Below are 56,379 nucleotides of genomic sequence, written 5' to 3'. Positions count from 1 at the left end.
TCATCGCTATCGTGCTGGTCTTCGCGTCGGTCTTCCTGCTGTGGCGCACCCGGTTCGGTCTGCGCCTGCGCTCCTGCGGTGAGAACCCCTGGGCCGCAGAGACATTGGGCGTCAAGGTCAACCTCTACAAGTTCATCGCAGTGCTGATCTCCGGTGGTCTGGCCGGTCTGGGCGGTGGCTTCCTGGCGATGGTCGCCTCCAGCAACTACATCGAGGGACAGACCGGTGGCCGCGGATACATCGGTCTGGCGGCGATGATCTTCGGCAACTGGAACCCGATCGGTATGGCCGCAGGTGCGTTGCTGTTCGGCTACACCGACGCGATCCAGTTGCGCGGTGGTGGCACCACCGTGCACGCGCTGCTGCTGTTGCTGGCCGTCATCGTCCTGCTCGTCGGGCTGTGGCAGATCGTGCGCCGGCACCGCTACTGGCAGGGTGTGATCGCGTTGCTGATCGGTGCGGCGCTGTTGGTGATCTACTTCAAGACGGACACGATCCCGACCCAGCTGACCTCGACCACGCCGTACGTCACCACGTTGCTGGTGATGGCGCTGGCCTCGCAGCGATTGCGAATGCCCAAGGCGGACGGGCAGATCTATCACAAGGGAGAGGCTGGATGAGCGTGAGCTCCGTCGATTGGGACGCGCTCACCGCGCAGGCGGTCGAGGCGATGCGGACCGCCTACGCGCCGTACTCCCAGTTCCCCGTTGGCGTGGCCGGATTGGTGGACGACGGCCGGATCGTGACCGGCTGCAACGTGGAGAACGCGTCGTACGGCGTGGGGTTGTGTGCCGAGTGCGGCATGGTGTCGTCGCTGGTCGCCAGCGGAGGCGGCCGGTTGGTCGCCGTGTCGTGTGTGGACGCCCGTGGCGTGTCGCTGATGCCCTGCGGCCGGTGCCGCCAACTGCTCTGGGAGCACGGCGGTGCATCGTGTCTGCTGCTCACTCCCGAGGGCGTGCTGCCGATGTCCGAGGTGCTGCCGCAGGCGTTCGGTGGAGACGACCTGGCGGCCGTGCGCGGGGATTCGATTCATGGCTGAGGGATTCGACGCCGTCGACGTCATCCGCACCAAACGAGACGGTGGCACGCTGTCCGACGGCCAGATCGACTGGGTCATCGATGCCTACACCCGCGGCGTGGTCGCCGATGAGCAGATGTCGGCGCTGGCGATGGCCATCCTGCTGCGGGGGATGACCCGGGCCGAGATCGCGCGGTGGACCGCGGCGATGATCGGCACCGGCGAGCGGATGTCGTTCTCGCAGTTGGGCAAACCGACAGCGGACAAACACTCGACCGGGGGAGTGGGTGACAAGATCACGTTGCCGCTCGCCCCGCTGGTGGCGGTCTTCGGGGTCGCCGTCCCGCAGTTGTCCGGTCGCGGCCTGGGGCACACCGGGGGCACGTTGGACAAGTTGGAATCCATTGCGGGATGGCGCGCTTCGCTGTCCAACGAGGAGATGATGACGCAACTGGCCGACGTGGGTGCGGTCATCTGCGCGGCGGGTTCCGGGCTCGCCCCGGCGGACAAGAAGCTCTACGCGCTACGAGATGTGACCGGCACCGTCGAGTCCATCCCGCTGATCGCCTCCTCGATCATGAGCAAGAAGATCGCCGAGGGCACCGGCGCACTGGTGCTCGACGTCAAGGTCGGTTCGGGCGCGTTCATGAAGACCCAGACGGACGCGGCGGAGCTGGCGCAGACAATGGTGGCGCTGGGCACTGACGCCGGCGTGAAGACGGTTGCGCTGCTGACCGACATGTCGACCCCGCTGGGTCTGACGGCGGGCAACGCCCTCGAGGTGGCCGAGTCGGTGGAGGTACTGGCTGGGGGAGGGCCCGCGGACGTGGTCGAGCTGACGGTCACTCTGGCCCGGGAGATGCTGCAGGCCGCCGGGGTCGATGAGGACCCCGCTCGCGCACTGACCGATGGTCGGGCCATGGACGTGTGGCGCAGAATGATTGCGGCACAGGGTGGTTCACCGGATGCGCCGCTGCCGGTTGCGCGGGAGTCACACGTCGTGACCGTGCCATCCTCAGGGACCCTCACCCGGCTCGACGCGCTTGCCGTCGGCGTCGCAGCCTGGCGGCTCGGTGCCGGCCGGGCGCGCAAGGAGGATGTCGTGCAGGCCGGCGCGGGCGTGGTGCTGCACGCCAAACCGGGTGACGCGGTGACCGCCGGTCAACCGCTGCTGACCCTGTACACCGACGAATCCGACCGGTTCGCAAGAGCGCTCGAGGCGCTTGACGGTGCCTTCGACATCTCTGCGGAGTCCGCGTTCTCACCCCCACCCCTGATCCTGGAGCGTTATGCCTGAGTTGTACGCCTCACCGGCCCGTATCCCCGTGCCCGGCGGCAAGATCATCGAGGAACACATCGGTGCGGCCAGCACGTCTGAGACCCGTGTGTCCGTGGCGCACATGACCGCCCCCGCGGGGTGGAGCGAACCGTTCCAGACGCCGGAGTTCGACGAGTTCACCGTGGTGTTGTCCGGCACCGTGCTGATCGACCACGCCGGGGGGCAACTGGCCGTCGAAGCCGGGCAAGCCGTCAAAACTGCTGCGGGAGAGCGCATCCGGTACTCCTGCGGCCCGGACGGCGCGTCATACATTGCGGTCTGCCTGCCCGCTTTCAGCCCCGAAACGGTGAACCGTGAGCTTTGATACCACCCCCCTGCCGAAGGTCCTGCTGCACGACCACCTCGATGGCGGTGTGCGACCCGCGACAGTGCTCGACCTCGCGCGGGAGACGGGGTACGGCGAGCTGCCGGCTGACAACGCGACGGACCTGGCCGAATGGTTCCGTGCCGCAGCCGATTCCGGATCGCTCGTGCGCTACCTGGAGACGTTCGCGCACACCGTCGGGGTCATGCAGACCGCCGAAGCGCTGCACCGGGTGGCGTACGAGTGTGTGCGTGACCTGTCCGATGACGGGGTCGTCTATGCCGAAGTGCGGTATGCGCCGGAGCAGCATCTGGAGCAGGGGCTGAGCCTCGAAGAGGTCGTCGAGGCGGTGAACGCGGGCTTCCGCGACGGCGAACGGGACGCCGCGGCGGCGGGCCGGCCGATCGTCGTACGTGCCCTGTTGACCGCCATGCGGCACGCGGCCAAGAGCCGGGAGATCGCCGAACTGGCGGTGCGCTATCGCGACGACGGTGTCGGCGGCTTCGACATCGCCGGAGCGGAGGCCGGGTACCCTCCCACGCGGCACCTGGACGCCTTCGAATACCTACGGCGCGAGAATGCCCACTTCACCATCCACGCCGGCGAGGCGTTCGGGCTGCCGAGCATCTGGGAGGCGATCCAGTGGTGCGGCGCCGAACGGCTCGGTCACGGAGTGCGGATCGTCGACGACATCCAGCGGGATGTCGACGGGGCACCGCACCTGGGCCGGTTGGCGGCGTTCGTGCGCGACCGGCGGATCCCCCTGGAGATGTGCCCGTCCTCCAACGTGCAGACCGGTGCCGCGGAATCCATTGCGACGCATCCGATTACCTTCTTGAAGGACCTCACCTTCCGGGTGACGCTGAACACTGACAACCGGTTGATGAGCAACACCTCGATGAGCAAGGAGATGCGCCTGCTCGTCGATGAGGCCGGGTGGGGCAAGACAGACCTGCTGTGGGTGACCCTCAACGCGATGAAGTCGGCGTTCCTGCCCTTCGATCAGCGCCTGCGGCTGATCGAGGACGTCATCAAGCCTGGGTACCGCTGAGCCGCGAACGTACGGCGTCCTCCCGGGCCAACCGTCCGGTGTCCCGTCGGCGCCGCTCGGCCAGGATCGCCGCCAGCACAGCCTCGTTCGGAGCACCGGTCGGCGCGGGCGGCGCGACGTAGGGCCGTACCTGCGCAATGAGCGCGGCAGCGGTCGATTCGCGGGCGGCGGGTAGCAACGTGTGAGCGCGCAGCAGGAACTGCCGGATGGCCAGCGCCAGCCCATCGGGCAACGGCCGGATGTCGGTGTTGCTGACCCACGGTTGCAGTGCGATCGGCTCCAGCGGCGGCTGCGACAACTTGATCGAGGTCTCTTCCCGGACGACGTACGTCCCGGCGGCCAGGTCTCCCAACCGTTTTCCCCGGGTGGACAAGGCCGCGGAGATGAGTGCGGGCAGACCCCAGAAGGAGAAGATCTCGATCAGGGCGACCAGGCCGCGGACCAACGAATGCCGGAAGGTGATCGGCCCACCGTCGTCACGCACCACCCGCAGCTTGAACAGCATCTTGCCGATCGAGCGACCATGGGTGGCGACCTCGATCCCGACCGGGATGAAGAGAACGACGGAGGCGTACATCAGCAGCAGTACCGTCGCGGCGTTCGCGTCCATGCCACCCAGGATGCGGCCGACGCCGAACAGCAACACCAGGAGGATCGCGAAGTAGATCAGCTGGTCGAGTAACCGGGCCACGACCCGTCCGGGCAATGAGGCAGGCGGGATATCCAGCTGGACCGCGTCACCGCTGATCAGCGATCCCGCATCCGCTCCGCGCAGCGCCTGCTCCATGACCGGAACGCTACCGTTACGCGCATGGACCTGGACGCCTACGTGTCGGCGCATCACGCCGAGTGGACGCGTCTGGGCGAGTTGACCAAGCGCCGCCGACTGACCGGCGCGGAATCCGATGAGTTGCTCGATCTCTACCAACGAGTCGGAACGCACCTGTCGGTGATTCGCACCAGCGCACCCGATCCGTCTGTGGTGCAGTACCTCTCGACGCTGCTGACCCGGGCACGGACCCGCGCCCTGGGTGCCCGCACGTCCAGTTGGTCGGACTTCGCGCGGTTCTTCGTGGTCAGCCTGCCGGTCACGCTCTACCGGTTGCGCTGGTGGTGGCTCAGCATCATGGCGATCAGCTTCGGGGCGGCCGCGGTCATCGCCATCTGGGTCATCCGCGATCCGTCGGTGAGCAGCCAGATCGCGACACCGGAGGAGATCAAGCAACTGGTCGACCATGACTTCGCCGACTACTACAGCGAGTACGCCGCGCGCGACTTCGCCTTCCGGGTCTGGACCAACAACGTGTGGGTCGCTGCTGCCTGTGTCGGCGGCGGCATCCTGGGCTTCCCGGTGATCCTGATGCTCTGGTCGAACATGCTCAACCTAGGACTCATGGCGGGGCTGTTGATCTCGCACGGCAAGGCCGGAGTGTTCTTCGGCCTGATCCTGCCGCACGGCCTCCTGGAACTGACCGCGGTCTTCGTAGCGGCGGCAGCGGGTCTGCGGATTTTCTGGTCGTGGGTCGCCCCCGGTGCGATGTCTCGTTCCGCCTCGCTGGGTCAGACGGCGCGCAGCATGATGGTGGTCGTCCTCGGTCTGGTGATCGTGCTCGGCGTGTCAGGGGTGATCGAGGCCTTCGTGACACCCAGTGGGTTGCCGACCTGGGCGCGCGTCGGGATCGGTCTTATCGCCGAGGCCGCGTTCCTGGTCTACGTGTTCACCCTGGGTCGACGGGCCGAGCGGGCCGGGGAAAGTGCCGATCTGAGTGCGGAGGACCGCAGCGCGGAGGCCCCTGTCGCCGGTTAGGTAAGGTAAGCCTTATGTCGCGGACCCGGCGGGAATCGAAGACCTATCCGATCAACGTGCGTGAGTTGCGCGTCCTGGAAGTCAGTGACGTGACGCCGCGGATGCGGCGCATCGTGATCGGCGGAGATCAACTCGGCGCGTTCACCACGCCGGACGGGATCGCCGTACCGCCGTTGCGCAACGAAGGTTTCGACGACCACGTCAAGGTGATCGTGCCGGACGCCGGCCAGCCCCGCGCCGTACCTCCCCGTCAGGTGGAGGGGCACCTGGACTGGTCGGGGGCCTCGGCCGCCAAGGACTACACCCCGCGCGACTGGGATCCGCGCACCGGTCGGCTCACGCTGGACTTCGTCAAACACGACGGCGGCGTTGCCTCGGCGTGGTCGCTCAGCGCCGAGGTGGGGGACCCGGTGCACATCGCGGGTCCGAAGAGTTCCGCCCTGCTGCCAGCCGACGTCGATCGGCTGCTGGTGGGTGGGGATGAAACGGCGCTGCCAGCCATCGGCCGGTTGCTGCAGGAATGGCCCGCAGGGGTCGGCGGTCAGGTCTTCGTCGAGGTGGCGGACGCCGCCGAGCAGCAGGACCTTCCGGTGCCTGACGGGGTCACCCTCACCTGGCTGCACCGGCGTGGCGTGGCTGCCGGGCACAGCACCGTGCTGGCTGACGCGGTGACCGCGATGCCGTGGCCGGACGGGTCGGTCTACTGCTGGTTCGCCGGAGAAGCCATGAGCCTCAAGCCGATCCGGCGCTACCTGAAGGAACGCGGCGTGCCCGCCGACTGCCTGGAGGTCAGTGGCTATTGGCGTCGCACGCAGGAGCGCCCCGAGGTGACGCAGCTGGTCCGGTTGTTGTCGCTCACGCCCCAGATCGCATTGCGTACGGCGATCCGGGAGGGCCTGATCGGCCGCCTCGAGAAGGAACCGGCCGATCCGGCGACCCTTGCCGAGGAGCTGGGTCTGAACGAGACGGCACTGCGTGCTCTTGCACGGGCACTGGTCGCCGAGGACGTGCTGGCCGCCGATGAGGCGGATCCCGCCGTCAACGCCGGCGGCGTGCTGTCTCTCGGCCCGGTCGGTCAGGTGATGACCGAGGAGTACGCCGAGGTGACCGATCCGCGCGCGCAGTACCTCGATCTGTCGGTGGCGTCCGTGACTGCCGCTCTGCGCGGCCAGCACGGCCCGCGCCCCCAGGTGCCCCAGGACCTGCTCACCCAGGACGCAGCCTGGGCCACGCCGTCGCTGGTGCAGCACCACGCCTGGGACTACCCGATGGCGACCGTGATCGGGTCGGCCGCCGCCGCGGTCGCTGCCCAGTTGCACAGCGATGTGCCGGCGCTGCTGGTGAGCACCAACGGTCGACCCGCGCCGGGTGGCGTGGTCGTAGCGTGCTGGTGGCTGGAGCAGTTCACCGACGAGGAAGCGCTGGCCGCTCTCTCGGATCTCGCGGCGCAGTGCCGCCCAGCGGGAGCGACCGCGATCGTGGCCGAGCGGCTGCGGGAGACCGACGAGCAGGTGCACGATCACGACGCCGAGCTGGACCTGCAGCTGCTGGCGGCCTACGGTTCTGGGCTGCGTTCGGCGGACGAGGTCGAATCCCTCGTCACCCGAGCCGGTTTCACGATCCGGGACCGGCAGGAGCTGGGTTGGGACATGCGCTCCTGGGAGCTCACCACAGACCAGCCCGCTTGAGCTGCAGATAGTGATCGACCAGGGCCACCGGCAGAACCCCTGGCGGCTCGTCCAGCACGGTGGCACCGGCGCGTTGCAACGACCCGGCAGTCGCCCCGCGCAACTGCGTCGTGCGCTCGGCGGCGGCGGCGTCGTACACCGCCTTGGCGTCACTGCGGTCCTGCGCCATGGCGGCCACCCCCGGGTCGCTCACGGACGCCACGACGACCCGGTGGTGGGCAGTGAGCACCGGGAGGACCGGAAGCAGGCTCTCGCGCACGACCGCCGGTTCGAGAGCGGTCAGGAGTACGACGAGTGCCCGGGTGCGGGTCAACTGCTGCACCGCCCCGGCCAGGCGGCTCCAATTCGCTTCCACCAGAGCAGGTTCGATCCCGGCCATCGTCGTAACGGTCTCGTGCATGAGGGCGGCTCGGTCGCTGACACCGGTGATGCGCCCCCGGATCTGCTGGTCGCCGAGGGCGATCGAGATGCGGTCACCGGCACGGGAGGCAAGAGCGGTGAGGAGTAGCGCGGCGTCCATGCTGTGGTCCAGCCGCGGTGAGTCGAGCACCCGGGAGGCGCTGGTCCGGGAGGTGTCCAGCAGGATGACCACTCGCCGGTCACGCTCCGGGCGCCAGGTGCGGACCACCGGATGCTGGCGGCGGGCCGTGGCGCGCCAGTCGATACTGCGGACGTCATCGCCCTCGACGTAGTCGCGCAGCGAGTCGAACTCGGTCCCCTGCCCGCGGATCTGCACGGCCGAGTTGCCGTCGATCTCGCGCAGTTGACGCAGTTTGCTCGGCAGGACCCGGCGGCTGGGGAACGCTGGCAGGCAGCGCACCATCAGGTCCATCGGGACGGAGCTCTGGCGGTCAGCGAGCCCGAGTGGACCGCGAATCCGGATGGCGCAGTGGTCTGCTCGTCGATCACCGCGCCGGGTCGGTGTCAGAGTCACCGTGAACCGCTCGCCCTCGCCGGGCGGCAGATCGAAGGCGTGGCGCTCGCCGGAGGCACCCGCCGACGGCTGCCACGCGTCCCGCAGCATCCCGCGCGCACGGCGACCGGACACGTTGCGCAGGGTCACAACGTACGTGCCGGATTCGCCCAACCGGATCTGCGGGGTTTCGGTCCGGGTGATGTCGACCCGGGCCCGGGCCAGCGCGAGATCGAGCAGCACCAGCACCACCACGGCCAACAGCCACCAACCCACCGTGGCGAACGAGGGCCACAGCAGGACGGCGACCACGCCCAGCAGGATGAGGCCGACGGTTCGCCCGGTGATTGCCATCGCGGGTCAGCGGGGGACAGCGACCGAGTTGATCGCTGAGGCGAGGATGGCGGACACGCCGACCCCCTCCAGCTCGGACTCCGGCCGCAGCGAAAGGCGGTGCGCCAGAGTCGAATACGACATGGTCTTCACGTCGTCAGGGGTGACGAAGTCGCGTCCCTGCAGCCAGGCCCAGCACCGCGAGGTCAGCAGCAGGGCCGTGGCGCCACGGGGACTCACGCCCAGCGATAACGACGGCGAGGTGCGGGTCGCGCGGGCAATGTCCACGATGTACGCGGCGATCTCCGGGGCGACGTGCACGGTGCGGACCCCTGCCGAGCCGGCCGCGAGATCGTCGGCGGTCGCCACCGGCTTGATGGCGCTCAGGTCGCGCGGGTCGAACCCTTCGGCGTGCCGCATCAGGACGGTGACTTCCTGCTCGCGCGGCGGTAGATCGACCACGACCTTCATCAGGAACCGGTCGAGCTGCGCCTCGGGCAGCGGATAGGTGCCTTCGTATTCGACCGGGTTCTGCGTGGCACACACCAGGAACGGTTCGGGCAGCGCATGCGGCTCTCCATCGACGGTCACCTGGCGTTCTTCCATAGCCTCCAGGAGCGCTGACTGGGTCTTGGGTGGCGTGCGGTTGATCTCATCGGCGAGCAGCAGGTTGGTGAAGACCGGTCCGGGACGGAAGTCGAATTGCGAACGGCCCGCGTCGAATACGAGTGAACCGGTGATGTCACCGGGCATCAGGTCCGGGGTGAACTGCACGCGTTTGGTGTCCAGATCGATGGCTGCTGCGAGGGAGCGCACCAGCAATGTCTTGGCGACGCCGGGGACGCCCTCGAGCAGGACGTGCCCCTTGGCCAGCAGCGCGATGATCAGGCTGGTGACGACGGACTCCTGCCCGACGACGGCGTGGCCGACCTGCTCGCGGACGGCCAGGAGCGCCTCTCGTGCGCGGTCTTGGTTCATTGCGGTCGGACCTGCCTTTCCAAGGTGGTGAGTTCGTTGGCGAGATGGACGAGTTCGGCGTCGCCGACGACGGGTCCGTCGAGCAACAGGGTCGCGATTTCCTGCTCCGTGCGGCCCGTCTGAGTGGCGGCGGCACGCACGACGTCCGGGGTGCCGAGGTAGGTCGAGACCCGCGTGCGGGTCGCCGCCCGCAACGCCTGCGCGGCGCGGTCGGTGTCCTTGGCTTTGCGGTAGAGCCGGCCCCGTGCGTTGGTGGTCTCCTGTGCGGGTACGACGACCGGCAGGGGCTCGCGGACCAGTCGCCCGAGCCGTCGGCCGCGCCAGAGCATCAACGCGACGGTGGCTGCGGCGAGCACGGCGATCATCGGGGACCACCAGTCCGGCCAGGGCAGGCCGCCAGCACGCTCACCGGCTGCGCCCGCGTCGCCGCTGAACCACAGCAGGTTCTTGGATCCGCCGAGGGCGCGCAGGCCGATGGCCGCGTTGTCCGCCTTCAGCACGCTGTCGTTGGCGATCGCTCCGGTCGCACCCAGCAGGAGGACGTTGTCGTCCAGTTGGACTGCGGCGTAACCGTGTTCGCGCGCCAAACAGGCGTGTCCGGTGGTGTCGTCGTAGGTGACGTCGGTCGAGCGTCCTGCCGACTGCAGGCCGTCCAGCCAGTCGATGGTGCAGCCCGAGCCCGGTTCGCTGGCGAACGGTACGTCCACCAGTGGTGGATCCGGCGCGAGCAGGACGATGCGATAGGCCGAGGAGAAGTGGTCCTGGATGTTGTGCAGCTGTCCTGGGTCGAGCAGGTCGGGGTCACTGATCAGGATCGTGTCCTGGGGCGAGGACTCGGTGCCCATCAGATCGTCCAGGCTGCGCACCGGCGTGACGTCGACCCCGGTCTGGCTGAGCACCCGGGCGATGGCCTGCCCGCCCACCGGAGCCGGATTGTCCGGGTCGAACCAGGTCGGGTTCGTGCTCTGCCGACTCGCCAGGAACGCCGACACCACGATCAGGAGCAACGCCACGGCGCCCCAGAACGCCCAGGGATGCCGCTTCACGTGAGAACCACGGGACGTGCTGCCCGAAGCCGCTCATCCAGCCCGCGGATCCGGGTGACGTCGGCCTCGGAAGCCGGCACCTCGCCGTACCGGAAGAGGTCGAATCCGCTTGCGGCGCTCTGGATCTCGCCGGCTTCGACGGGGAAGCAGGCCGCCAGCGGCCGGCCGAGTTCGTGCGCGGTCAGGCCCGCGTCGGCGGGCACCAGGGCACGCTCCTGGCCACTGCGGGCCAGGGCCCGGAAGTAGTCCAGGTAGGCCAGGGTGAAGTCACCGCGGGCCATTGCCGAGTCGGCGGTGGAACGCAGTTGTGCGGCGGTCGCGGTGGCGTCGGTGAAGACGAGGTCGTCGGTGGTGACGGGTGCGGCGCGCCGGGCGCGGAACCGGGTGAGGGAATAGCCGATCGCGATCGCGAGAAGGACCAACAGAACGGCGACGACGACGCCTGGTGTCGAACTGGCGTGGCGCAGAACCGGATCCAGGACGTGGTCGTTGAACCAGTCCCTGGCCTCCTGCAGCCAGTTGCGTTGCGGCGCGTACTCCGGATTGGCCAGTTCCTGCCGGAGCAGATCGCGGGCGTGATCGGGATCGATCACTGCGCGGCTGCCATGAGCGTGACGTCCAGGGCCTCTTTGCGGATCCGCTGATCGATGTAGAGCAACCCGGTGACGTTGGCGGAGAAGGGGGCCAGCACACCGCCGACGATGGCCGACCAGATCGTCGTCAGTGTCACACTGACCGGCCCGCCGAGACCGAGCCCGAGCAGAGCGACCGGTGTGGTCGCGAATGCGGCAATGACGCCCACCACGATCCGGGTGAGCAACGAGATTCCGAGGATCCGCCAGAACTGGTTGCGGGACAACGACCAGGAGCGTTTGAGGGCCTGGATCGGGCCGCTCTTCTCCAGAACGACGACCGGAGCCGACAGTGACAGACGGGTCCAGCAGAAGATCACACCGGCCCCGACCAGGAGCACCAGCGGGACGGCAATCGCCACGACCACGCCGCCGCTGAGGGTCCGGGTCAGCAGCACGATGAGCCCCACGAGCAGGCCGCCAATCACAGCTGTCGCGGCAGCGAAGAGCAGGGCCAGCCCCAACAGCGGCAGGATCCGCGACCGGATGCCCTGCCAGGCGGCGCCGATACTGCACCGTCGGCCGAGGACCGCTTCGGCAAGGACGAAGACCAGCATCCCGGCCAGCACGATGCCTACGAGGCTGCTGACCACGTTGCCACCGACCTGGGCGACCAGCCCCCGGGAGTCGGTCTCGACGCCGCCGTAGAAGGTGGCCCGCGACAGCAGCGCCACCGCGAGGACCGAGGGGATCGAGGCGATCAGCGTGACGATCAGCGACAACCCGATCGTGGCCGTCGGATTGCCCCGGATCGTCGCGATCGCGCCCTCCCAGATGTCGCCGAGTTTCAACGGCCGCAACGGGATCACGCCGGGTTTGGGGCTCAGCGGGACCGGTTGGTAGGGCATCATCGGCGCCTGTTGCCCCCACTGCGGCGCGCCCTGCGCACCCTGCCCTTCCGGCGGCGTCCAGCCCTGGCTCATAGCCGCAGCCTAGCTAGGGTGAGGATCATGCTGGCTGACCTGATCGACCACACCTTGCTCAAACCCGAAGCGACCGCCGCCGACGTGCAGGCGCTGATCGACGAGGCCGAGGAGTTGGGCACCTATTCGGTCTGTGTCTCGCCGAGCATGCTGCCGCTCGTCTTGCCCGATGACCTGAAGCTCGCCGTCGTGGCCGGGTTCCCCAGCGGCAAGCACCATTCCTCGATCAAGGCAGCCGAGGCGGCGCTCGCCGTCGCACAGGGGGCCGACGAGGTCGACATGGTGATCGACGTGGGTGCGGCCGTCGCGGGGGAGTACGAAGCGGTCGCGGACGATATCGCCCAGGTGCGGGCCGCCGTACCGGATGCGGTCCTGAAGGTGATCATCGAGTCCGCGGCGTTGTCCGATGAGGCGATCGTCGCCGTGTGTGAGGCGGCCGTGGCGCAGGGTGCCGACTTCGTGAAGACGTCGACCGGGTTCCACCCGGCGGGTGGGGCATCGGTGCACGCGGTCGAACTGATGGCTCGCACGGTCGCCGGCCGCGCGGGGGTCAAGGCATCCGGTGGCATCCGCGACCGGGCGACCGCGGAGGCGATGGTCGCGGCCGGTGCGACCCGGCTCGGAGTGTCCAACAGTCGCGCGGTGCTGGCGTGAACGTACGCCGGGTGGTGCGGCAGGGCTCCTCCCTCGCCATCGGGTGGGGGCTGATCGGGCTCTGCGTACTGCTCGGTGTGATCTTCGCCTTCGGTCGCGGCGGCCTGGACCTGGAGTCTGCGTGCTTCCTGGCCGCGGTGGCCCTGATCCTGTGGGCGATCTTCGTGCGGCCCTGTCTGATCCTGGCCACCGGTGGCGTCGGACTGCACAACATCGTCCGCGACATCGATATGACCTGGCCCGTGGTCGATCTGATCGAAAGTCGTTGGAATCTCAAGATTTTCGCGGCCGACGGGCGGGGCTGGGGATCGTGGGCGATCACCACCCAGCGCCCGAGCGCACGCGGCGCGGTGCGCACCGGTGGCGGCAGTGGGCTGGGCCTGGGCCGGGCGGCGCCGGAGGATCTGAAGGACCCCACCGCGTCGGCGTCGAGCCTGGCTCGCACGATCCAGGAGGCGAAGGAGGACTACGAGCGCGCGGTCCGTCAGGGTCACCTGCAGGCGCAGCCGGAACAGGTGAAGATCCGCCCGGCGTGGCCGTCGATCGCCGCGCTGGTCGCTGCCGTGGTCCTGATCGTGGTCGGCTTCGTCAGCTGAGCAGGTCGCGGACCGCACCGTTGATGGTCGCGAGGCTTGCCACGGCTGCTTCTCGTGAGTCGGCGATTGCCTCGAGGTAGACCTTCAGCTTCGGCTCAGTTCCGCTGGGCCGGATGATGATTCGCGTCCGGTCGGCCAGGTGGATCCGCACCCCTTCGGTCGGGGGCAGTTCCCCGCCCTGCGCCAGATCTTCGAACCCGGCGACCGCGATGCCGGCGATCTGCGTGGGCGGCTGCTCCAGCAGGGCACTTGGCAGTCCCGCACCGCGGATCGAGAAACTGTCGGTGACGTGCGCGCCGTACCTCACGTCCAATTCGCGCAAGACATCCAGTAGCGTCCGCCCGGCCGCCTTGAGGGTGGCAGCGAGTTCGGCGACCAGCAGGGCGGCGCTGACCCCGTCCTTGTCGCGCACCTTCCCCGGGTCGACGCAGTAGCCGAGCGCTTCCTCGTAGCCATAGACCAGACCGGGCACCCGGCTGATCCACTTGAACCCGGTGAGCGTTTCCTGGTGGCGGACACCGTTGCCGTGCGCCATCGCCGCGAGCAGCCGGGAGGACACGATCGAGTTGGCGAAGACACCACCTTCGGGGATACCCCGCGCGAGCAGGTGGTAGCCCAGGAGCGCGCCGACCTCGTCGCCGCGCAGCATCCGCCACCCGTCCACGTCGGGTACGGCGACCGCGCACCGATCCGCGTCCGGATCGTTGGCGATGACCAGGTCTGCGTTCTCCAGGCGGGCGGTCTCCAGGGCGAGGTCGATCGCGCCGGCCTCCTCGGGGTTGGGGAAGGCGACGGTGGGAAAATCGGGATCCGGTTGCTGCTGGGCGGCGACCGGGATCGGCGGGGCGGATCCGGCGGCCTCGAACGCGTCGAGCACGATCTGTGAGCCCACCCCGTGCAACGCGGTGTGGACCACCCGTAGGTCACGGGGCGAATCGGGAGCGACTACCTGGATGACGTCCTCCAGGTAGGCCTCCACGATGTCGTCCCCGAGCGTCTGCCAGCCGTCGTCGGCGACCGGCACATCGGCGGCCCGGGGCGCGATGAGGGCTTTGATCTCCTCGTCGGCCGGCGGCACGATCTGGCTGCCGTCACCGAGGTAGACCTTGTAGCCGTTGTCCTGCGGCGGGTTGTGGCTGGCGGTGACCATGACACCCGCGTCAGCGCCGAGCACCCGAATCGCGTAGGCCAGCACTGGTGTCGCCAACGGCCGGGGTAGCAGCATGGCGTGACCGCCGGCAGCAACGGTGACTGCGGCGGTGTCCCGGGCGAAGACGTCGGAGTTGTGGCGGGCGTCGTAGCCGATCACCAGCGCCGGCTCGACGCCGAGGTAACGGACCAGGCCAGCTGCCACTCGGCGTACGACGACGCGGTTCATCCGGTTGGGACCGGCGCCGAGCGCACCACGCAACCCGGCTGTCCCGAACTCCAGGAACCCGCTGAAGCGATCGGTGAGCGCGTCCTCGTCATCCAGCAGCCCGGTCAGCTCCGCCCGGGTCGCGGCGTCCGGGTCGTCGGCGATCCATGCCTCGGCGTCCTCCCGCAACGTCACGGCAGTCTCCGGATCACGTTCGCCAGCAACTCGCCGCATCTGCCCGCGGCGGCCTGCCCAGCCTCGATCACCTCTTGGTGGGACAGCGGCTGGTCGCTGACGCCAGCGGCAAGGTTGGTGACCAGGGAGATGCCCAGGACCTTCATCCCCGATTGGCGAGCCGCGATGGCCTCCAGGGTGGTGGACATCCCGACCAGGTCGGCGCCCATGATGCCTGCCATCTTCACTTCGGCGGGGGTCTCGTAGTGCGGTCCGCGGAACTGGGCGTAAACGCCCTCGGCCAGCGACGGATCGACGGTGTGGGCGATGTCACGCAGCTCTCGTGAATAGAGGTCGGTGAGGTCGACGAAGTTCGCGCCCTCGATCGGGGAGGCCGCCGTGAGGTTGATGTGGTCGCGGATGAGGACCGGCGTGCCGGGACCCCAGTCGGTGTTCAACCCGCCGCAGCCGTTCGTGAGCACGATGGTCCCGCAACCGGCGGCGGCCGCGGTGCGCACCGGGTGGACGACGGCCCGCACTCCGCGGTCCTCATAGAAGTGCGTGCGGGTGCCGAAAACCAATGCGCGGCGGTCGGTTTCGCCGATCTGGACTGAACGCACGGTGCCGATATGGCCGGCGACAGCGGCGGGTTTGAAACCGGGCAGGTCGGTGTTGTCGATCGTGGTGAGCGTCGGCCCGATCAGGTCGGCCGTCCTGCCCCAGCCGGATCCCAGCACCAGCGCCACGTCGTGGGCGGTGACTCCGGTGCGTTCGGCGATGACGTCAGCAGCCGCCTGGGCGAGTTCGAAGGGTTCCTGGGTGTCAGCCACCCCGTCAGGTTAGTGGGGCGGCCGTGGAAAGATGAGGGCCGTGACGACTCGAAAGCGCTCCGTAGTCGTGATCGGTGGTGGCCCGGGTGGCTACGAGGCGGCCCTGGTCGGCGCCCAGCTCGGCGCCATGGTCACCGTGATCGAGAAAGAAGGCATGGGCGGTGCCGCCGTCCTCACCGACTGCGTGCCGAGCAAGGCCCTGATCGCGACGTCGGACTTCATGTCCCGCTTCGAGGCGGCCGGCCGGCTGGGTGTCGGGTTCGACACGACCGAGTTGGACCAGCACGCGCACGCCGACGTGCAGCAGATCAACCAGCGGATCGTGCGGCTGGCCAAGGCCCAGAGCCTGGACATCCGGGCGCAGTGCGAGAGCGCCGGCGTGCAGGTCTTCGACGGCACCGGGCAGATCGTCGACCGGGGCCGGGTGTACGCCGAGGGCACGAACGGCGTGGCCCGCGAGTTCGGCGCGGACACGATTCTGGTCGCTGTGGGTACGACGCCCCGCCAGTTGCCGACGGCCGTCCCCGACGGGGAGCGGATCCTGACGTGGCAGCAGATCTACGACCTGCCCGAACTGCCCAAACATCTGATCGTGGTCGGTTCCGGTGTCACCGGTGCTGAGTTGGCGCACGCCTATCTGGGGTTGGGTTGCGAGGTCACGCTGGTCTCGTCGCGTGACCGGGTGCTGCCGGGTCAGGACGCGGACGCGGCGACGGTCATCGAGAACGTCTTCCGCCGCCGGGGGATGAACGTGCTGAACAAGTCGCGCGCGGTCGGTGCGGAGCGGGTCGGCGACTCGGTCGTGGTCACGTTGGACGACGGCCGGACGGTCGAGGGTTCACACGCGCTGCTGGCTGTGGGCGCCATTCCGCAGACCGAGGGCATCGGGCTGCAGGCGGCGGGGGTCGAGACGACTGCTTCCGGGCACATCGTGGTCGACCGGGTGTCGCGCACCAGCGTCCCGGGGATTTACGCGGCGGGGGACTGCACGGGGGTCTACCCGTTGGCGTCGGTGGCGGCGATGCAGGGCCGGATCGCGATGTTCCACGCGCTGGGCGATGCCGTGGCTCCCCTGAACCTGCGCGGTGTCTGCGCGAATATCTTCACCGACCCGGAGATCGCGACGGTGGGCTACTCGATGGCGGACATCGACGAGGGCAAGGTCGAAGCGCGCACCGTGACGCTGCCCCTCTCGACAAACCCGCGGGCCAAGATGCGCAACATCACCGATGGTTTCGTGAAGCTGTTTGCCCGCCCCGGATCCAACACGATCGTGGGTGGGGTGGTCGTGGCGCCGCAGGCTTCGGAACTGATCTTCCCGATCGGTATCGCGGTGCAGAACCGGCTCACGGTCGACCAGTTGGCCTCCACCTTCTCGGTCTATCCCTCGATGACCGGGTCGATCACCGAGGCGGCGCGGCGGCTGCACACGCTGGAGTCCTAGGCGTCTTGTTGCACTCCGCGGGACCAGCCCTCGTGATGACCAGGGATGTTGTCAGACCCTTGATCTAGGTTCCTCGTATGGACGAAACCGAGGTGCTGAACGAGGCCGAACAGGCCGCGCTCGCCCTCGTGCGCGACTGCCGTGCGCGGATCAATTCAACTGCAGGACAGTTCGATTCGGCTCGGATCAGTGACGTGCTCATCCAGGAGCTCGAGCACCTCAAACATGCGATCAGCGCCCGGCAGATCGAACTGACCGCTCACGCCGTGACCAGTGCGAAGGACCGGTTGCAACCGAAGTCCACGGTGCCGCCGGGGTGGGCCGCGCGGGTCACCGCCGTCGCGGTCGGGTTCGCACGTCGACGCCACCCGGTGGCCGCTGCCCGCCTGGTCCACCAGGCCCAGGTGCTCACCCACGAGATGCCAGCGGTGCTGGACGGCATGCGCGCCGGGGAGATCGGCGAGGAGCAGGCCGCCATCCTGGTCCGGGAGACCGAGGGCCTCGGCGCCGCCGCCCGCGCACAGGTTGCCGATGAAGTCTCCGACCGGTGGCAACGACTGGGGGACCGCGGGTTGCGCGAGGCGGCCCGGCTCGTCGTCAACCGCCTCGACCCGGACCTCGCCGGGGTCCGCGCGATTGCCGCCGCACACGATCGACACGTCAGCTGGCGCTCCGCGCCCGACTCGATGCTGCGACTGACTGCGCTCCTGCCGGCGCGGGAGGGTCTGGCCTGTGTCCAGGCGCTCCAGGCCGATCCCGACGTGGCGGCCGCCAAGGCTCCCGACCGCAACCGGGCGATGGCCGATGCACTGGTCTCCCGGGTCACCGGGCGGGCTACGGGCCAGCCGGCACCGGTCGACGTACGGGTCAATCTGATGATCCCCATCGAGACCCTCATCAGGGACGCACCGGGTTATCTGGAGGGGTACGGCACGATCCCCGGTCATCTCGCCCGGGAGCTGATCACCGCCTGTCCGGACAAGGACGGCCCGGCGATCCGACGGATTTTCACCGCGCCGGGTCACGAGGATCTGATCGGGATGGAGTCGACCGCGCGGACCTACCGGGGGTTACTGCGCGAGTTCATCACCCTGCGCGACCAGCGCTGCCGCACGCCGTTCTGCGAGTCTGACGTCAAACACATCGATCACGTCCAGCCCGTCGCCGAGGGTGGCCCGACCTCGGCCGACAACGCCGACGCCGACTGCGCGCACTGCAACTACACGAAGGAACTGCCCGGCTACGAGGTGACGGGGACCGGGCGGGAGATCACGTATCGCATCGGACGGCTGAGGATGACCAGCACCCCACCCCGGCCACCGAGCGACAGGCCGCGGGAGCCGCTGTCCGGCTTGGAGCGCCGCTTCGTCGAGGTGATCTGGCACGGGTTCACCGGGCTTTGAGTCGTGTCCCCGGCATCGGCGGGGCGGGAATCGGAGGTAGCTGGTCGCCGGCGGGGTAGCCGAACTGCCCGGAGGCATCGCGTTGGCTGATCTGGCGCTGCCATTCGTCCCGGAACGCCACGATCTCGTCATGGTCGCGTCCGACGAAGTTCCACCACATCACCAGTGACTCGCCCAGGGGTTCACCACCGAGCAGGATCACCCGGGCCGGTTCATCGCCGGCAACCAGGGACAGGCTGGGTGCGCCGGGTGGGAAATACCGCAGTTGCGCAGGACCCACCGGTTCGCCGGCGGCAGTGATGTGCCCGGAGTCGACCAGGACGCCGTACTCGAAGTCGGCTTCCAGGTCGACGTCCACCCGAGCCCCCGGGGCGAAATCGAGTTGCGCCCCGAGCAGGGGGGTGTACGTCGTGACCGGGCTTGACTGCCCGGCCAGGGTCCCGAGGAAGACCCGCAGGGCAACGCCGTCGGACTCGCTGACCGGCGGCACGAAGTGCTGGAGGTTCGGCTCGCTGAACCGGTCGCGGTCCGGCAGGGCCAGCCACAGCTGGACGCCGTGCAAGGTGGCCGGACCGCTCGGATCGGAGATCTCCGAGTGGCTGATGCCGCGGCCGGCGTTCATCAGGTTGAGCTCGCCGGGCAGCACGGCCTGCACGTTGCCGACGGAGTCCCGGTGCTGGATCCGGCCCTCGAAAAGCCAACTGACAGTGGCTAATCCGGTATGCGGGTGGGGTGCTACCTGCATCCCGCCGGTTTGCGAGATGTCATCGGGGCCGTAGTGGTCGGCGAAGCACCACGCACCGATCAGGCTTCGCGCGCGCTGCGGGAGGGTGCGCCGTACCGTCATCGCCCGCAGCCCACCCAACGGCACATCGCGCGCAGGGAGCAACTCGCTGCGGCCGGCGCACGGAGCGGCCTGGATCGGTACTTCGATCGGGTGCGGGTCCGGGTTGGTCATGGACCAACCCTCGCACGTGCGTCAGACGGTGGCGAAGCCGTAGCGCCAGCCGTCGCGGTAGTAGGGCACCAAGTGCTCGCGGCTGGCCAGGCGCACCCTGCGGTTCGCCATGAAGAAGCGGGTCAGAACCGTGGCGTAGATCCCGATCGAGAGCAGTGCGGCGACGCCGCCGATGATGGCGAACGCCGTGACGGCGAAGGTGATATCAGCCATGACCAGGACACTACAGATGTAGTAAGAATGCGCTCAAGTTGAGTCGTCGTGACGTCGCTCACCCGTCTGCTCCGGCAACAGGCCCTCGCGTTCCCACCGGTCGTAGCGGGCCTGCCGGATACGCGGCCGGACCCACCGGACATAGGCCAGCGCGAGCCCGATGACCACCAGTAGCGGCAGCAGATTGCCCCATCTCATACCGCCACCGTATGCCGGGGCTACGCTGAGCGCGTGTCGAAGTCCCTCGAGCGCCGTCGCGCCGTACGTACTCGCCGAAGCCGTCCGGAGGGCACCGCGGCCCGTCAGCTGCACCTTCTGGAGTCGGCGGCGGCCGTCGTCGCCGAGCAGGGACTGCGTGGTCTGACCCACCGGGCGGTGGACCGTGAGGCAGGGCTTCCGGAGGGCACCTGCTCGGTCTACTACCGCACCCGCCTCGCGCTGCTGACGGCGCTCACCGAACACGTCGGGGCGCGGTTCACCAGCGACGTCGCGGCGATGGGTGAGGGCTTCTCCGATGAGGAGATCCTCAACCGTGTCTTCGTGGTGAACGCCTGCACCAGGCTGCTGCACGGCTGGACCCAGGACGCGACGCTGGTGATCGCCATGGGCGAGCTGAGCTTCGAGTCGCTACGCAAGCCGACGCTGGCACCGGCCGCCAACCACTGGCGGGAGATGATGGCGTTCATTGTCGAGACGATCGTCGAGCGGATGGGTATCTCCGCACCGGAGATGCGCTCCAAGGCACTCGTGTCATCCCTCGAGGGCATCGTCGTGAGCTCGATGAAGCTGCAGCCGGCCGCTCGCGAACCCTACCTGCGCCACACGATCGGCATCCTGGTCCTGGGCATCCTGAACCTCGACGCCGCCGACGTTCTCGCGCTCGACGAGGAGCGGTTGCAGCTCAGTCAGTGATCGTCGCCAGCACGGTGCCGGAGGTGACCGTCTCGCCGACGCTTGCCGACAGCCCGCTGATCGTGCCGTCCTTGTGCGCGGTGATCGGCTGCTCCATCTTCATCGCTTCCAACACCACCACGGTGTCTCCGCTCGCGACCTGATCGCCGTCGGAGACCAGCACCTTGACGATGGTGCCTTGCATCGGAGCCGTGAGCGCGTCGCCGGACACCGCTGCCCCACCACCACCGGCCCGCTTCTTGCGCTTGGCCGGGCCGGCCGGTGCTGCTGAAGCTCCGGAGAAACCGGCGGGCAGGCTCACCTCCAGGCGCTTGCCACCGACCTCGACCACCAGGCTCTGCCGCTCCTGGGGTTCGTCGTCCTCGGCGAGCGGTCCTGCGTACGCCGGGATCTGGTTGTCGAACTCGGTCTCGATCCACCGGGTGTGGATGGTGAACGGCGTGTCGTCGTCGGTGGCGAACGCCGGGTCGCGCACGACCACCCGGTGGAAGGGCAGCACCGTGGGCATCCCCTCGATGACCAACTCATCGAGCGCTCGGCGGGATCGCTCCAGCGCCTGCTGCCGGTTCGCGCCGGTGACGATGAGCTTGGCCAGCATCGAGTCAAAGGCACCGCCGATGACGTCGCCGCTGACGACGCCGGAGTCGACGCGCACGCCCGGGCCGGACGGCGCGTCGAAGAGCGTGACCGTGCCGGGGGCAGGCAGGAAGCCGCGACCGGCGTCCTCGCCGTTGATCCGGAACTCGATGGAGTGCGCGTGCGGTTCCGGGTCGGGGTAGTCCAGCGTGCCCCCGGCGGCGATCCGGAACTGCTCGCGCACCAGGTCGATGCCGGTGACCTCTTCGGAGACCGGGTGCTCGACCTGCAACCGGGTGTTGACCTCGAGGAAGGAGATGACTCCGTCCTGGCCGACGAGGAACTCGCAAGTACCCGCACTGACGTAATTTGCTTCGCGCAGAATGGCTTTCGAGGCGCGCACCAGTTCAGCGTGCTGCTCCTCGCTCAGGTAGGGCGCAGGCGCCTCCTCGACGAGCTTCTGGTTGCGCCGTTGTAGGGAGCAGTCGCGCGTCGACACGACGACCACGTTGCCGGCTGCATCCGCGAGGCACTGAGTCTCCACATGCCGCGGCTTGTCCAGGAACCGCTCGACGAAGCACTCGCCGCGGCCGAACGCAGTAACTGCTTCACGCACGGCCGAGTCGTAGAGTTCGGGAATCTCCTCCAGCGTGCGGGCCACCTTCAGACCACGTCCGCCACCGCCGTACGCCGCCTTGATCGCCACCGGCAGGCCATGCTCACGGGCGAAGGCAACCACCTCATCGGCGTCGGCGACCGGGTCATTGGTTCCGGGCACGAGCGGAGCGCCGGCCTTGGTGGCGATGTGCCGGGCCTTGACCTTGTCGCCGAGCGAATCGATAGCGGACGGCGGCGGCCCGATCCAGGTCAGCCCGGCGTCGATGACCGCCTGGGCAAAGTCGGCGTTCTCGGACAGGAAGCCGTATCCCGGGTGAATTGCATCCGCGCCGGACTGCGCCGCCACCTCCAGCAGTTTGTCCTGCCGCAGGTAGGAATCGCCGGGTGTCGCCCCGCCCAGCGCGTACGCCTCGTCGGCCACGCGCACGTGCAGCGCGTCCCGGTCCGGGTCGGCGTAGACCGCGACAGAAGGGATGCCTGCGTCCTTGCAGGCGCGGGCGATACGCACAGCGATTTCGCCGCGGTTGGCGATGAGAACCTTCATGCCTTCGACTCTAGTGAGTCACAGAACCTGCTCGACGAAGTGTCGAAGACCCGCCGCCGTGCGCACCTCATGCATGGGGATGATCTGCCCGTACGCCGAGGCGACCGAGTCGCCGGTATCCCACCTCGTGCGGGCCTCGGGATTGAGCCAGTACGCCCGGCGAACCGTGCGACGGATCGACTCCAGAGTGTCCAGATCCGGCCGCGCGTGGTTGCTGCGGGCGTCCCCGAGAATGAGCAACGTGGTGCGGGAGGTGAGCCCGTCGGCCGCGGCCAGGTCGCGCAGCGATTGCTCGTAGTTGCTGGAGCGCCCCCGCCGGGTCAGTTCGGGCCGTTCCAGGGCCCAGTAGGTCAACGAGCCGGTCAGCAGGTCACCGGTGATCAGGTCGGTGATATCGGCGGCGCTGCTGACGAAGCCCAGGACGCGCAACCGGCGGAAGTGACTGTGCAGGGCCTTGAGCAACAACAGCGTGAACATGGAGAAGCCGCCGACCGATCCGGACAGGTCGGCGAGCACCACCAGGTCGGGTCGGTGTTTGGTGCGTTTGCGATACACGGGGTCCATCGGCACCCCACCGGTGGACATCGACGAACGCATGGTGCGACGTACGTCGATCGGCCCGCGCGCGGTCTCCTTGGCTTTCAGCCGAGCCGCGAGTTTCTTTGCCAGCGGGACCAATTCGGCCTTCAGCGCTGCAAGGTCGCCCGGTCCCAGCCCGAGTAGGTCACGATCCAGGAGGGTCTTGTCCACGGCGTACCGGCTGATCTGCTCGACCCCACGGATCTCGGCGTTGCGGCGTCTCGCCTCAGCCTCGACCAACTCCCGGAATTCACGGACCTGCGCGCGCAACTCGTCCCGCTCGAACGCGCCGGCGATGCCTTCACCCGGGTCCCCCAACGCGCCGGCGATCGCGCGCTCCGGGCGCAGTTGCTGGAGCGTCTGCTGGGCCGACCAGCCGGAGCCGACCTGTCCGTGTTGGGTGACCGCGTCCACGGCGAGTTGGTCCAGCGGATCTCCTTGCGCCAGAGCGGTACTCAAAGCCTCCAGCAGATCGCGCTCCTCAACCGGTCGCACACCCACCGCAAGCGGGAAGTACAGATCGAACAGCGGGTCGAAGATGGCCCGCTCGTCCGGTGAGCCAGTGAGCGCACTGGCCAGGCCGGCTCGCAGCCGCTCCCGGTTGGCGAAACCGAGGGTCTGCGCCGCCAGCGCTGCGTCGATACCCTCACTGGTGCCGACGGGGACGCCGTGCTCCCGCAGCGCGTGGGTGAATCCGACCAGCCGGTCGGCTATTTCAGCCATGCGGACCGCACGGTGTCGATGTCGGTCTGATGTTTGAGCACCACCCCGAGGGTGCGTTCGACCAGCGCTGGGTCGAGGTCATCGGCGCCCAGAGCCAGCAGGGTGCGGGCCCAGTCGACGGTCTCGGAGATCGACGGCGCCTTGCGCAGGTCCAGGTCGCGCAGCGCGGCGACGGTCCGCACCACCGAGGCGTTGAGCGCCTCCGGCAGACCGGGCGCGTGCAGCTGCACGATCTCGCGCTCGCGTTGCTGGGTCGGGTAGTCCAGATGCAGGTAGAGGCAGCGGCGGCGCAGCGCCTCGGACAACTCCCGCTGGGCGTTGGAGGTCAGGACGACCAGCGGTGCGTGCTCGGCCTTGATCGTGCCCAACTCCGGGATGGTCACCTGGAACTCCGAGAGCAGTTCCAGCAGCAGGCCTTCCATCTCCTCGTCCGCCTTGTCGAGTTCGTCGACCAGGAGTACGGCGCGTGCGGGGCTGCGGACCGCCTGCAGCAACGGGCGGGGCAGCAGGAACTCTTCGGTGAAGACACTGGAGTCGTCCCCGGCCGCAGTGATCCGCAGGAGTTGGGCGGCGTGGTTCCATTCGTACAGCGCCCGCGCCTCGTCAACACCCTCGTAGCACTGCAGGCGGATCAGTGCCGCCCCAGTAGCGGTGGCCAGGGCTGCCGCGAGCGCGGTCTTGCCGACGCCGGCGGGTCCTTCGATCAGCAACGGCCGCTGGAGGTGGTCGGCGAGGAAGACCGTCGTCGCGATCGCATCATCCGGCAGGTATCCGGCCCGGCCCAGGGCCTCGCTGACACCATCAGGGTCGGGGAACCACGGCTCACTCACGGTAGTGAGGGTAACGTTCGGGCATGTCGCTGACCCGGCGCCTGGACGCCTTCCAGCAGCGGCATGCCGTGCTGGGGTTCCCGATCGGCGTGATCTACAAGTTCTTCGACGACTACGGAACCTACCTGTCGGCGCTGGTCACCTACTACGCGTTCGTCTCGATCTTCCCGCTGTTGCTGCTGGCCAGCACGATCCTGTCGATCGTGCTGCAGGGGCACCCGCACCTGCAGCAGGAGTTGATCGACTCCGCACTGAGTGAGTTCCCGGTGATCGGGGACCAGCTGAAGACGCCGCAGAGCCTCAGCGGCAGTTGGACGGCGATTTTCATCGGGGTGATCGTGGCCCTCTACGGTGCGCTCGGGGCGGCCCAGGCCATCCAGTACGTGTCGAACCAGGTGTGGCAGGTGCCGCGGAACAACCGCCCGAATCCCTTTGTGGCTAGAGGCAAGTCGATCCTGATCATCCTGATCATGGGCATCGGCGTCTTCGGGGTGAGCCTGGCGAACGTCATCATCAGCCGGTGGACCTTCCTGGGGGAGCACAGCGGTCTGATCGCCGACGCCGTCGCGTTCCCGGTGATCGTCGCCTCCATCATGTTCATCTTCCAGCTGAGCGCCTCGTCCCGGGTGCGGCCCATGCACGTGTTGCCCGGAGCGATCGTCGCAAGCGTCCTGCTGCGGATCCTGCAGGGGTTCGGTGCGTCCTACGTGTCCAGGGTCGTGGCCAAGTCTTCGAGCGTGGACGGGGTTTTCGCGATCGTCCTTGGTCTGCTTGCCTTCGTCTACCTGGTCGCGATGAGTCTGATCCTGGCGATGGAGATCAACGTCGTGTGGCGCAAGCGGCTGTTCCCGCGATCCTTGCTGACGCCGTTCAGCGACAACGTGGAACTGACCCGGGCCGACCGGGCGATGTACGCCGGTCGGGCCCGGGCCCAGCGCTACAAGGGTTTCCAGGAGATCAACGTGGACTTTGAGCGGGAGCCGGATCAGCAATGACCGAGGACTGCCCGAAGGCGACGCCCTTGTCCTCCTTGCCCAGTGCGGTCAGCACGATCACCGCGATCAGCACCGGCACGATCGTCGCGGCCAGCGCGAACGGGTAGCCGTGCGATGCGGCCAGCGCCTCCTGGATCGGCAGGTTGAACGCGGCCAGACAGTTACCGAGCTGATACGTCACGCCGGGATAGAAGCCCCGGATCTCATCGGGTGACAGCTCGGTCAGGTGCGCCGGGATGACACCCCAGGCGCCCTGGACCATCACCTGCATCAGGAACGAGCCGAGGGTCAACATGCCTGCGGTTGTTGAGAAGGCGAAGATCGGCACGATGGGCAGCGCCAGGATCGCGCAGCCGATGATGATCGCCTTGCGCCCGTACTTCTCCGAGAGCGCGCCGGCGATCAGCCCACCGATGATCGCACCGATGTTGTAGACCACGGCGATCCAGGTGGCGGTGCTCTTGGTCAGGCCGGCGCCGTGGTCGTCGGTGGCCTTCAGGAAGGTCGGGTAGACGTCCTGGGTGCCGTGGCTCATCCAGTTGAATGCGGTCATCAGCAGCACCAGGAAGATGAACCGTTTCCAGATCACCGGGTTGGAGAAGATGTCGCGGGTGCGCGTGCGGGTGGCCTTGACCCGTTCGCGGGTCTGCTCCCAGACTGCCGACTCCTTGACCCGCGCCCGGATGAGCAGCGAGATGGCGGCCGGGATGATCGACAGCGCGAACATCCACCGCCAGTTCAGGCCCAGCCAGGTGTTCAGCAGCAGGAAGGCCAGCGCGGCGAACAGGTAGCCCATCGAGTAGCCGCTCTGCAGGAAACCGGAGAAGAACCCGCGTCGCTCGGCGGGGATCTTCTCCATTGCCAGCGCCGCGCCCAGGCCCCACTCGCCACCCATGCCGATGCCGTAGAGCATCCGCAGGATGATCAGGACGGTGAAGTTGGGCGCGAAGGCGCACAGGAACCCGACCGTGCTGTAGAACGCCACGTTGGTCATCAGCGGGATGCGCCGACCCTTGCGGTCGGCCCACAGACCGAAGAGGAACGCGCCGACCGGGCGCATGATCAGCGTCATGGTCGTGATGAGCGCCATCTTGGTCAGCGGAACGTCGAAGTCCTTGGCGATGTCGGCGTAGATCAGCACGACCAGGAAATAGTCGAACGCGTCCATCGCCCACCCGAGATAGGCGGCGGCGAAGGAGTTGCGTTGATCCGAGGTCAGCGGAGTGGGCATCCCTCGACGATAGCGATCATTAGGTAAGCAATGTGATCCAGCGAACACCCAACTGGGCGGTGAGCTCCCGCAGTGCCGGCAGGCTCACGCCGATCACGTTGTGGTGGTCGCCCTCGATGCCACTGACGAAAGCACCGCCGAGCCCGTCGATCGTGAAGGCCCCCGCCACGTGCAGCGGCTCCCCGGTCGCCACGTAGAAGTCGATCTCCTCATCGTCGAGATCAGCGAAGTGCACGGTGGTAGAGACGGTGGCGCCCGTGGCCGCATCCCCGAGGACCAGCCAGTGCCCCGTGTGCAAGATGCCGCTGTGCCCACGCATCCGTCGCCAACGCGCCGTCGCCTCTGCTGCGTCCGCCGGTTTGCCGAGCACCTCGCCCTCGAACTCCAGCACCGAGTCACAGCCGAGGACCAGCGCGTCCGGAGCCTGCGGGGCGACGTCCTCCGCCTTGGCCCGGGCGAGCAGGAGGGGTACGTCGATCGGTGCCACAGCGCCGTACGTCGCCTCCGCCTCGGCCAGGGTCGCCGGCTCGTCGACCGCGGACACGATGACCCACGGTTCGATGCCTGCGCTGCGCAGGGTCTTCAGGCGGGCGGGCGACGCGGAAGCCAAGACCAGGTCCATGACGGGAGAGTAAGCGACCTGTAAGCGGACCTCGGAACGCTAGGCACACCAGTTAACGAAGCCAGCAATTCCGAGAGGACAACCGTCATGACCATCACCACCAGCCCGGTTCCTGCCCTGTTGCGACTGCTGCGAGCCCGGCTCCGCGCCCTCGTGACCGCCCTGATCGTAGCTGTCAGCGTGATCGTTGCCGGTGCAGCGCCAGCCGACGCTGCGATCGTCGGCGGACGGATCGCGTGTGACCAGAACACGGATACCGCCGTGGTCACCAACCAGATCTACGCCAATACCCGCAATGTCGGCAACGGGCAGTACATCTCCGTCCGGACCGTGGCCATCGACGTCAATTTCGGCCGGGTGGTGTACAGCGCGTGGTCATCCGCCTACTGGGCGCCCGTGGCTGGTGCCGGCCAGGCGCTTACCCTGATCGGATCGGTCCGCGTCGGAATCGACTGGAACAAGACCCTCCTTAAGACACAAATCGCCTGGTGGACGTGGAACGGATCCCGCTGGACCTACACCGTCACTTCTCACGACACGATGTACGGCGGTACGTGCAACTTCGGTGGCTACGTCATCGCACGCTGAGCCGTGACAGGTCACTGCCCCGCCAGCAGGCGGCGGACGGTGGCCTCGGGATCGCTGGACCCCAGGGCGGCGTACGTCGAGTGCGCACTCCCGAGTCGCTTCGCGCTGCAGGCCAGTTCGGCCAGCAGCGGCGGGGCGGCGCGCGTCGCGGCAACCCCGTGGTCGGCGTACCACGCATTGGCAGCAGCACCGGCGCGCGCGGCAAGATCATCAGCGCCGCGCATAGCCAGGCAGGCGGCAAAGATGCTGAGCCCATCGGCCAGCGCCACCTCATCCCGGGAAGGGTCGTCGATGGCGGCGAGTACCGCCGCACAGGTGCCCTCGGCGGCTGCGGTGTCGCCCAGCAGCGCCTGTGCCTGGGCACGGGCAATCAGGCCGCCCGTTCCCAGCCGCGTCGGACCTGGCGGCATCACGGCGAGTGCCTCGTCGGCGAACTCAAGCGCTTCCGCCGGACGACCCAGTTGCGCGAGGTCATCCGAGGCGTTCATGAGGACCGCGGCCAGGTCGTAGGGCGTGCCATCACCACGAAGCTCCGCCAGACACTCCATCCGCAGGTCGAGGGCCTTCTGGTGGTTACCGGACCTGGTGTGCACGAACGCGGTCAGATCCCGTGCCAGCGAGATCAGCTCAGCTGATCCGCTGGTTGCGGCTAGGTCCTGTGCGCGATGGGCTGCCTCCAGCGCAAGGCCCTCGGACTGCCCCTCGATCGCAACCGCGCTGTACGTGCACCAGGCGTTGACATACACGCGATCCGGTGGCAGGGCGTGCTCCTCTGCGGCGCGTAAGGCTGATGCCAGCAGTTCGAGCGTCTCCGGTTGGTGTCGGTACCCCGCGAACGTCCCGTACAACAGCCGGAACCATGCCGCCTGGGCGCCGTCAGTCAGCTCGACGCACCGAGACAGCGCGCGCGAGGCGGGCAGCAATCGCCCGGTCATCAGCCAGAACCGGTGTAGCGAACTGGTCAACCGGGTGGCCGTGGAGGTGTCGCCGTTGTCGAAGGCGCGCTGCAGCGCCACTTCGAGAGCAGCGGCGTCGACTTCGAGGCGCTCGAGGGCTTGCCCTGCCGAAGCTGAGTTGAGTTGTCCAACAAGACTTTCCGCGAGCCGGGCGGTTGTGTCGGCAAGCGCTGCATCGGCGTCCGTGGTGTCTTCCAAGCTGCGCGCAAACTCGGCGACGGGACCACTGAGCCGGAAGCGGCCGGCGTCGTCGTGGTGACACAGGCCGCGATCCATCAGGTCGCCCAAGGCCTCCTCAAGGGCCAGGTCGCGACCATCGGCCAATCGCTCGACCAGGTCGAGGGACATCCCGCTGCTGCAGGTGGCCAGAAGTTGAAGGACTTCCTGGCCGGCGGTACCAATGACCGGTTGCACCGCATCCGCGATGACGCGCCGTAGGTCGGCCCGTCCTGTGGTGCCGAGCACCGACACTTCCCCGCGGCCAAGGCGTTCGGCGAACTGCCCGGGAGACATGACCCGCGTACGTGCGGCGGCCAACTCGATGCCCAGCGGGATACCGTCGACACGGGTACAGATCTGCTCGACCGCCTGGCCGTCCCGGGTGAGATCCAGTTCTGCGCCCCGGCGTCGCGCGGCAGCGGTGAACAGCCGGACACAATCCTCCAACTCCCGCAGGGGCTCCACCTGGATGGAATGCTCCCCAGGCACGTCGAGGACCTGGCGCCGCGTCACCAGCAACCGCACCCGGCCGGGCCGTGCGAGAACGGCCCGGATATCGGCGGCAACGTCAGGGCCGGGCGGCAGATCGTCCAGGACCAGAAGGCCGTCAAAGTCGGCCAGGGCGGCCACCAGATCCTCGGTCACCGGTATCTGTGCGGTCTGGCACGCGCTGAGCAGGGCCGAACGATGGTCGAGCCCGGCGGGCAGCGCGCAGTAGGCGACTCGTTGTCCCTGCTGCGCCAACCGGCGACTGACCGCGATGGCCAGAGTGCTCTTGCCGATCCCACCCATCCCCACCAGCGTCACCAGGCGAGCCCCGTCGGCCACCGTTCTCGCCACGCGTTCCACGGCGTCGTCACGCCCGACAAACGGCTCGACGAGTTCGGGCAGGGAAGGGCCGGACGGTACCTGATCCGTCTCATCGCCCGACAGCGAATCGATCGGAGGCAGTGAGTGATTGAGGATGTCCTGCTCCAGACTGCGAATGGCTGGACCGGGTTCGATCCCGAGCTCATCAGCCAATGTCCGGCGCAGTTGTCGGCAGGCCGCAAGCGCCTCGACCTGCCGACCCTGGTGGTAGAGGGCTCGGAGGTGGACCGACCAGGCTGTCTCGTCGTACGGCCGTTCCTGCACCACGGCGGTCGCACTGGCTGCGGCTGCCGCCAGCGACCCGTTCGCCAGCTCAGCAGCCGCCAACTCCAAGAGCGCATCTACCCGTTTGGCCTGGAATTCGGCGACGGCTGCCGGCAGGAACGGGAAATGGTCCTCCAGGCCTGCACATAATGTCCCGCTGGCGAGGTCGGCGGCCTGTCGTAACGTCGCGACGGCCCGGGCGGTCTGGCCGCCCTGCAGCTCTGCCCGGCCCCGCTCCAGCAACGTGCGCAGTTGCGCCGTGTCAATGACCACCTGGCCCCTGAGCGCATAACCGCCGGCGACAGTTTCGATGGCCAACCCGCTGGGGGACAGGACCTTGCGCAGACCGTTGATCCGCACCTGGATTGCGTTGCGCGCGCTGCGAGGCGGTTCGGGACCCCACAATCCGTCGATGATCTGGTTCACCGTGAGAGCCCGCGGACTGGCCAGGGCCAGCATGGCGAGCAGACCCTGCTGCTGACCGCCACCCAGCGGGATCTGCGACCCCGAGCCGGGATCGACCAGGCACACCCCACCGAGCAGATGAAGCTCGTCCACGACTGAAGTATGGCGACCGTGCGGTCGACGTTAGGTCGGAATCACAGCAATCAGCCCGGCAACCTATCGACGTAACACCACATCCAGCCCTCGCCGGGTTCGAAGGAGCGCATCACCGGGTGGCCGGTCTGCTCGAAATGCCGCGTCGCGTGTTGCCCGACGGAGGAGTCGCAGCACCCGACGTTGCCGCAGGTGAGACACAACCGCAGGTGCACCGGCACCGTCCCCTCCCGCTCGCAGTCCGGACAGCCCTGTGGCGTCTGCGGATCCACCGCCACCGGTGCATCGCGCAGGTGCGCGCACGCACCGCGACGCGGCTCGGGCGTCAGCAGGATCCGGTCGCGCAGATCGTCCTGGGTGCCGTGCACGTAGCCGATCATCGACTCCTCGATGTCCAGTTGCTCCAGGACGTTCGCCAGTAGCGCGTGATCGGCCAGGGCGTTGTCGCGCATCTTCAGGACCTTCGTGCGCTCAGCGTCCAGCATCGACAGCCGCAGCCGGCGGTACTCCTCGGTCGGCGTGTCCGTGTCGTGGTCGGGTCGCCCCAACTGCTCCCACGCCAGGTTGGCACGGTTCTCGTTCTGCCGGCGCAGCGCCTCCACCACGTTCTCCGGCACGTCAGTGCTGCCGGTCAGCTCGTGTTCCAGGCGTTTGTCACCCGCTTGGGTCGCCGCCTGCATGATCTGCGCCAGCTGCAACGCGTCCTCGCGCGGATCAGGGCCGTGCAGGTGCAGCGTGCGTGCCACCCAGCTGAGGCTGAACCCGTGGATGATCAACGTGCCGATGGTGACGAAGAGCGCGATGAAGATCAGCGCTTCCCGTTGCGGGGTCTGCTCCGGCAGCAGGAAGGCTGCGGCGAGCGTGACCACGCCGCGCATACCCGCCCAGGAGACCACCGCGGCCTCGCGGGGTCGCAGATTGTTCGGATCGTGCGGTCTGAATCGCCAATTGAGGAAGCCGATCGACATGACGTATATCGGCCGCAGCACCATCACGGTGATGAGCACCAGGACGGCGACGCCCACGGTGCTCAGGTGCACGTCCTCGACGATCGTGCGCACCTCCAGACCGATGAGCAGGAAGACGACACTCTCCAGGACGTATTGCAACGACTGCCAGTTCAGTCGCTCGGACACCCGGGAGGCGGCGGTCTGGATGCTGGGCGCCTGGTGCGCCAGCAGCACTCCGCAGATGACGACCGCGAACACCCCTGAGGCGTGGATGGCTTCAGCGGGTAGGTAGGCCAACCAGGGCGTGAGGTAGGAGATCGCCACGCTCACCGTCGTATCGGTGACCTGGCGGCGGATCCACGCCAGCACGACGTACGCCAGCAGACCGACCGCGACGCCCCCGACGACGGCCAGGGCCAACTGCCCGGTGACCGCCAGCACCGTCACGCTGCCGCTGATCAGGATGCTCTTGGCGGTGTTGACGGTGACCAGCGCAGTGGCGTCGTTGAAGAGCGACTCGCCCTCCAGCACGGCAACCACCCGCCGCGGCAGACCCATCCGGCGGGCCACCGCCGTCGCGGCGACCGCGTCGGGCGGGGCGACGATGGCACCCAGGGCCAGGGCAGCGGCGTACGGGACACCCATCAGCCACCACGCGATCAGGGACACCCCGAACGCGGTGAAGAGCACCAGGACGAACGACAGGCTCAGGATCTGGCGCCGGTCCCGGCGCAGGTCGACCAGGGACGTCTGGGACGCGGCGGCGAACAGCAGGGGTGGCAGCAGACCCAGCAGGATGAATTCGGGGTCGACCTCGATGCGGGGCATACCCGGCACGAAGGACAGCGCCGCACCGACGGCCACCAACACCAGGGGAGCGGAGACGCGGAAGCGTTCCGCGAGGATGCCGATGGCCACGGCTCCCGTGAGCAGGAGCAGGAGCGGTACGGCGATGTGCACGGCCCATTGTCACCCGGGCCGGGCGCCGGCTGGACCAGTCAGGCGGCCAGCTCGGCGTCGACCGTCGGCTCGACCTCCTCGCGCGGGTGCGCCATACCGAGCACCGCGAAGTAGTACAACGCGAGGGAGAGCAGGGCCACGATGAGAATGTCCCAGTCGTCGGGCAGGTAGCCCTTGCCGCCGTAGTTGCCCAGCCAACCCACGACGATCATGGCGACCTGCCAGGTGATCAACCAGATCGCGAAGCGCCAGCGCGATCGTTCCGGGTCGACGTTCTTGGCGTTGACCAGGGTCGCCACCAGGTAGATCAGACCGCCGATGAGCAGACCGATGGAAAGCTTCCAGGTCGAGGTGAACGTGCCCCAGTAGACGATGAGGTTGGCGAAGACGAAGCCCAGCGGCAGGCTGACGGCGGGGAAGGGTACGCGGTACGGGTGCTCCCGGTCCGGGTCCGAATGCCGCAGTGCCCCAAGCGATATGGGCGCGAACGCGTACATCAGCGCCGTGGCGCCGGTGATCAGACCGACCAGCTCCTGCCAGCTGGGCGCGGGCATCAGGAAGAGGATGCCGAAGGCGGTCGCGACGATCACCGACCACACCGGCACACCGCGCTTGTTGGTGCGGGTCAAGGAGTCCGGCAGCCCGAGGGCGTAGGAGATGCGGGCGGTGGTGCCCACGTAGATCAGTCCGGTCCCGCCGGGGGAGATGACCGCGTCGATGATCAGGATGGTGGCCAGCCAGCCGACCCCGGCGTTGATCGCCAGCGTGTAGTAGGGGCCGTAGTCGCCCACGCCGATCGGGTGCTGCCAGTTGTGCACGATCTTGGCCGGGTCGAGCGCGCCGACGAAGGCGACTTCCAGCCCGATGTAGATGACAGCACCGATGGCCATGGCCAGGATGATGGCTTTGGCCAGATCCTTCTGCGGGTTCTTGGCCTCGCCCGCCATCTGGGTGGCCTGTTCAAAACCCTGCAGCGCGAAGACGACGCCCGCCGGCAGGGCGGCGAAGATGCCATGGATGCCGTACGGCGCGAAACCACCGCCCGCTGTGAAGTTGCCGGGGTGGAAGCTGACCAGGATCAACGTGACGATGGTCAGCAGCGGCACGAAGATCTTCCACAGCACGATGGCGGTGTTGCTGTCCGACATCCATTTCGCGCCCAGCATGTTGATGCCCATGAACAGCAGCATCGCCAGGATGCCGATCACGATGCCCCGTCCGGTGAGGGTGCCGTTCTCGTGCACCAGCCGGAAGTTCTCCTTCACGCCGTTGATGGAGTTGACGTAGCTCAGCGACGCCTCCACCTCCAACGGTGCGATCGCGACGGCCTGCAGGTAGGTCGTCCACCCGGCGGCGAACCCGGCGAGGCCGCCGAACGCGAAGTGCGGATAGCGCGAGGTGCCGCCGGCCACCGGATAGGCAGCGCCCAGGTCGGCGTGGATCAGCGCCAGGACCATCAACATGATCGCGGCGATGACCCACGTGACCAGCGAACCACCGCCACCGGCGATGGTTGCTGCGGTCAACGCCCCCAGCAACCACCCGGAGCCGATGATCGAGCCGAGCGAGACGAAGGACAGTCCCCAGAAACCGACGGTGCGGTGCAGACCGCCCGTGGAGGTTTCGGGGCCGTCGGTGACGACAGCAGACATGGCACGACCTTCCGTCCGGTTCCGGATCGGGACATCGTCGACCCGCGATCGGCATATCGTGGGTACAACTGGTCGCTGCGGGTAGCCCCGGGCGGGCGCCCAGGAGCAGATTGCCAGGAAGTTGGCAGGTTACGTGCAGGGTGGACTCAGGCGAGGCCGAACTCGCGCAACACCGCGGTCCGCAGCGCGTCCAGACCGATTGAGCCGACGTCGAGTGCTTTGCGGTGGAAGTCCTTGGCGTCGTACGAATCCCCTTGTGCCGCTTGCACATCCGTGCGCAACTGACGCCAGAGGCGCTCGCCGATCTTGTACGACGGTGCCTGTCCCGGCCAGCCCAGGTAGCGGTCCAGTTCGAACCGCAGGAAGCCATCGGCCATATTCGCGTGCGCCTTCAGGAAGGCCCACGCCTTGTCGTAGTCCCAGGCGCCACCGCCCACCTCGGCGGGCGCCTCGAAGCCGCAGTGCACCCCGATGTCGAGGACGACGCGGGCGGCGCGCAGCGACTGCCCGTCGAGCATCCCCATCCGGTCACCCGGGTCGGACAGGTAGCCCAACTCGTCCATCAGTCGCTCGGCGTACAGCGCCCAGCCCTCACCGGACCCGGACACCCACACGTCCATGCGACGCCAGGAGTTGAGCAGCGCACTGCGGTACATCGTCTGGCCGACCTGCAGGTGATGGCCAGGGACACCCTCGTGATAGACCGTCGTCAGCTCGCGCCAGGTGCCGAAATCGGTGACTCCCTTGGGCACGGCCCACCACATCCGGCCCGGTCGGGAGAAGTCCTCGCTCGGGCCGGTGTAGTAGATGCCACCGGAGGTCGTGGGAGCGATCATGCACTGGATCGTGCGCACCGGCTCGGGGATGTCGAAGTGCGTTCCGGCCAGGTCGGTGATCGCCTGGTCCGCCTTGCCCTGCATCCAGCGCTGGAGTTCGTCGGTGCCATGGAGTTGGTAGGCCGGATCCGCATCGAGCACATCCATCGCCTCACGCGGGGTGGCGCCGGGTTTGATCCGCTGTGCCGTCTGCTCCATGTCGGCGACGATGCGCGCCAGTTCCTCCTGGCCCCACGCATAGGTCTCGGCCAGGTCGATGGTCGCGCCGAGGAACTGCCGGGAGCTCAGTTGGTAGCGATCCTTGCCGACCGCGTCGGCCTCCGGCGCGAGGGGCAGGATCTCGTCCCGCAGTCTGTCTGCGGCCCGCGAATATGCCTGGGCTGCAACGGCCGCCGCATCCGCCACATCCGGGTACGTCGATCCGAACGTTGCGAAGTAACCATCCGCCGCCGTGTTGTCGGCAGCCTGGGTCATGCAGGCGCGGACCTGCCGGGCCGCCGCGACGTGCCCCTCGGCTGCAGCCGAGTGCAGCGACTCGAACCACTGGTCCAGAGCGGTCGGCATCGCCCGCAGCCGATCCGCTACGTCCGCACGCTGCTGCGCGGTATCGGTCGACATCAGGTCCAGGATGTCGCGCATCTCCTGGAACGGTGAGGCGATGTTGTTCAGGTCCATCCGGTCGAGGCCAGCCCCGGCGAACTCCACCCGCAGGCCGAGACGTTCGCGCATGGCGTCGATCGTCACCCGGTCCACGTCATCAACCGGGGTCGCGTCGGTCAGCCGGGCGAGCGTCGTACGGGCCAGGTCGGTCTTGGCCGCCAGACCGGCAGGGGAGTAGTCGTCCAACTCGCCATCGTGCCCAGGCACGCCCAAAGCCGTTGCGGTAGTGGGCGAAAGCTCCAGGTAGGCGCGGTGGTAGTCCTCGGCGATAGCGTCGACAGCGGTCGGAGTACGGGTGGGCTCAGTCACCCTGTGACGTTAGCGCCCCCGCCAGGACCGCGCCGCCCACGGGGATCGACCCGACCACCGCGAGCGCGGCTCGGGCTTGCCCACCGGGGGCCGCGAAGCAGCCAACACCGCCACCAGCGCAGCCAATTCCTCGGGGGTGGGGTTGCCGGAGATGACCTTGAGCATCGCGCTCATAGCGGAATGTTCCCGTGCTTCTTCGGCGGCAACTTCTCCCGCTTGGTCTTCAGTGCGCGCAGCGCCTTGGTGATCTCGATCCGGGTCTGCGAGGGCTGGATGACCGCATCGACGTAACCGCGCTCCGCGGCAACGTAGGGGTTGGCCAGGGTGTCCTCGTACTCGGTGATCAACTCCTGGCGGCGGGTCTGCACCGCCGCGTCGTCCTGCTTCTCGGCGAGCTTCTTCAACTCGCGGCGGTGCAGGATGTTGACCGCACCCTGAGCGCCCATCACCGCGATCTGGGCGGTCGGCCAGGCCAGGTTGATGTCCGCGCCGATGTGCTTGGAGCCCATGACGTCGTACGCGCCGCCGTACGCCTTGCGGGTGATGACGGTGACCAGGGGAACGGTCGCCTCGCAGTAGGCGTAGAGCAACTTCGCCCCCCGCCGGATGATCCCGCCCCACTCCTGGTCGGTGCCCGGCAGGAAACCGGGGACGTCGACGAAGGTGAGGATCGGCAGGTTGAACGCGTCGCAGGTGCGCACGAAGCGGGCCGCCTTCTCCGAGGCGTCAATGTTCAAAGTGCCGGCCAGTTGCTGCGGCTGGTTGGCGATCACGCCGACCGGGGAGCCGTCGACCCGGCCGAAACCGCAGACGATGTTGGGTGCGAAAAGCTCCTGGACCTGCAGGAATTCGCCGTCGTCACACACCGCCCGGACCGCCGTGACGATGTCATAGGGCACGTTCGCCGAGTCCGGAATCAGGGTGTCCAGCGCCAGATCGTCCTGCGTCGGCTCGCCGATCTCGTCGCTCGGATAGACCACCGGGTCGTCCATGTTGTTGGCCGGCAGGTAGGACAACAGGTCCTTGACGTACTCGATGGCGTCCTGTTCATCGCTGGCCATGTAGTGCGCGACCCCGGAGCGGGTGTTGTGGGTGCGCGCACCACCCAGCTCCTCCATGCCGACGTCCTCACCGGTCACGGTTTTGATGACATCCGGGCCGGTGACGAACATGTGGGAGGTCTGGTCGACCATGACCGTGAAGTCGGTGATGGCGGGTGAGTAGACGGCACCGCCCGCACACGGACCGACCACGAGGGAGATCTGGGGGATGACCCCGGAGGAGTGCACGTTGCGGCGGAAGATCTCGGCGTAGAGCCCGAGCGCGACCACACCTTCCTGGATCCGGGCGCCTCCGGAGTCGTTGATGCCGACGACCGGACAGCCGATCTTCAGGGCGAGATCCATGACTTTGACGATCTTCTCCCCGAAGACCTCACCCAAGGATCCGCCGAAGACCGTGAAGTCCTGGGAGAAGACGCAGACCGTGCGACCGTCGATGGTGCCGTACCCGGTCACCACGCCATCGCCGTACGGTCGATTCTTGTCCTGACCGAACGCGGTCGAGCGGTGCCGGGCCAGGGCGTCCAACTCCGTGAACGAGCCCTCGTCCAGCAGGGCGTCGATGCGCTCGCGGGCGGTCAGCTTGCCTTTGGCGTGCTGTTTCTCGATCGCCCGGTCCGACCCGGCGTGCACGGCTTCGTCCAGACGGCGATCCAGCTCGGCCAACCGGCCGGCGGTCGAGTGGGGATCCGGAGCGGACGAAGGATCGGATGCCGCAACAGCGCTCATGTTTCAAGACTCTAGCCTTGTGGTGTGAGCCACTACCTTGATGCCGACGCGTTACGCGAGCGCCTGGCCGGAACGGTGTGGGCCGGGATCGATGTCCGCGACGAGGTCGGCTCCACCAACGAGGAGTTGATGCAGGACGCGAAGCCCTTCACCGCCCTCACTGCCGACTTCCAGAGCGCCGGTCGGGGCCGGCTCGACCGCACCTGGCAGGCGCCGCCCGGAAGTTCCGTGGCCCTGTCGGTGAGCATGCCGCTGCCCGCGGACCCGGCGCGCTGGGGATGGGTGCCGCTGCTGGTCGGCGTGGCCCTGCGGCGCAGTCTGCGACGACTCACGGACGTGGAGTTGGGGCTGAAGTGGCCCAACGACGTACTGGCTCGGGCAACCCTGCACGACGAATGGCGCAAGGTCGCCGGGATCCTGTGCAACGTCGTGGGCGGACCAGAGCCGCTGGTGATCATCGGGATGGGCATCAACGTCTACCAGTCCCGCGACGAGTTGCCGCTGCCCGGAGCCACGTCGCTGTCGTTGTGTGGTGCGGTCGTCAGCCGCGAGGAACTCATCGCGACGGTGCTCGAAGAACTCTCGAGCACCAGTGATGCCTGGGTCGACGGCAGTCTGGACCACACCTACCGTGCCAGCTGCGTCACGATCGGCCAACAGGTGCAGATCAGCCTCGGCGACGGCCCGGTAGAGGTGGGCCGAGCGGTTGCGGTCGACGATATGGGCCGGATCGTCCTGCAGGACGCCGAGGGTGCCCAGACGCCGCACGCCGCCGGCGACGTCGTGCACGTGCGGCCCCGGGACACCGTCGAGATCGACGATGAGTTCTTCAAAGTCCAGCAACCGGACCCGGCGATGTTCGTCGACCATCTGGAATCGGAACTGCTGGGGTCGGCGCGCACCATGCGCCGGGCCGACGTGGCGCACGCCGTGGGCACGGACACCGAGACCACCCGGTTGATCTGGCGGGCACTGGGTTTCGCCAGCCCCCGTGACGAGGATCTGGTCTTCACCGAAGCGGACGCGGACGCGCTACGGCGGCTGCACGAGGCGATGGCCGGGGGCGCGCTCGACGCCACAACCGCCATGGGTCTGGCGCGGGCGATGGGGCGCACCACCGACCGGCTGGCGATGTGGGCATTGCAGCTGATCACCGACATGGTGGCAGGAGAGAACGAGGGATTTGATTCGCGTACGGCGTTCCTCGCCGCCGAGCGCACCGTCGAGATGATGGACACCTTCGAGCCGTTGCTCAACTACGTGATGCGGCGCAACCTGGCGGTCGCGATCTCGCGTCTGGTCGCCGACGCCGAACCCGAGAGCCACGTGGGCGTCGTGCGTACCATCGGGTTCGCCGATCTGGTCAATTTCACCCAGTTGGTCCGGGAGCTGTCGGAACGGGAACTAGCCCAACTCGTCTCCCGCTTCGAAGCGACGGCCTCCGACATCGTGGCGGCGCACGGTGGCGCCCTGATCAAGACGGTGGGCGATGAGGTCCTGTTCTCCCACACCACCGTCGATGGTGCGGTGGCGATCGGCTTTGATCTGCTGGACCTGGCGGCCGAGGATGAGGTCATCCCGCGGATGCGGGTGGGGATGGCCAAGGGTCGGGTGCTGGCCCGTCTCGGCGACGTCTACGGGACGGTCGTGAACCGCGCCGCACGCCTCACCGCCGCCGCCGATCCCGGCACACTGCTGGTGGACCAAGCGGTGGCAGAAGCGGTGGCCGGCGGCAACCTCGCACGTGCCGTGCCTCACCCCACCGTATTTCTCACAGGGCTGGGTGAAGTCATCCCGTGGGTGCTGAAGCGCGAGGCGCACTAGCATCCACAACATGACACGGGTGCTACTCGCCGAGGACGATCCGACGATTTCTGAACCTCTGGCCCGCGCGTTGCGCCGAGAGGGGTACGACGTCGTGGTGACCCCCGATGGAGCGGCCGCGCTGCGCGGGGCTGAGGAGAATCCCGACCTGCTCATCCTGGATCTCGGCCTGCCCGTGATGGACGGTCTGGAGGTCTGTCGCCGGCTGCGCGCCGCGGGAAATCCCGTGCCGGTGCTGATCCTGACGGCGCGTGCTGACGAGGTCGACACGGTGGTCGGTCTGGATGCCGGAGCCGATGACTACGTGACCAAGCCGTTCCGTCTTGCTGAGTTGCTCGCGCGCGCCCGCGCACTGTTGCGTCGGCAGCCCATCGCTGAGGACGACCAGGCTTTCGTGCGGATCGACTCTGAGGGACGTCGGGCGTTCATCGACGACGAAGAGTTGCAACTGACCGCCAAGGAGTTCGACCTCTTGCGCGTCCTGGTCCGTGAAGCGGGGAAGGTCGTCTCCCGTGAGCAGCTGATGCAGGAGATCTGGGAGACCTCGTGGTACGGCTCGACGAAGACCCTCGACATGCACGTGTCGGTTCTGCGCCGCAAGTTGGGAGATGACGCGACCAATCCGCGGTTCATCGCGACCGTCCGCGGGGTCGGTTTCCGGTTCGAACAACCAGAGGGGACCTGAGTTGACGTGCGTCGGCGGTTGACCCGTGAGGGGCTGCTCTCCCTCACCTGCGCCGGACTGCCGCCGACGGCGGCAGGCATCGTCATTGCCGACAACTGGCCGACACGGGTCACGCTGCTTGCGATCGGCATCGTCTCCTTCTGTGTCGCCTGCTGGCTGACGGTGCGCAGTGTCGACTGGGTGACAACCTCGGTCAACGAGTTGGTGCGGCGAGCGGAAGACACCCGCGTCGGTAGCAGCGGGCCACCACTTAACAGTGGCGTCGAGGAATTCGACCGGATCGCTGCGGTGTTCGAGCACCGCGCCGCCTCCCTGTCCCGCAGTATTGCCGCCGAACGAGATTTCGCGGCCGACGCCAGCCATCAGCTGCGAACTCCGCTGACCGCCCTGATGATGCGATTGGACGAAATCTCCGAAACCGACGACATCGACCTGGTCCACGAAGAGGCGCTTGTCGCGATCGAACAGGTGGAACGGTTGACCGAGGTCGTCGAGCATCTGTTGCACCGCACCCGCACCCAGGACGACGAGCCGGCCGAGTCGGTGTCGTTGGACTCGGTGATCGCGGCGTTGCAACGGGAGTGGCAGCCGGCATTCACCGGGGCACGGCGGGCGGTCCGGGTGACCGGCCAGCGTGGGCTGCAGGTGTTGTGCGCCCGCGGCGACCTCGCCCAGGTCCTGTCGACCCTCTTGGAAAATGCGCTCACGCACGGTGCAGGGACGGTGGAGGTCCGGGCCCGCAGCAACGGCCCCTCGGTGGTGGTCGAAGTCTCCGACCACGGTCCGGGGGTGGATGCTGCGCTGGCGCCGCGGATCTTCGAGCGGCGGGTCAGCACCGGTGGCACGGGGCTCGGACTAGCCCTGGCGCGTGACCTCGCGGCCGCCAACGGCGGACGGTTGGAACTGCGCTCGGCTCACCCGGCGGTGTTCGCGCTGTTTCTCTCCGAATCGCGCTCCTGAACCGCCTCCGGGCCATCACCATCAACGTCTTCGTTCACGAAGACAACGTTGCGGTACGCCCAGAAGCGGAAAATGGTTCCGAGGCCGATGCCGATGAAGGCGTGCACGTTGAGCATCAACGTGCCGTGGGCGTGCAGGACATAGTGCGCGAACGCAACCCAGGCGGCAGAGATGGCCAGGGCAACCCCGTTGACGGCGAAGAACAGCACCACCTCGTGGTGGACGGGTCGGTTACGACGGTGCCGGAACGTCCAGTAACGGTTCCCCACCCATGCGAAAGCAGTCGCCACCGCACCGCTGATGATCTTGGCGGTGGTCACCTTGTGGGACATCGGACCCGCAATCAGCAGGTTGTAACCACCAAGGTCGATGACGAAAGAAATCGCGCCAATAGCGCCGAACTTGGCCAACTCTCGCCAGAGTCGGTGAAACGCGTCGATGAGGCGGGTCAGCACGAGGTCCAAGGATAAACCCATACGATATCGGCGTGACGGCACCGCGACGGGCTCCTGGCGGCTTTCCAGTGGTGGGCATCATCGGTGGCGGTCAGTTGGCGCGGATGTGTGCACCGGTTGCGGTCAACCTCGACATCACTCTTTCCGTCCTCTGCGAAACCGATGATTCGGCAGCGGGTTTCGTCGTGCCGTCCGCGCCGGTGGGGGACTACACCGACGTCAACGACGTGCTGGCGTTCGCCCAGGACTGCGATGTCATCACCTTCGACCACGAGCACGTGCCGCAGGAGGTGTTGCACGCGCTGGTGGCGGCCGGTGTCGCCGTCCACCCCTCGCCGCAGTCACTGGTGTTCGCGCAGGACAAGCTCGCGATGCGTGAGCGGTTGACGACTATGGGTGTGCCCTGTCCGGCCTGGGCCGCCGTTGACACTGCGGAGCAACTGGCCGCCTTCGCAGCTGATCACGGCTGGCCGGTGGTGCTCAAGACGCCGACCGGCGGGTATGACGGTAAGGGCGTCCTGCTGGTGTCCAGTCCCGACGAGGCGGCCGACTGGTTGGCCCATGGCGAGACGTTGCTGGCCGAGGAAGCCGTTGGTTTCGTCCGGGAACTGGCCGTATTGGTGGCTCGCAGCCCGTCGGGGCAAGCCGCCGCGTGGCCGGTGGTCCACACCGTCCAGACCAGCGGAATCTGCACCGAGGTGCTCGCGCCGGCGCCGGATCTGAGCCCCGACCTGGCGGCTCGTGCGACGGAGGCGGCGCTGCGGGTCGCCGGCGAACTCGGCGTCACCGGCGTCATGGCGATGGAGATCTTCGAGCTGCCGGACGGTGGTTTCGTCGTCAACGAGCTCGCGATGCGCCCGCACAACAGTGGCCATTGGACGATGGACGGCGCGGTCACCAGCCAGTTCGAACAGCACCTGCGTGCCGTGCTCGACCTGCCGTTGGGGTCGCCGCGCCCGCGCGAGCGGTGGACCGTGATGACCAATGTGCTCGGCGGTGAGGACGAGGACCTCTACCCGACCTACCGGCATCTGATGGCCAGGGACCCGGAGCTGAAGATCCACTTGTACGGCAAGGCGGTCCGGCCCGGCCGCAAGATCGGGCACGTCAACCTGACGGGGACCGACCTGGCCGGGTTGCGCGAACGCGGCCGGCACGCCGCCGACTATCTGCAAGGAGTAGTGCGTGAGTAGCGAACCGATCGTGGGTGTGGTGATGGGCAGCGACTCGGACTGGCCGGTGATGAAACTGGCGACCGAGGCGCTCGCGGAGTTCGGCATCGGCTTCGAGGCTGATGTCGTGTCGGCGCACCGGATGCCGACGGAGATGATCGAGTACGGCGCCCGCGCCGCTGATCGGGGACTGCGCGTCATCATCGCCGGTGCCGGGGGAGCCGCTCACCTGCCCGGCATGCTCGCCGCCGTGACCCCTCTGCCGGTGATCGGCGTACCGGTGCCGTTGAAGTATTTGGACGGGATGGACTCGCTGTTGTCGATCGTCCAGATGCCCGCGGGTGTCCCGGTGGCGACCGTATCCATCGGCGGGGCCCGCAACGCGGGCCTGCTGGCCGCTCGCATCATTGCCTCAGGGACGGATTCCTTTGCGGCGCAAGTGCGTACGGCGATGGTGGACTTCCAGTCCACCTTGCGTGACCAGGCGCACGCCAAGGGTGCGTCGCTTCGATCAGAGATTGCAGGGAGCTGACATGCGATTCGGCGCTTTCGTACCGCAGGGCTGGCGTTTCGACCTGGTCGGTATCGACCCGGCGCGGCAGTGGGACGTGATGTCGGGGCTGGCCTCGACCATCGATGCGGACCCGAACTGGGAGTCGTTGTGGGTGTACGACCACTTCCACACCACGCCGCAGCCCAGCGATCAGGCCACCCACGAGGCGTGGACCCTGATGGCGGCCTTCGCCGCGTCGACGGCGCGGGTGCGGCTGGGTCAGATGTGCACCTGCATGGGGTACCGCGAGCCGACCTATCTGGCGAAGGTTGCCGCCACCGTCGACCTGATCAGCGGCGGCCGGCTCGAGATGGGTATCGGCGGCGGTTGGTACGAGCATGAGTGGCGCGCGTACGGATACGGATTCCCTTCTGCCGGTGAGCGATTGGGCCGCCTGCGGGAAGGGGTCGAGATCTTCCGGCAGATGTGGACGACCGGCTCGGCGACCCTCGACGGGAAGTACTACCAGGTCGACGGTGCCCTGTGTCACCCGCAGCCGGTGCAGACCACCAGCGAGAGCAACCGCATCCCGATGTGGATCGCCGGTGGTGGTGAGAAGGTCACGCTGAAGATCGCGGCGCAGTACGCCGATTACACCAACTTCGATGGCACGCCGGGCCAGTTCGAGGCGAAATCAGCTGTGTTGCAACAGCATTGCGAGGATGTCGGCCGGGATTTTGCTGAGATCACGCGGTCCGCCAATTACAACGTGCTCATGGGATCACCCGCCGAGATCGATGCCACGGTGCGCGGCGTCGAAGAGCGATACGCGCCGTACCTGGGTACGCAGAAGGCCGCCGCGGCAGCAGCCGCGTTCCGCGAGCAGCCCCTCGTCGGCGAGCCGGACCAGATCGCCGAGACGCTTCGCGGACTGCAGACGGTCGGAATGGACTACGCCATCTGCTACTTCCCCGACGCGGCGTACGACGACAGCTCAATGCGACGGTTCAGCGAGGAAGTCATCCCCGCAGTGTCCTGACCTGGGCGGCGTACTGCGCCTGCCATTGCTGGGTGAGTCCGGGGATAGCGGCGCCAAAGACGCTGTGCGCCAAGCGATCCAGGTCACCGGGTTGACCGTGGACGGCCGGGGTGTAGAAGGCGGCGACTGCGTCGCGGCGCTTTTGCTGCAGAAAGGTCGCAAACAGGAACGCGAGCACGTAGGAGCGTTCCGGTTGGGCTGTGAATTGCGCGTCGGTGGGCAACGACGCCGCCGCGGGCGGGGTGGCCGCGAGCTCGACGATCTGGGTCACGTCGGCGGACACCAGTTGGGCGAAGCCTTCGGTCAGCCAGGTCGGCTGGTCGCGCTTGCTGGCGAAGGTCAGGGTCAGGGCGTGCAGCATCTCGTGCGCCAGGGTCACCTCGAGCTGGCGTTGATCGGTGTCGGGTTTGAGGGCCATCCACGGCTGGGCGGGAGGCGACGGAAAGACCGTGGCGCCGCTCTCAGCCGGGTTGTCCTTCTCACCGGTCCACTGGTCGAAGGTGGCCTTCGTCGCGGGCGCGAGGATCAGCAGGGATTGCGTGGGTGCGGTCGCGCCGGTGATCTCCAGGATCGTCGGCTGGTAGGAGATGGCCAACCGGGCGATCTGCTGGATCGTGCTGTCCGGGGCGGTTCCGACGACGACGACCTCCGGGTTCACGGCCAGCGACGTGCCGGCGGCGCCGGGCGTCGGGCCGGTCGCGCTGGTGAGGCCGCTGCTCAGGAGACGCTGGTTCGCGACCGCCGCCGGCGTGGACGTTGTGGGGGAGGGTGAGGATGACGGCGGACGGGACGGGGTCGTCCGGCTGCCGGAGCCGCAGCCGGCCAGAACCGCGGCCGCGAAGCCGCCCATCGCCGTACGCCGTGTGAGATCCGCCATGGCGGGAGAGTATGAGCGAATCCTGAAAGCTAAGCGGTTGCTTAGTAGGACGTCCAGGCGAGTAACATTCGGAGCGTGACCGGAAACACTGACTTCGACCTGTTCAAGACCTCCGAGGAGCACGAGGAGCTGCGGGCCGCGGTCCGCGCCGTCGCCGAGGACAAGATCGCCCCCCATGCGGCGGAGGTCGATGAGAGGAGCGAGTTCCCCCAGGCGGCCCTGGACGCGCTGGTGGCCTCGGACTTCCACGCGCCGCACATCCCGGAGGAGTACGACGGGGTCGGTGCCGACGCCCTCGCCACGTGCATCGTCATCGAAGAGGTCGCTCGCGCCTGCGTGTCGTCCTCGCTGATCCCGGCGGTCAACAAACTGGGTTCCATGCCGGTCATCCTGGGTGCTTCCGAAGCGGTCAAGGCCAAGTACCTGCCGCCGGTCGCCCGCGGTGAGGCGATGTTCTCCTACGGCCTGTCCGAGCGCGAGGCTGGCTCCGACACCGCCGGGATGAAGTGCAAGGCCACCGCCGACGGTGACGACTTCATCCTCAACGGTCAGAAGTCATGGATCACCAACGCCGGTGTCTCGCAGTTCTACACGGTCATGGCCGTCACCGACCCCGACGGCCCCCGGGGTCGCAACATCACCGCCTTCGTGGTCGAGAAGGACGACGAGGGCTTCACCTTCGGCGCTCCCGAGCGCAAGATGGGCATCAAGGGGTCCCCGACCCGCGAACTGCACTTCGACAACGTCCGCATCCCCGGTGACCGGATGATCGGCGAGCCCGGTGAGGGTCTGAAGATCGCGCTGCGAACCCTGGACCACACCCGCGTCACGATCGGTGCGCAGGCCATCGGTGTTGCCCAGGGCGCACTGGACTACGCGATCGACTACGTCAAGGAGCGCAAGCAGTTCGGCAAGGCCATCGCGGAGTTCCAGGGCCTGCAGTTCATGCTCGCTGACATGGGCATGAAGCTGGAGACGGCCCGGCAGATGGTCTACGTCGCGGCGGCCAAGTCCGAGCGCGGTGACGCGGACCTGACCTTCTTCGGAGCGGCCGCCAAGTGCTTCGCGGCCGACGTGGCCATGGAGGTCACGACCGACGCCGTGCAGTTGCTGGGTGGCGCCGGGTACGTCAAGGACCACCCGGTCGAGCGGATGATGCGCGACGCCAAGATCACCCAGATCTACGAGGGCACCAACCAGATCCAGCGGGTTGTGATGGCCCGTCAGTTGCTCAAGGGCTGATTCAGCCCAGCGTCTCGGCCAGGGTCTGCAGGCCGGCGACCGGGTCCGGCCAGTAGGTGACGCCCTGGACCAACAGGCTGGTCACCACGGTCGGCTCCCAGCGGCTGAACTGCTCGCGCACCCGCTCCGCCGGCCCGATGAGGGCGACGTCGTCGACCATCTCCAACGGGATGGCCGCGGCCGCCTCGTCCTTCCGGCCGTCCAGGTAGAGGTTCTGCACCTGGTCGCAGACGTCCTCCCAGCCCATCCGGGCGAAGACGTCCAGGTGGAAGTTCTGCCCGCGCGCGCCCATCCCGCCGACGTAGAGGGCCAGGTTGCGCCGGATCAGGTCGGCCGCGCCGTCCACGTCGTCGGCGATGATGACTGGCACCGAGGCGTGCACCTCGAAATCCTGCGGCGTACGCCGTGCCCCGGCTCGGGCGAAACCTTCCGTCAGTGCCGCCCGGTAGAAATCGTCGCTGCGCGGGGAGAAGAACAACGGCAGCCAGCCGTCGGCGATCTCGGCCGCCAGTGCGACGTTCTTGGGTCCTTCGGCACCCAGGAAGATCGGCAGGTCGGTGCGGTAGGGGTGCAGGGTCGAACGCAGCGGCTTGCCCAGACCGGTACCCCCTTCGGTCAACGGCAGCGGGTAGTGCGGGCCGTCCGACGTCACGACCTCTCGGGCAATCGTCCGTCGCACGATGTCGATGTACTCGCGCGTGCGGGCCAACGGCTTCGGGTAGCTCTGCCCGTACCAGCCCTCAACGACCTGCGGGCCGGAGACGCCCAGGCCCAGGATGAACCGGCCGCCGGACAGGTGATCCATCGTCATGGCCGCCATCGCTGTGGCCGTCGGAGTGCGCGCTGACAACTGGATGACGTTGGTGCCCAGGCGGACCCGGCGGGTGGCCGAACCCCACCACGCCAACGGGGTCAATGCATCGGAGCCGTAGGCCTCAGCGGTGTACACCGCGTCGAAGCCCAGGTCATCCGCGGCCCGGACGATCTCCTGGGCGTTGTCGGGCGGGCCCGCGGACCAGTAGCCGAGGTGGACGCCGAGTTTCATGGCGACACCGATGTCGGCAACGCAGTGTCGTTGCGCAGCGCCTCGAAGAGCGCCAGCGCCTTGGGCTTGTCCCACAGCAGCACGTCGCCCACGTTAGTGCTCGCGTTGCCCGCGATCGGGACCTGCACCGACGTGCCATTGGAGGAGATGCCCTTCAGTGCCCACACGGTCTTGAACGCCATCCACGGTGACATCTCGTTGTCGACCGCCAGACCCTGGGCGCCGGACACCCCGATGCTGTGCAGTTTCCACGGCATCAGCACGTTGACCGGGCTGGCGATCTTGCTCATCAGGGCGGCCAGGAACTCGCGCTGGTGCTTGGCCCGGGCGAGGTCGCCCTCGGCGAAGGCGTGCCGGGAGCGCACGTAGCCCAGCGCGTCCTTGCCGTTCAGCGTCTGGCAACCGGCCGGCAGGTCGATGTGGGCGTAGTCGTCCTTCACCGCTTCGGGCAGACACATCCGCACGCCGCCGACGGCGTTGACCACTCCCGCGAATCCGCCGAAGCCGATCTCCATATAGCCATCGATCCGCAGACCCGTGGCGTTCTCGAGCGTCTCGATCAGCAACGGGGCGCCGCCGAAGGCGAAGGATGCGTTGATCTTGTTGCGCCCGTGACCCGGGATGGGCACGTAGCTGTCGCGGGGGAAGCTGACCAGCGTCGGCTGACCGGAGGAGGGCAGGTGCAGCAGCATGATCGAGTCGGTGTGCGCGCTGCCCTCGCTGACGTTGGCGCCACCGGTGCCCAGATCGTGAGCTTCCTCACTGCTCAGACCCGCCCTGGAGTCCGAGCCGACCAGCAGTACGTTGGTGCCCGATCCCGCCGCGGGCCGGTCGCCGGTGGGAAAGGCCGCGATCTTGTCGACGGCACCCCAGGCGCTGAAACCGGCCCAGGCCAGCAACGCCAACCAGAGGGCGAGGACCAGGGCGACCACCACGAGAATGCGCCGCCACAGGTACTTGCGGGGCAACTTCTGGCGCGGCGGTGCCGGGGGTGGACCAGGTGCCGTGGCGGGCTGCGGTGCCGGTCGGTCCTGCCGGTCCGGGTGGACCGGCAGGGCCCGGGTGGCTTGCTGGGTGCCCTGCTGGGGCCCGGGCGACGGCAACCGGCGGCGTACCGGGATCGCTTGCGCTCTCTGGTCGTCGTTTCCGTTCACGCTGGCGAGGGTAACCGGGCAACCTGGCTGGTCCGGGTAGCCTTGCCGAGTGCAGGACGAGAGCAGGCTGGGAATCTCGGTCATCATGCCGATCCTGAACGAAGAGCGGCACCTGGGGGAGTCGGTCGGTGCGATCCTCGCGCAGGACTATGCCGGCCCGATAGAAGTGATCCTTGCCCTCGGTCCCTCCCATGACCGCACCGATGAGGTCGCAGCGGAGCTGGCCGGTCGGGACCCGCGGATCGTGTTGGTCGACAACCCGTCGGGCCGCACGCCGGAAGGGTTGAACGCCGCCATCGCCAAGTCGCAGTATCCGGTCGTAGCCCGGGTCGACGGGCACGGGATCCTGTCCCCGGGGTACCTGACCACCGCGGTACGCACACTGGCGGACCAACGGGCCGCGAACGTCGGCGGGATCATGGACGCCGAGGGTACGACCGATTTCGAGCGTGCGGTGGCGTGCGCGATGAAGAGCAAGATCGGCGTTGGTGGGGTGAAGTTCAAGCAGGGTGGCGACCCCGGCCCGGCCGAAACGGTCTACCTGGGCGTGTTCGACCGCACCTGGCTGGACCGGGTCGGCGGCTATGACCCGCGCTACATCCGCGCCCAGGACTGGGAGATGAACTACCGGATCCGGCAAGCAGGCGGGTTGGTGTGGTTCACCCCGCAGCTCAAAGTCACCTATCGCCCGCGGGGGACGTTCCGGGCCCTGTCCACGCAGTACCGGCAGTACGGCACGTGGCGCCGGGTGGTGGCTCGTGAGCACCGCGGTTCGATCAACCTGCGCTACCTCGCGCCGCCGACAGCGCTCGTGGCGATCGCCGCCGGAGCCGTCGGCGGTCTGGCCTGGCGGCCGCTGTGGGCGATCCCGCTCGGTTACGCCGGCAGTGTCGCCGTGGGGGGTATTGCTATCTCGCGCGGCGAGGCGCCGAAGGTGCGAGCGCTGCTACCCGGCGTACTGGCGACCATGCACATGTCGTGGGGGTGGGGTTTCCTGACCAGCCGGATACGGCTTGCAGAATCCGCCCAGGAGACCCCCAGCAACTGACGGGTAGCCTGACCCGGCACGCCCGACCACGTAAGGATCACACGTCAATGCTCGAACGTCTCCGCAGGATCGTCGAATACCGCAAGGTGCTCGGCACGCTCGTCCGGCGGGATCTGCGCGTCCGTTACGCCCGCAGTGTCCTGGGCTATCTGTGGACGCTGATCGACCCGTTGGCGATGACGCTGGTCTACTGGTTCGTCTTCGGTGTCATCTACAGCATCAAGACGACCGGCGGCACCGATATCGCGCACAGCCGCTCCCAGGGCGCGCCGTACGTCGTGTTCCTACTGGCCGGTCTGCTCGCCTGGAACTGGTTCAACAACTCGATCAACGAGACGGCACGCGCGTTGTACTCCGAGCGGTTGCTGGTCCGCTCCACCAACCTGCCCCGCGAACTGTGGGTGATCCGGGTGGTCATCGCCAAGGGCATCGAGCACCTGATGTCGTTGCCGATCCTGATCGCCTTCGTCCTGCTCTTCGCCATCACGGGCGACCAGATCCACCTCAACTGGCGCTTCGTCCTATGGATCCCCGCGCTGATCCTGGAGTTCTTCCTATGCGTTGGACTCGGCCTGGTGATGGCTCCGGTCACCGCCCTGGTCGATGACTTCATCCGCATCGTGCGCATCATGTTGCGGATGGGTTTCTACCTGACCCCGATCGTCTACTCGGTGGCCATGCTGGACAAGGAGCACGCCTGGGCGAAGGTGATCCTGCAGTTCAACCCGTTGACCGGGATCAACGATATGTACCGGCTGGGATTCCTCAGCACCGAGATCCGTCCGGACTACTTCGCCTGGGGGACCTGCGTGGTGATCACCATCTTCTGGTTGTTCTTCGGCATGTGGGTGTTCCGCAAGCTCGAGTCCCCGGTCCTGAAGGAGATCTGAGATGTCCGACCAGTCGCCTCCGATCGGCCCGATCGGCGAGCCCATCATGGGAGCCAACGGCAAGTTGCGGTGGCGCCCCATCCGAAAGGCCAACGACCCCGAGGGCTACGACCCCGAGCACAAGCACAGCATCGAGGACTACGACCTGCCCCCGGTCGAGTCCACCGTGACCTGGAAGACCAAACCCGGCGAACCGGTCATCGAGGTCGAAGACCTCGGGATCGAATTCCTGCGCGGGCGCAAGCGCAATCTGTCGCTGCGGGAGATCGTCTTCACCGGCAAGAGCGCGCACAAGCGGGACACCTTCTGGGCGCTGCGCAACCTCAACTTCACGGTCGGTCGTGGCGAGGCCGTCGGCCTGGTGGGCGGTAACGGTGGCGGCAAGTCCACGCTGCTGAAACTGATCGCCGGCACGTTGCTGCCGGACGAGGGCCGGGCCAAGGTGCACGAGGGCGTGGCGCCGTTGATCGAACTCACCGGTGGATTCGTCGGTGAGCTCAGCGCCCGGGAGAACATCTACCTGACCGCCGGTCTGCACGGGATGAGCAAGGAGCAGGTCGAGGAACGCTGGGACGACATCGTGGACTTCGCCGGCCCGCAGGTCCGCGCCGGGTTGGACGTCCCGTACCGGCACTTCAGCTCGGGGATGCAGGTGCGGCTCGGTTTCTCCGTCATCACCTGCCTGGACGAGCCGATCATCCTGGTCGATGAGGTGTTGGCCGTCGGCGACGCCGCCTTCCGGGAGAAGTGCTACAACCGGATGGAGAGTCTGCTCGACCAGGGCCGCACGCTGTTCCTGGTCTCCCACTCCGGGCCGGACCTCCTGCGCTTCTGCACCCGGGGGCTCTATCTCAACGGTGGCCACCTGGTCGGCGACGGCCCCATGGACGAGATCATGGATCGCTACCTGTCGGAGTTGATGGGCGACAGTTACGAGTTGCCCACCGACGAAGAGGTAGTCGACCGTCGCCGCAAGCGCACCGACGAGCAGATCAAGCGCCGACTCAAGCGTGAGGAAGAGCGCCGGGCCATCGAGAACGAAGCGGACCGCCGCCGGGCCGTGGGTTAGGCCAGCGGTAACCCTTCGGCCAGCAACCGGTCGGCGCGTTTGGCGTGGTCCTCGTTGCGCAACAGGATGAGGGATCCGTCCCGGGCGTAGACCGACAGCAGTTGGGCGGGCAGGTCTGCATCGGCGACGACCCGTGGCCGGTCCTGCGGTGACTGCACCGCCAGCGCGGCATACGGAACCTGCTCACCGCCCAGGTCGACGGCCAGGTCCGCAGGGCTTGGATCGGCGTACGGCGAGAAGGAGTCGGGCTGTCCCGTCAGCTCCGAGGGGGCCAGGGAGGCCTCCGGCTCGGACAGGTCCGCGGTCGGGTCGTCCAGCGCCACCCGCACGTCCGCGCCCGGGTCGTCGGTGACGACGGCGCCCACCGCCCACACCGCGAGCGTCCAGTAGACGGCGCGCCAGTGATCGCCCGGGATGTCCACGGACACCGCTGTGCCCGGGCCCGCGTCCATCTCGTCCTGCAACCAGTTGCCGGCCTTGGCGACCCAGCGCAGGACGGTCGATCCGGACAGTTCGATCCGCTCACCCGTCGCGTCGTTGTAGTAGGTGACCCGCGGGCGGGCCGAATCGGCGGCCAGATTCGCCAGCTGGGGGATCACAGCTGGCCCCGGATCTCATCGAGCAGGTCCATGATCGCGACGGTCTCGTCCAACGGCAGGAGCGGTGACTCGGGGCGGCCGTCGGCGACCAGTTGCGCGAAGTGGGCTGCTTCGTAGACCAATCCTTCGTGCCGGGTCAGCGGGCCCGGGTCGATCGTCGTGGCCGTACCCTCGCGCGTGATCAGCGAGATAGGAGTCGGTGTGTAGAAGTCGGGCGCGAACTCCAGACGGGCCTCGGTGCCGCTGATCGACGCGGTGGTGGGGGTGCGCGCGAACAAGGTGGTGTCCAGGACGGCGGTCGCATTGCCCTGTGTCGCAACGATGCTCACGTGACCGTCCACGCCGGTCGGGGCGGGTCGGCCGCTGGCCCGGACCTGCAGGTCGGTCCCCAGCGCGAACGCCGCGAACGAGACCGGGTAGATCCCCAGGTCGAGCAACGCGCCGCCGGCGAGCTCCGGGTTGAACAACCGGTGCTGCGGGTCATAGGCGAACCACTGTCCGTGATCGGCGTACACCGCCTCGATCTGGCCCAGTGCGCCGTCAGACAGCAGCTGCCGCACGACGTCGTAACCCGGCAGGAAGCGGGTCCACATCGCCTCCATGCAGGTGACCCCCCTGCTGCGGGCTGCCGCCACCAACTGCCGGGCCTCCGCCGCATCCACCGCGAACGCCTTCTCCACCAGGACGTGCTTGCCCGCCTCGATCGCGACCAGTGCCTGCTCGAGATGGCCGGAGTGCGGCGTCGCGACGTACACCGCATCCACGGTGGGGTCCGCGCACATCGCCGCCAGATCGTCGTACGCCCGATCAACGCCGAACTCGCGCGCGAAGACGTCCGCCCGGTCCTGGGAGCGGGAGGCCACGGCCACCACCTGCTGGCGGGAGTTGGCGTGCATCGTCGCGGCCATCCTGGCGGCGATTCCACCGGGCGCGCTGAACCCCCACCGCAACGGTGGGGCAGTCATGGGAGCAGGAGTACGGGTCTGCGGCAGGGGGAGCACGATCCGATAGTTTCATCCGGTGCCCACCCGCGTCCTGCTGCAGTCCCGACTGTCCTCGTCCCGGCTCCCCGGCAAGGCCCTCCTCACCGTCGCGGGCCAGCCCGTCGTGGCGCTCGCGGCCCGGCGGGCGGGCAATACCGGCCTCGACGTCGTCGTCGCGACCAGCGACCAACCGGAGGACGATGCGATCGCCGACGCGCTGGGCGAGATCGGGGTCGCGGTGTTCCGGGGTTCGTTGCATGACCCGTTACGGCGGTTTTTCGACGCCCCCCGGGCCCTGGCCGACGACGACCTGGTGGTGCGCCTCACCGGGGACAACGTAGTGCCGGACGGCTCCTTCGTGCAGCAGATGATCGACGACATGCACGCTGCGGGTGAGCAGTACATCCGCGTGGCGGTCACCGACATCACCGGCCTCGGCGCGGAGGTCTTCAGCGCCGGCCTCCTGCGCCAGGCCCACCACATCGCCACCGATCCCTACGACCGGGAGCACGTCACGCCCTGGATTCGCCGGCACACTGCGGACCTGTCGGTGAATCCGCCCCTGACCGGCCCGGTCAAGCGGCTGCGCTGCACCATCGACACCCTGCGTGACTTCACGGTCGCCGCACGCGCGCTGCGCGGCCTGCCGGACCCGGTCTCCGTGCCGTGGCGGGTGCTGCTGGACCGGTTCGTCGAAGCCGGCGGTGCGGTGCCCTCCCCGCTGCCCGGCACGGTGCCCAATCCGATCGGGCAGGGCCCCTGGGTGCTCGATGCGGCCGGGCTGGGTGGCGCGATCGATCTGGCCACGGTGGCCCGGGTGCTCGACGCAGCCGCCATGGCGGGAGTCACGCACGTCTACACCGATGTGACGTACGGCGATGCCCAGGCCCGTATCGGCCAGAGCCTGGCGCACGGGCTGAGTGAGCGACTCGCGGTGGTGGCCCAGGTGGCGCCGCTGTCAGCGCTCCCGCCGTCCGCCTCGGACGGCTGGGCGGCAGCGGAGGTGGCGGCCTCGGTCTACAACACGTTGCGCGAATTGCAGAGCAAGTCGGTGGACGCGCTGCTGCTGCCCTGGTCGGCGTGGACATCGTGGTCCGGGGGTGGTGCGGCATCACTGGTGTCGCTGCAATCGCAGGGCCGGTGCCGGTTGGTGGGGGTCGCCCTGGACCAGCCGGAGCAGCTCGAGGCGGCCTTCGCCGACCCACGGATCGGGTACGTGCGGGTCCCGGCGGCGTGGCGTACGTCGTTCGCAGACGCGCCGGACGATGTCATCATCACCTGCGCGGATTCGGCGGCCCGCGGGTTTGCGCGCGTGACCTCGGTGTCGCTGCCGGCCGTCTCGGTGGAGCAGGTGGAACAGCAGGCGGCCTCCTTCATTGCCTGACCACGCGGATTCAGGAGACTTTCAGGTTACGGGAGGGGCCTCCGCTTATTAGCGGCTCCTCTAACCTCGATGTCTCCCATAACCTCGCGGGTTCACAGGGCGAGGAGGGCGTCGGCGACCCGCTGGCGCCCCTTGCCGTCCACCAGCAGCTGACCCTTGGTGGCCAGGGCCGACCGGTCATCCGCTCGCTGCACCAGTGTCCGCAGGGTGGCCGTGGCGGCTGCCGCGTCGAAGCCGTCCAGGTGTCCGAGGCCCGCGACCACACCGCGACGGACCGTCTCGTCGTAGCCGGCCCGCTGATTGTCGACCACACAGACCAGTGCCGTCGGGACGCCCATACAGAGGAACTCCCAGACCGAGGAGCCCGAAGCACTCAGGACCAGGTCGGACTCGGCGGCCAGCGCGGCGAGCCCGGGCGTGGCTGGTATGACGTGCAATTCCTGGCCGTCGGCAACGGGCAGGCCGCGCAATGCGACGGCGATCTCCTCCCGGGCAGCCACCGCGGTGATCGTGACGGGCAGACCCGTGTCCAGCAGCGCGGGCACCACGACCGGCGCCGCCGCGTAGGGGTCGGTACCGCCGAAGACGGCCAGCACGCGCAGTGGCGACGATGCCGGCAGGTGGTCCGGGCCGACCCGCCGTAGCGCCAGCACGTCGTCGCGGAACAGTGCGTAGTCGATCCCCGCCAGCGCCCGCGGCGAGTGGGGTCGGGCACCCAGGTTCTGGTCGACGTACAGGTCGGCGTCCTGTTCGGTGCCGAAGGAATAGTCGACCATCGCCATGACCGGGATGCCGGCTGCCCGCAGCGTTGCGCCGGTAGCGGGGTCGAGGTGGTAGCCGTCGAGCACGACCGCTGAGGCACCGGTCTCGAGCGCGGTGTCACGCAGTGCGCGCGGGTCGTCGTCGATCGCGACCATGCTCAGACCGCGCGCGGCCAGCAGTGCCGCCAGCCACGGGGTGTTCGTCAGGTTGCCCCGGAACTGGACCGACACGCCGCGCGCGACCAGCTCGTCGGCCAGGGCCAGTTGGCGCATGACGTGCCCCACGCCGTACGTGCCTCCGCCGTCACATCGCAGCAGCACGAGCTGGCTGTTCATCGGCGTCCTTCAATGGCGGGGACAGGGGCGGCAAAATGCTAGCCTCTACGATGGTCTGGCTGCCGTGTCGGCCGCCCCTACCGAGCACCGTCAGCGAGTGAGAAGAGTACGTAAGCGTGAGCATCCTGCAGGGTTCGTCCATCCTGATCACCGGCGGTACCGGTTCCTTCGGTAAAGCCTTCATCACCCGCCTCCTGGACGACATCGGGCCGAAGCGGATCGTCATTTACTCCCGCGACGAGCTGAAGCAGTGGGAGGTGCGCCAGCAGTTCGGGGACGACCCGCGCCTGCGCTGGTTCATCGGTGACGTCCGGGACCTGCCGCGCCTGCAGCGCGCGATGCACCAGGTCGACTACGTGGTGCATGCCGCGGCGCTCAAGCAGGTCGACACCGGCGAATACAACCCGTTCGAGTTCGTCAAGACCAACGTGATGGGCAGCCAGAACGTCGTCGAGGCGTC

General features: G+C 68.0%; 55 protein-coding genes (2 of these 55 running past the window's edge). 26 read left to right on the top strand and 29 right to left on the bottom strand.

All coding sequences use genetic code 11. From position 1 onward, the window contains the following. The 5 genes in view from AZH51_RS17860 to AZH51_RS17840 are tightly spaced (each overlapping or abutting the next) and all read left to right on the top strand, a layout consistent with a single transcriptional unit that may run on beyond the window. A protein-coding gene (locus AZH51_RS17860) for an ABC transporter permease (protein WP_291526211.1) crosses the window boundary here: on the top strand, positions 1-620 show its final stretch. The gene continues 652 nt to the left of window position 1, outside the view; the window shows 620 of its 1,272 coding nt (coding positions 653-1,272); its start codon lies beyond the left edge, outside the window; the stop codon is at positions 618-620. Further along, the gene (locus AZH51_RS17855) at positions 617-1,039 is read left to right on the top strand and encodes a cytidine deaminase (protein ID WP_291526210.1); all 423 of its coding nucleotides are present in this window, start codon (positions 617-619) and stop codon (positions 1,037-1,039) included. Before AZH51_RS17860 ends, AZH51_RS17855 begins: the two co-directional genes overlap by 4 nt. Next, entirely contained in the window at positions 1,032-2,315 is a 1,284-nt protein-coding gene (locus tag AZH51_RS17850; protein ID WP_291526209.1) for a thymidine phosphorylase, read from the top strand. The genes AZH51_RS17855 and AZH51_RS17850 overlap by 8 nt, the downstream gene beginning before the upstream one ends. After that, positions 2,308-2,661: a cupin gene (locus AZH51_RS17845; RefSeq protein ID WP_291526208.1), complete on the top strand. Its 354-nt coding sequence runs from the start codon at positions 2,308-2,310 to the stop codon at positions 2,659-2,661. The genes AZH51_RS17850 and AZH51_RS17845 overlap by 8 nt, the downstream gene beginning before the upstream one ends. Beyond that, complete coding sequence (locus AZH51_RS17840; protein WP_291526207.1) at positions 2,651-3,712, top strand: adenosine deaminase; 1,062 nt, start codon at positions 2,651-2,653, stop codon at positions 3,710-3,712. Before AZH51_RS17845 ends, AZH51_RS17840 begins: the two co-directional genes overlap by 11 nt. Here AZH51_RS17840 and AZH51_RS17835 read toward each other — a convergent pair. Continuing rightward, positions 3,693-4,499, bottom strand: coding sequence for an RDD family protein (locus AZH51_RS17835; protein WP_291526206.1), 807 nt, complete (start codon positions 4,497-4,499; stop codon positions 3,693-3,695). The genes AZH51_RS17840 and AZH51_RS17835 overlap by 20 nt on opposite strands. A 24-nt stretch (positions 4,500-4,523) precedes the next feature. Between AZH51_RS17835 and AZH51_RS17830 the strand changes: the two genes are divergently transcribed. Together AZH51_RS17830 and AZH51_RS17825 are read left to right on the top strand one after the other, a co-directional pair. Further along, complete coding sequence (locus tag AZH51_RS17830) at positions 4,524-5,519, top strand: stage II sporulation protein M (RefSeq protein ID WP_291526205.1); 996 nt, start codon at positions 4,524-4,526, stop codon at positions 5,517-5,519. A 14-nt stretch (positions 5,520-5,533) separates the two neighbouring features. Continuing rightward, entirely contained in the window at positions 5,534-7,207 is a 1,674-nt protein-coding gene (locus tag AZH51_RS17825) for a siderophore-interacting protein (RefSeq protein WP_291526204.1), read from the top strand. Here the strand turns inward: AZH51_RS17825 and AZH51_RS17820 are convergent. From AZH51_RS17820 to AZH51_RS17800, 5 genes are read right to left on the bottom strand one after another with little or no spacing between them, the layout of a single operon-like run. Then, positions 7,185-8,474 carry a DUF58 domain-containing protein gene (locus AZH51_RS17820; protein ID WP_291526203.1) on the bottom strand — a complete coding sequence of 430 codons (1,290 nt, stop codon included), beginning with the start codon at positions 8,472-8,474 and terminating at the stop codon, positions 7,185-7,187. The two genes, AZH51_RS17825 and AZH51_RS17820, sit on opposite strands and share 23 nt — an antisense overlap. Positions 8,475-8,480: 6 nt before the next feature. Further along, entirely contained in the window at positions 8,481-9,431 is a 951-nt protein-coding gene (locus AZH51_RS17815; RefSeq protein ID WP_291526202.1) for a MoxR family ATPase, read from the bottom strand. Next, on the bottom strand, positions 9,428-10,477 hold the full coding sequence (locus tag AZH51_RS17810; protein ID WP_291526201.1) for a DUF4350 domain-containing protein: 1,050 nt from the start codon (positions 10,475-10,477) through the stop codon (positions 9,428-9,430). The genes AZH51_RS17815 and AZH51_RS17810 overlap by 4 nt, the downstream gene beginning before the upstream one ends. Next, entirely contained in the window at positions 10,474-11,070 is a 597-nt protein-coding gene (locus AZH51_RS17805; protein WP_291526200.1) for a DUF4129 domain-containing protein, read from the bottom strand. Before AZH51_RS17805 ends, AZH51_RS17810 begins: the two co-directional genes overlap by 4 nt. Beyond that, positions 11,067-12,032, bottom strand: a complete 966-nt coding sequence (locus tag AZH51_RS17800) for a hypothetical protein (RefSeq protein ID WP_291526199.1) — start codon at positions 12,030-12,032, stop codon at positions 11,067-11,069. Before AZH51_RS17800 ends, AZH51_RS17805 begins: the two co-directional genes overlap by 4 nt. 27 nt (positions 12,033-12,059) lie before the next feature. On the opposite strand from AZH51_RS17800, the gene deoC reads away from it, so the two are divergent. Further along, positions 12,060-12,686, top strand: coding sequence for a deoxyribose-phosphate aldolase (deoC, locus tag AZH51_RS17795; protein ID WP_291526198.1), 627 nt, complete (start codon positions 12,060-12,062; stop codon positions 12,684-12,686). Next, positions 12,683-13,282, top strand: a complete 600-nt coding sequence (locus AZH51_RS17790; protein WP_291526197.1) for a hypothetical protein — start codon at positions 12,683-12,685, stop codon at positions 13,280-13,282. Before deoC ends, AZH51_RS17790 begins: the two co-directional genes overlap by 4 nt. Here the strand turns inward: AZH51_RS17790 and AZH51_RS17785 are convergent. Both AZH51_RS17785 and AZH51_RS17780 read right to left on the bottom strand, forming a co-directional pair. After that, positions 13,275-14,873, bottom strand: coding sequence for a phospho-sugar mutase (locus AZH51_RS17785; RefSeq protein WP_291526196.1), 1,599 nt, complete (start codon positions 14,871-14,873; stop codon positions 13,275-13,277). The two genes, AZH51_RS17790 and AZH51_RS17785, sit on opposite strands and share 8 nt — an antisense overlap. Continuing rightward, a complete protein-coding gene (locus tag AZH51_RS17780; protein WP_291526195.1) occupies positions 14,831-15,643 on the bottom strand; it encodes a purine-nucleoside phosphorylase in 813 nt (270 codons plus the stop codon). The genes AZH51_RS17785 and AZH51_RS17780 overlap by 43 nt, the downstream gene beginning before the upstream one ends. Before the next feature lie 40 nt (positions 15,644-15,683). Here AZH51_RS17780 and AZH51_RS17775 point away from each other — a divergent pair, with 40 nt between their 5' ends. Both AZH51_RS17775 and AZH51_RS17770 read left to right on the top strand, forming a co-directional pair. After that, a complete protein-coding gene (locus AZH51_RS17775; protein WP_291526194.1) occupies positions 15,684-17,087 on the top strand; it encodes an NAD(P)H-quinone dehydrogenase in 1,404 nt (467 codons plus the stop codon). Between the two features lie 77 nt (positions 17,088-17,164). Further along, positions 17,165-18,490, top strand: coding sequence for an HNH endonuclease (locus tag AZH51_RS17770; RefSeq protein WP_291526193.1), 1,326 nt, complete (start codon positions 17,165-17,167; stop codon positions 18,488-18,490). Here the strand turns inward: AZH51_RS17770 and AZH51_RS17765 are convergent. Genes AZH51_RS17765 through AZH51_RS17755 form a run of 3 tightly spaced genes read right to left on the bottom strand, consistent with a single transcriptional unit; the run spans position 18,477 to position 19,859 of the window. Further along, positions 18,477-19,448, bottom strand: a complete 972-nt coding sequence (locus AZH51_RS17765) for a pirin family protein (RefSeq protein WP_291526192.1) — start codon at positions 19,446-19,448, stop codon at positions 18,477-18,479. The two genes, AZH51_RS17770 and AZH51_RS17765, sit on opposite strands and share 14 nt — an antisense overlap. 21 nt (positions 19,449-19,469) lie before the next feature. Next, positions 19,470-19,661, bottom strand: a complete 192-nt coding sequence (locus AZH51_RS17760; protein WP_291526191.1) for a hypothetical protein — start codon at positions 19,659-19,661, stop codon at positions 19,470-19,472. A 33-nt stretch (positions 19,662-19,694) separates the two neighbouring features. Then, complete coding sequence (locus tag AZH51_RS17755; RefSeq protein WP_291526190.1) at positions 19,695-19,859, bottom strand: hypothetical protein; 165 nt, start codon at positions 19,857-19,859, stop codon at positions 19,695-19,697. A 33-nt stretch (positions 19,860-19,892) separates the two neighbouring features. On the opposite strand from AZH51_RS17755, the gene AZH51_RS17750 reads away from it, so the two are divergent. After that, on the top strand, positions 19,893-20,573 hold the full coding sequence (locus tag AZH51_RS17750; RefSeq protein ID WP_291526189.1) for a hypothetical protein: 681 nt from the start codon (positions 19,893-19,895) through the stop codon (positions 20,571-20,573). On the opposite strand, the gene AZH51_RS17745 is transcribed toward AZH51_RS17750, so the two are convergent. Genes AZH51_RS17745 through AZH51_RS17735 form a run of 3 tightly spaced genes read right to left on the bottom strand, consistent with a single transcriptional unit; the run spans position 20,563 to position 24,443 of the window. Next, positions 20,563-22,311, bottom strand: coding sequence for a biotin carboxylase N-terminal domain-containing protein (locus AZH51_RS17745; RefSeq protein WP_291526188.1), 1,749 nt, complete (start codon positions 22,309-22,311; stop codon positions 20,563-20,565). The two genes, AZH51_RS17750 and AZH51_RS17745, sit on opposite strands and share 11 nt — an antisense overlap. 18 nt (positions 22,312-22,329) lie before the next feature. Continuing rightward, on the bottom strand, positions 22,330-23,613 hold the full coding sequence (locus AZH51_RS17740) for a VWA domain-containing protein (RefSeq protein ID WP_291526187.1): 1,284 nt from the start codon (positions 23,611-23,613) through the stop codon (positions 22,330-22,332). Beyond that, complete coding sequence (locus AZH51_RS17735) at positions 23,601-24,443, bottom strand: MoxR family ATPase (protein WP_291526186.1); 843 nt, start codon at positions 24,441-24,443, stop codon at positions 23,601-23,603. Before AZH51_RS17735 ends, AZH51_RS17740 begins: the two co-directional genes overlap by 13 nt. A 23-nt stretch (positions 24,444-24,466) precedes the next feature. Here AZH51_RS17735 and AZH51_RS17730 point away from each other — a divergent pair, with 23 nt between their 5' ends. After that, positions 24,467-25,438 carry a YihY/virulence factor BrkB family protein gene (locus AZH51_RS17730; RefSeq protein ID WP_291526185.1) on the top strand — a complete coding sequence of 324 codons (972 nt, stop codon included), beginning with the start codon at positions 24,467-24,469 and terminating at the stop codon, positions 25,436-25,438. Here AZH51_RS17730 and AZH51_RS17725 read toward each other — a convergent pair. Both AZH51_RS17725 and AZH51_RS17720 read right to left on the bottom strand, forming a co-directional pair. After that, on the bottom strand, positions 25,401-26,669 hold the full coding sequence (locus AZH51_RS17725; protein WP_291526184.1) for an MFS transporter: 1,269 nt from the start codon (positions 26,667-26,669) through the stop codon (positions 25,401-25,403). The two genes, AZH51_RS17730 and AZH51_RS17725, sit on opposite strands and share 38 nt — an antisense overlap. 19 nt (positions 26,670-26,688) lie before the next feature. Further along, complete coding sequence (locus AZH51_RS17720) at positions 26,689-27,291, bottom strand: nucleoside triphosphate pyrophosphatase (RefSeq protein WP_291526183.1); 603 nt, start codon at positions 27,289-27,291, stop codon at positions 26,689-26,691. Between the two features lie 87 nt (positions 27,292-27,378). Here AZH51_RS17720 and AZH51_RS17715 point away from each other — a divergent pair, with 87 nt between their 5' ends. Beyond that, the gene (locus AZH51_RS17715; protein ID WP_291526182.1) at positions 27,379-27,879 is read left to right on the top strand and encodes a hypothetical protein; all 501 of its coding nucleotides are present in this window, start codon (positions 27,379-27,381) and stop codon (positions 27,877-27,879) included. Between the two features lie 11 nt (positions 27,880-27,890). Here the strand turns inward: AZH51_RS17715 and AZH51_RS17710 are convergent, their stop codons facing one another. The 6 genes from AZH51_RS17710 to AZH51_RS17685 all read right to left on the bottom strand — a co-directional run bounded on the left by AZH51_RS17710 (position 27,891) and on the right by AZH51_RS17685 (position 37,903). After that, entirely contained in the window at positions 27,891-30,746 is a 2,856-nt protein-coding gene (locus tag AZH51_RS17710; RefSeq protein ID WP_291526181.1) for a BTAD domain-containing putative transcriptional regulator, read from the bottom strand. Between the two features lie 50 nt (positions 30,747-30,796). Next, positions 30,797-32,656, bottom strand: a complete 1,860-nt coding sequence (locus AZH51_RS17705) for a Na+/H+ antiporter (protein ID WP_291526180.1) — start codon at positions 32,654-32,656, stop codon at positions 30,797-30,799. A 38-nt stretch (positions 32,657-32,694) separates the two neighbouring features. Next, the gene (locus tag AZH51_RS17700) at positions 32,695-34,308 is read right to left on the bottom strand and encodes an APC family permease (protein ID WP_291526179.1); all 1,614 of its coding nucleotides are present in this window, start codon (positions 34,306-34,308) and stop codon (positions 32,695-32,697) included. Between the two features lie 146 nt (positions 34,309-34,454). Then, complete coding sequence (locus AZH51_RS17695) at positions 34,455-36,113, bottom strand: DUF885 domain-containing protein (RefSeq protein ID WP_291526178.1); 1,659 nt, start codon at positions 36,111-36,113, stop codon at positions 34,455-34,457. A gap of 9 nt (positions 36,114-36,122) precedes the next feature. Further along, the gene (locus AZH51_RS17690) at positions 36,123-36,287 is read right to left on the bottom strand and encodes an acyl-CoA carboxylase epsilon subunit (RefSeq protein ID WP_291526177.1); all 165 of its coding nucleotides are present in this window, start codon (positions 36,285-36,287) and stop codon (positions 36,123-36,125) included. Continuing rightward, positions 36,284-37,903 (bottom strand): acyl-CoA carboxylase subunit beta, encoded by a 1,620-nt coding sequence (locus AZH51_RS17685; RefSeq protein ID WP_291526176.1) that lies wholly within the window; start codon positions 37,901-37,903, stop codon positions 36,284-36,286. Before AZH51_RS17685 ends, AZH51_RS17690 begins: the two co-directional genes overlap by 4 nt. A 24-nt stretch (positions 37,904-37,927) precedes the next feature. Between AZH51_RS17685 and AZH51_RS17680 the strand changes: the two genes are divergently transcribed. The 3 genes from AZH51_RS17680 to AZH51_RS17670 are packed head-to-tail and all read left to right on the top strand — an operon-like array spanning position 37,928 to position 41,372. Then, positions 37,928-39,727: a biotin--[acetyl-CoA-carboxylase] ligase gene (locus AZH51_RS17680; protein WP_291526175.1), complete on the top strand. Its 1,800-nt coding sequence runs from the start codon at positions 37,928-37,930 to the stop codon at positions 39,725-39,727. Positions 39,728-39,737: 10 nt separating this feature from the next. After that, positions 39,738-40,412, top strand: a complete 675-nt coding sequence (locus AZH51_RS17675; RefSeq protein WP_291526174.1) for a response regulator transcription factor — start codon at positions 39,738-39,740, stop codon at positions 40,410-40,412. Between the two features lie 6 nt (positions 40,413-40,418). Next, positions 40,419-41,372: a HAMP domain-containing sensor histidine kinase gene (locus AZH51_RS17670; RefSeq protein WP_291526173.1), complete on the top strand. Its 954-nt coding sequence runs from the start codon at positions 40,419-40,421 to the stop codon at positions 41,370-41,372. Here AZH51_RS17670 and AZH51_RS17665 read toward each other — a convergent pair. Beyond that, on the bottom strand, positions 41,327-41,869 hold the full coding sequence (locus AZH51_RS17665; RefSeq protein WP_291526172.1) for a GtrA family protein: 543 nt from the start codon (positions 41,867-41,869) through the stop codon (positions 41,327-41,329). The two genes, AZH51_RS17670 and AZH51_RS17665, sit on opposite strands and share 46 nt — an antisense overlap. On the opposite strand from AZH51_RS17665, the gene AZH51_RS17660 reads away from it, so the two are divergent. The 3 genes from AZH51_RS17660 to AZH51_RS17650 are packed head-to-tail and all read left to right on the top strand — an operon-like array spanning position 41,860 to position 44,531. Then, a complete protein-coding gene (locus AZH51_RS17660) occupies positions 41,860-43,020 on the top strand; it encodes a 5-(carboxyamino)imidazole ribonucleotide synthase (protein WP_291526171.1) in 1,161 nt (386 codons plus the stop codon). The genes AZH51_RS17665 and AZH51_RS17660 overlap by 10 nt on opposite strands. A gap of 22 nt (positions 43,021-43,042) precedes the next feature. Continuing rightward, a complete protein-coding gene (gene purE / locus AZH51_RS17655) occupies positions 43,043-43,531 on the top strand; it encodes a 5-(carboxyamino)imidazole ribonucleotide mutase (RefSeq protein ID WP_291526282.1) in 489 nt (162 codons plus the stop codon). Position 43,532: 1 nt separating this feature from the next. Beyond that, entirely contained in the window at positions 43,533-44,531 is a 999-nt protein-coding gene (locus AZH51_RS17650; protein WP_291526170.1) for an LLM class F420-dependent oxidoreductase, read from the top strand. On the opposite strand, the gene AZH51_RS17645 is transcribed toward AZH51_RS17650, so the two are convergent. Then, positions 44,512-45,408 (bottom strand): hypothetical protein, encoded by an 897-nt coding sequence (locus AZH51_RS17645; protein WP_291526169.1) that lies wholly within the window; start codon positions 45,406-45,408, stop codon positions 44,512-44,514. The genes AZH51_RS17650 and AZH51_RS17645 overlap by 20 nt on opposite strands. Positions 45,409-45,483: 75 nt before the next feature. Between AZH51_RS17645 and AZH51_RS17640 the strand changes: the two genes are divergently transcribed. Beyond that, positions 45,484-46,650, top strand: a complete 1,167-nt coding sequence (locus AZH51_RS17640) for an acyl-CoA dehydrogenase family protein (RefSeq protein WP_291526168.1) — start codon at positions 45,484-45,486, stop codon at positions 46,648-46,650. A gap of 1 nt (position 46,651) precedes the next feature. Here the strand turns inward: AZH51_RS17640 and AZH51_RS17635 are convergent, their stop codons facing one another. Both AZH51_RS17635 and AZH51_RS17630 read right to left on the bottom strand, forming a co-directional pair. Next, positions 46,652-47,695, bottom strand: coding sequence for an LLM class F420-dependent oxidoreductase (locus AZH51_RS17635; RefSeq protein ID WP_291526167.1), 1,044 nt, complete (start codon positions 47,693-47,695; stop codon positions 46,652-46,654). Continuing rightward, positions 47,692-48,849, bottom strand: coding sequence for an LCP family protein (locus AZH51_RS17630; protein ID WP_291526166.1), 1,158 nt, complete (start codon positions 48,847-48,849; stop codon positions 47,692-47,694). Before AZH51_RS17630 ends, AZH51_RS17635 begins: the two co-directional genes overlap by 4 nt. A gap of 85 nt (positions 48,850-48,934) precedes the next feature. Between AZH51_RS17630 and AZH51_RS17625 the strand changes: the two genes are divergently transcribed. Genes AZH51_RS17625 through AZH51_RS17615 form a run of 3 tightly spaced genes read left to right on the top strand, consistent with a single transcriptional unit; the run spans position 48,935 to position 51,856 of the window. Continuing rightward, positions 48,935-49,897, top strand: a complete 963-nt coding sequence (locus AZH51_RS17625) for a glycosyltransferase family 2 protein (RefSeq protein ID WP_291526281.1) — start codon at positions 48,935-48,937, stop codon at positions 49,895-49,897. 47 nt (positions 49,898-49,944) lie between these two features. After that, on the top strand, positions 49,945-50,787 hold the full coding sequence (locus AZH51_RS17620; protein WP_291526165.1) for an ABC transporter permease: 843 nt from the start codon (positions 49,945-49,947) through the stop codon (positions 50,785-50,787). Position 50,788: 1 nt separating this feature from the next. Continuing rightward, entirely contained in the window at positions 50,789-51,856 is a 1,068-nt protein-coding gene (locus AZH51_RS17615) for an ABC transporter ATP-binding protein (RefSeq protein ID WP_367188073.1), read from the top strand. Here AZH51_RS17615 and AZH51_RS17610 read toward each other — a convergent pair. Beyond that, positions 51,853-52,455, bottom strand: a complete 603-nt coding sequence (locus tag AZH51_RS17610) for a TIGR03089 family protein (RefSeq protein WP_291526164.1) — start codon at positions 52,453-52,455, stop codon at positions 51,853-51,855. The two genes, AZH51_RS17615 and AZH51_RS17610, sit on opposite strands and share 4 nt — an antisense overlap. Then, positions 52,452-53,420, bottom strand: a complete 969-nt coding sequence (locus AZH51_RS17605; RefSeq protein WP_291526163.1) for a Gfo/Idh/MocA family oxidoreductase — start codon at positions 53,418-53,420, stop codon at positions 52,452-52,454. The genes AZH51_RS17610 and AZH51_RS17605 overlap by 4 nt, the downstream gene beginning before the upstream one ends. Positions 53,421-53,475: 55 nt before the next feature. Between AZH51_RS17605 and AZH51_RS17600 the strand changes: the two genes are divergently transcribed. Continuing rightward, positions 53,476-54,822, top strand: a complete 1,347-nt coding sequence (locus tag AZH51_RS17600) for an aldo/keto reductase (RefSeq protein ID WP_291526162.1) — start codon at positions 53,476-53,478, stop codon at positions 54,820-54,822. A gap of 92 nt (positions 54,823-54,914) precedes the next feature. Here the strand turns inward: AZH51_RS17600 and AZH51_RS17595 are convergent, their stop codons facing one another. Further along, complete coding sequence (locus AZH51_RS17595) at positions 54,915-55,919, bottom strand: hypothetical protein (protein ID WP_291526161.1); 1,005 nt, start codon at positions 55,917-55,919, stop codon at positions 54,915-54,917. A gap of 116 nt (positions 55,920-56,035) precedes the next feature. Between AZH51_RS17595 and pseB the strand changes: the two genes are divergently transcribed. After that, positions 56,036-56,379 carry the 5' end (the start) of a UDP-N-acetylglucosamine 4,6-dehydratase (inverting) gene (gene pseB, locus AZH51_RS17590; RefSeq protein ID WP_291526160.1) on the top strand. It continues 646 nt past the right edge of the window, so 344 of the gene's 990 nt are visible here — the first part of the coding sequence; the start codon lies at positions 56,036-56,038; the stop codon falls past the right edge of the window.

This window comes from Branchiibius sp. NY16-3462-2 (genome assembly GCF_001594145.1).
Lineage (GTDB): Bacteria > Actinomycetota > Actinomycetes > Actinomycetales > Dermatophilaceae > Branchiibius.
Note: the sequence above shows the minus strand (reverse complement) of the source record. Positions and strands in the feature narration are given on the sequence as shown.

Bases quoted from the DNA above. Each gene is read 5' to 3' on its own strand.
- AZH51_RS17855 (WP_291526210.1), top strand. From the start codon at position 617: ATGAGCGTGAGCTCCGTCGATTGGGACGCGCTCACCGCGCAGGCGGTC.
- AZH51_RS17850 (WP_291526209.1), top strand. From the start codon at position 1,032: ATGGCTGAGGGATTCGACGCCGTCGACGTCATCCGCACCAAACGAGAC.
- AZH51_RS17845 (WP_291526208.1), top strand. From the start codon at position 2,308: ATGCCTGAGTTGTACGCCTCACCGGCCCGTATCCCCGTGCCCGGCGGC.
- AZH51_RS17835 (WP_291526206.1), bottom strand. From the start codon at position 4,499: ATGGAGCAGGCGCTGCGCGGAGCGGATGCGGGATCGCTGATCAGCGGT.
- AZH51_RS17830 (WP_291526205.1), top strand. From the start codon at position 4,524: ATGGACCTGGACGCCTACGTGTCGGCGCATCACGCCGAGTGGACGCGT.
- AZH51_RS17825 (WP_291526204.1), top strand. From the start codon at position 5,534: ATGTCGCGGACCCGGCGGGAATCGAAGACCTATCCGATCAACGTGCGT.
- AZH51_RS17820 (WP_291526203.1), bottom strand. From the start codon at position 8,474: ATGGCAATCACCGGGCGAACCGTCGGCCTCATCCTGCTGGGCGTGGTC.
- AZH51_RS17815 (WP_291526202.1), bottom strand. From the start codon at position 9,431: ATGAACCAAGACCGCGCACGAGAGGCGCTCCTGGCCGTCCGCGAGCAG.
- AZH51_RS17800 (WP_291526199.1), bottom strand. From the start codon at position 12,032: ATGAGCCAGGGCTGGACGCCGCCGGAAGGGCAGGGTGCGCAGGGCGCG.
- deoC (WP_291526198.1), top strand. From the start codon at position 12,060: ATGCTGGCTGACCTGATCGACCACACCTTGCTCAAACCCGAAGCGACC.
- AZH51_RS17785 (WP_291526196.1), bottom strand. From the start codon at position 14,873: ATGCGGCGAGTTGCTGGCGAACGTGATCCGGAGACTGCCGTGACGTTG.
- AZH51_RS17770 (WP_291526193.1), top strand. From the start codon at position 17,165: ATGGACGAAACCGAGGTGCTGAACGAGGCCGAACAGGCCGCGCTCGCC.
- AZH51_RS17765 (WP_291526192.1), bottom strand. From the start codon at position 19,448: ATGACCAACCCGGACCCGCACCCGATCGAAGTACCGATCCAGGCCGCT.
- AZH51_RS17760 (WP_291526191.1), bottom strand. From the start codon at position 19,661: ATGGCTGATATCACCTTCGCCGTCACGGCGTTCGCCATCATCGGCGGC.
- AZH51_RS17755 (WP_291526190.1), bottom strand. From the start codon at position 19,859: ATGAGATGGGGCAATCTGCTGCCGCTACTGGTGGTCATCGGGCTCGCG.
- AZH51_RS17745 (WP_291526188.1), bottom strand. From the start codon at position 22,311: ATGAAGGTTCTCATCGCCAACCGCGGCGAAATCGCTGTGCGTATCGCC.
- AZH51_RS17740 (WP_291526187.1), bottom strand. From the start codon at position 23,613: ATGGCTGAAATAGCCGACCGGCTGGTCGGATTCACCCACGCGCTGCGG.
- AZH51_RS17730 (WP_291526185.1), top strand. From the start codon at position 24,467: ATGTCGCTGACCCGGCGCCTGGACGCCTTCCAGCAGCGGCATGCCGTG.
- AZH51_RS17725 (WP_291526184.1), bottom strand. From the start codon at position 26,669: ATGCCCACTCCGCTGACCTCGGATCAACGCAACTCCTTCGCCGCCGCC.
- AZH51_RS17720 (WP_291526183.1), bottom strand. From the start codon at position 27,291: ATGGACCTGGTCTTGGCTTCCGCGTCGCCCGCCCGCCTGAAGACCCTG.
- AZH51_RS17715 (WP_291526182.1), top strand. From the start codon at position 27,379: ATGACCATCACCACCAGCCCGGTTCCTGCCCTGTTGCGACTGCTGCGA.
- AZH51_RS17700 (WP_291526179.1), bottom strand. From the start codon at position 34,308: ATGTCTGCTGTCGTCACCGACGGCCCCGAAACCTCCACGGGCGGTCTG.
- AZH51_RS17690 (WP_291526177.1), bottom strand. From the start codon at position 36,287: ATGAGCGCGATGCTCAAGGTCATCTCCGGCAACCCCACCCCCGAGGAA.
- AZH51_RS17685 (WP_291526176.1), bottom strand. From the start codon at position 37,903: ATGAGCGCTGTTGCGGCATCCGATCCTTCGTCCGCTCCGGATCCCCAC.
- AZH51_RS17675 (WP_291526174.1), top strand. From the start codon at position 39,738: ATGACACGGGTGCTACTCGCCGAGGACGATCCGACGATTTCTGAACCT.
- purE (WP_291526282.1), top strand. From the start codon at position 43,043: ATGGGCAGCGACTCGGACTGGCCGGTGATGAAACTGGCGACCGAGGCG.
- AZH51_RS17650 (WP_291526170.1), top strand. From the start codon at position 43,533: ATGCGATTCGGCGCTTTCGTACCGCAGGGCTGGCGTTTCGACCTGGTC.
- AZH51_RS17645 (WP_291526169.1), bottom strand. From the start codon at position 45,408: ATGGCGGATCTCACACGGCGTACGGCGATGGGCGGCTTCGCGGCCGCG.
- AZH51_RS17635 (WP_291526167.1), bottom strand. From the start codon at position 47,695: ATGAAACTCGGCGTCCACCTCGGCTACTGGTCCGCGGGCCCGCCCGAC.
- AZH51_RS17625 (WP_291526281.1), top strand. From the start codon at position 48,935: ATGCCGATCCTGAACGAAGAGCGGCACCTGGGGGAGTCGGTCGGTGCG.
- AZH51_RS17620 (WP_291526165.1), top strand. From the start codon at position 49,945: ATGCTCGAACGTCTCCGCAGGATCGTCGAATACCGCAAGGTGCTCGGC.
- AZH51_RS17615 (WP_367188073.1), top strand. From the start codon at position 50,789: ATGTCCGACCAGTCGCCTCCGATCGGCCCGATCGGCGAGCCCATCATG.
- AZH51_RS17605 (WP_291526163.1), bottom strand. From the start codon at position 53,420: ATGACTGCCCCACCGTTGCGGTGGGGGTTCAGCGCGCCCGGTGGAATC.
- AZH51_RS17595 (WP_291526161.1), bottom strand. From the start codon at position 55,919: ATGAACAGCCAGCTCGTGCTGCTGCGATGTGACGGCGGAGGCACGTAC.